Here is a 56,193-nt window from a genome sequence, read left to right as displayed (position 1 = left end):
CTCAGCGTTGAAGCCACCAGGCCAGGATCAGGCCGGCACCGGCTCCCCTCAGGCCGACCCAGAAGTGGCGTCCAGCCTGGGGTTGCCGCAGCCCCTGGGGCAGGGGATCGAGCAGGCGCTGGGCAATGGCGAGCCGTTGCCGTTGGCGACGTTGCCAGGCAGCCTGTCCGAGCTGCCGAGGAGCTGCACTGGCCATGGTGAGCACGGCAGCCAGCTGATGCAGGGCACCGATCGGGCGGGTGCGGCGCGTGGGGTGAGGCATCCCGCCAGGATGGGCGCCGCCGTTGTGTGTTGTCCAGTGACCCAGTCAGCTGCTGTGAAACGGGACTGGCCCCCGCAGGCCCTGGAGCAAGCCGTGGCTCTGCATCGCAGCCTCAGCATCGGAGACCGTGACTGGCACGCCCTCAAGGCCCAACGGCCGCGCCGTGGCGCGGAGCAGATTGCGGCGGCCCTGGTGCAGCTGCTCGGAGAGGACAGCCCGGCCTCGACCAGCTCAACCGCAGCGCGGGAGCGGGCGATCGCGCTGTTGGAGCATGGCCTGGCCTGGCTGCGTCAGGAGATCAGTGATCCGGGCTGTCCAAGCCACGGGCGTTGAAGCGGGAGCGCCGAACGGCCAGTTGGAGGCGGTTCCCGCGGCCGCTCCAGCGCACATCATCAAAGCAATGGTGGATCAGGAACAGGCCCCGGCCGCAGGGGGTGTCCTCGTGGTCAGGCAAGGCGTGGCCGCGATGGCCTGCCGGCACACCAGGTCCCTCATCCTGCACCTGCCAGACCAGCCAGCGCGGCGTCTGGATGCGGCGAATCCGCAGGCATTTGCGCGGATCACAGCCGTTGCCATGGCGCACGGCATTGACCAGGGCCTCCTGGAGACCCAGATGCAACTCAGCCAGGGTGCGCTCGCAGCGCACCGGCTCCAGCAACAACTCCACCAGCGGAGCCAGCTGCAATGTGGAGGGAGTGATGAAATCGGACCAACGCAACGCCAACAGATCAGGATCAGCAGCTGCCGGAATTGACCCTACCCCGCGGCCTTCTCGATGCGCTGCCGCAGGGCGGGATGGCGCAGCAGTGCATCCATCAGCCGCACCCCTCGCAACTGGTTGACCAGGGGCATGTGTCCCTCGGGCGCCTCGATCGACCAGGTGAAGGAGCCTGGATAGCGTGTCCAGAGGCCCTCGTGCTTCCAGCCCAGGCGTGGCCAGAGCAGCTCCCAGCGACCGCCACAGGCGGCCAGCAGGCGACCCTGAACGGAGAAACCGAAGCGACCGCGTGAATAGACCAGCCAGAGCCGATCGAGGCTCTCCAGGTCCACGCCCGCGATCGCTGGCACCTCGCTGTAATACACGTAGCCCCGTTGCATGGCGCCGCTGCCGGCAAGCTGGCGCAACAGCTCACTGGTGATCCGATCAGCCGCCTCGAAGTCCTGCAGCATCAGATGGCGCTGCAGAGGGGCGTAGTCCAGCCCTGCACCGCTGGTCACCGCCAGCCAGCCGTCCGGATAGCGGGCCAGCACCTGCTCGCGCAGCTCCTGATCGCCCGCCTTGAGCAGGAGTTGCAGCAGAAAACCCAGGGCCCAGTCGTCACCGGTGGCATCCCAGCCATCAAGGCGGTCACCGATCAGCGGAGCCAGCTCGGAGGCACGGCTCTCAATCTGGCCCAGCAGGCTGCGCCGTTGACGCGGGGAGGCGGAGAGGAAGCGCTCCAGCAGCTGATCTGGCGCCGCACTGGCGGCGACGGAAACCGGGGAACCGGAGAGCATGGTGGGGAACCAGCCAGAAGGGGAGCCAGTGTTGGCCCACTATGTCAGTCGGGTCTGATGACGCGCAGCGCCCCACCACCATGAGCCTCCGCGACAGCCGATCCTCTGACCTGCATCCCACGGTGCTGCCTGGGATCGCCAGCACCTCTGCAGAGCCTGCGGCACTGCCGGTCAGTGCCTTTCTGGCGGCGTCTGGACCGGTGGTGGATGTGCGCAGCCCCGGCGAGTTCCGCCAGGGCCACATCCCCGGCGCCTGCTCATTGCCCCTGTTCAGCGATGAGGAGCGCGCCGAGATCGGCACCCTCTACAAACAGCAGGGCCGCCCCAGTGCGGTTCGGCGCGGGCTGGAGCTGGTCGGTCCGAGGCTGGTTGACCTGGGAGACAGGCTGAGCGAACTGGCCAACGCCGATTGCAGCGGAACACCGAAGGTGTCCGATCTGCGGCTGCACTGCTGGCGTGGTGGCATGCGCTCGGGAAGTGTCGCCTGGCTGGCCTCCACCCTGGATCTGCCGGTGGTCCTGCTGGAGGGGGGCTACAAGGCCTTCCGTCGCTGGGTGCTGCAGAGCTTCGAGCAGCCCTGGCCGCTGCAGCTGCTGGGGGGACGTACCGGCTGCGGCAAGACCGATCTGCTGGAGGCAATGGCCGCCCGGGGGATGGCGGTGATTGATCTGGAGGGCCTGGCCCATCACCGTGGCAGCAGCTTCGGCGGCCTCGGACAACCGGAACAGCCGACCAGCGAACATTTCGAGAATCGACTGGCGCTGGCGCTGCTGCACCAACGCAACGCCGACGCCATCTGGGTGGAAGCCGAAAGCGCCCAGGTGGGACGCTGCCGGATTCCGCGGGCGTTCTGGCAGCAGATGCTACAGGCGCCGGTGTTGGAGATCCAGCGCACCGAGTCGGAACGGATCGATCGGTTGGTGGCGGTGTACGGCCTCCAGGATCCCGACGGCCTGCGCCAGGCCACCGAACGGATCGCTCGGCGGCTGGGTCCACAGCGCACGGACGCTGCCCTGAAGGCGATCGCAGCCCAGGACTGGGCCAGCGCCTGCAAGGCCATGCTCGACTACTACGACCGCTGTTACGACCACGAGCTGGATCGTCACCCTGCGCCCAGCCTGGGACGGCTTGATCTCAGCGGCCTGAACGACACGGATGCCGCCATGCGGCTGGAGAGTCACCTGCTGGGCAGCGAGCCAGTGTCTGCCTAGGATCAGTTTTTGCCCGAGCCATCATGGGTGCCGCCATTCAGTTCTTCCGTGGTGTGGATGAGCCGGTGGTGCCCGATATCCGTCTGACCCGCTCCCGCGATGGCCGCACCGGGCAGGCCCTGTTCGTATTCGAAGAGCCTCAGGCCCTGGCACCCGAAGCATTGGGCGACATCACCGGCATGTTCATGCAGGACGAAGAAGGCGAGATGGTGACCCGCGAGGTCAAGGCCCGCTTCGTGAACGGCAAGGCCAGCGCCCTGGAGGCCACCTACACCTGGAAGAACACCACCGACTTCGAGCGGTTCATGCGCTTCGCTGAGCGCTATGCCGACAGCCATGGTCTGGGATTTTCGGGCCAGGAAGACAAGGAAAGCGAGGACGAGGACTCCTGATCCCAGCTGAGGCCAGGCTCGACCAGCAGAGGATGGGATCGTGACCTTCGGCCAGTGGCTCGGGCTTGCTGCCCTGGTGGCCTCCCTGCTGCTCCTCTGGAGCCTGCGGGAGGCCTTGGTTCTGGTGTTCGCCGCGGTTGTGCTGGCGATGGCGCTCTGCACCCTGGTGGGCCAGCTGCGCCATCGATTGCGCTGTCCGCGCCCACTGGCACTTCTGCTCAGCCTCGCACTGCTGCTGGTTGTGGTGCTGGTCGTCAGCACCGCCGTGATCCCTGCCTTCGTGGGGCAGTTTTCAGAGCTCCTGCAGAAGATTCCCCAGGCTGGTCGTGCCTTGCTTGAACTGCTTCGGCAGGCCATGGACAGCGCCAGCAGGATGCTGTACGGCCGAAGCGATGGCACTCTCTCCTGGTTGCAGCAGGGGCTGCAAGGGGCCAATCCCGCCGGTGATCTGGCCTCCCATCTCAGCGGCGGCGCCGTTCGCATCCTTGGACTGGCCGGCAATGTCGGCGCCGGCCTGATCCAGACCCTGTTTGTGGTGGCGGTGGCGCTGATGATCGCCAGCCAGCCGGAGGCGTACCGAGAGGCTCTGCTGCTCCTGGTGCCGTCGTTTTATCGGAGGCGGTTCCGCGCCGTTCTGGTTCAGTGTGGCAATGCCCTCAGTGCCTGGATGGTAGGGGTCCTGATCAGCTCCACCTGCGTGGGGGTTCTGGCGGCCATCGGCCTGTCTCTGCTCGGGGTGAAGCTGGTGGCCGCCAACGCCCTGCTGGCCGGACTGCTGAACGTGATCCCCAATGTGGGCCCTACCCTCAGCACCCTGTTTCCCATGTCCGTGGCGCTGCTGGAAAGCCCCTGGAAGGCCCTGGCGGTGCTTGGCCTCTATGTGGCGATTCAGAACCTGGAGAGTTACGTGATCACTCCCTCGGTGATGCACCACCAGCTCCAGTTGCTCCCGGGCCTCACCCTGATGGCCCAGTTGCTGTTCACGGTGCTGTTCGGCCCTCTGGGCCTGCTGCTGGCCCTGCCCCTGGCCGTGTGCCTGCAGGTGATCGTGCGGGAAATCGTGATCCGCGACATTCTTGATCCCTGGAAGGCGCAGAGGGCCGCTGCGCCATGAGTTCGCGCACCCTGCTGGGAGCCCTCGCCCTGATCGTGCTGGGCCTCCTGACCTGGGAGCTGCGATGGGTGTTGCTGATTCTGTTCGGCGCGATCGTTCTGGCGGTGGCGCTCGACGTCCCGATCACGCTGCTGCGTCGGTTGCTGCCCCTGAACCGACCGGCAGCCCTTGCCCTGGTGCTGCTGGTGCTGCTGGTGGCCGGCACCCAGTTGGGCGGCCTGCTGTTGCCGGAGCTGTTCACCCAGGTGAACGACCTCATCCAGCTGTTGCCCGCCCTGACCCAGAAGCTGGCCGCGCTCGCCGCCAACGTGCCCGGCTTTGATCGGCTTGAACAGCAACTGCTGGAGGGCAGCACCTGGGAGAATCTTCAGCCGCTCGGAGGCCAGCTGATCGGGGTGGCCGGTGGTGCTGCCAACAGCACCATCCAGCTGGTGTTGATGGTCCTGCTCGCCATCCTGTTGGCCCTGGATCCCCGCAGCCATCAAGGACTGGTGGTGGCGGCCACCCCGCGCTTCTACCGGCTGCGCATGCGGCAGTTGCTGGGAGACTGCCGCGAGGCCCTGGGGGGCTGGCTGGCCGGGATGACCCTGTCGGCCGTAGTGGTGGGTCTGCTCACCTGGGCCGGACTCTCCCTGTTGGGCGTGCCGCTGGCCCTGCTCAGCGCGCTGGTCTGTGCCCTGCTCACGTTCGTGCCCACCATCGGTCCCACGGCTGCCACCATGCTGCCCCTGGCCATGGCCCTGCTGGTTTCGCCCGCCAAGGTGCTGCAGGTGCTGATGCTGCGGCTGGTGCTGCAGAACGGCGAGGCCTTTCTGCTCACACCGGTGCTGCTCAGCCGAACGGTGAACCTGCTCCCTACCGTGGCCCTGATGGCCCAGCTCTGCCTGGGAGCCCTGTTGGGGCTGCCCGGCGTGCTGATTGCCCTGCCGTTGGTGGTGGTCTTGCAGGTGATCGGTCAGGAGGTGGTGGTGGCCGAGATCATGGATCGCTGGGATGGAACCCGGCCGCGAAGCGATTGAGCCAGCTGACTACCAGCGATCTCACTGAGCGGGAGCGGGAGCTGCAGAAGCGAGCTGGATGGCTGAATCGGTGCTGGCCAACACTCAGCGGCGGTAGTGCCGCCACAGCGACGGTTGCAGCAGCAGCACCAACACGGCCAGGGGATGGGCCCGGATCGCAAACCCCAGTGCCGTCAGGGTCATGTGATCCAGCAACAGCTGCAGTTCGACCCGAAGATCCGCGAGGGCGAACAGCAACAGGGCGATCGGGACAAGAAGGCCTGCCCTGCCTCGCCGCACTGGGGTCTCCATCAACGGGACAGCAGTGGCAGAAGGGTCGGAGCGATGCCGATGCTCGACCAGCTGCCAACAGAAATGCCGATGGTTAGGGCCACAGCGAACCAGAACAGGCTGCTACCTCCGAAGAAGATCAGGGCCAGCAGTGGTAACAGCGTGGTGAGCGAGGTGTAGAGCGAGCGGGTGAGGGTGGCATCCACAGCGACGTCCACCTGATCGATGAGCGAAAACTGGCCAATCAGGGATTTCTGCTCCCGAATCCGGTCGAACACCACCACGGTGTCTGTCACCGAATAGCCGGCCACGGTGATCAGCGATACGGCAAAGAGCGAGTCGACCTCAATCCCTTGGAGCAGACCGAGCCAGGCGAACACCCCACAGGTGATCAGCACATCGTGACCCAGAGCCAGCAGGGCCAGAAAGGCATAGACACGGTCGTAGCGGAGGGTGATGTAGGCCGCGATTGCCGCAAAACTCACCAGCAGAGAAATCAGGCTGCCTTGCAACAGCTGCGCTCCGAGCGTGGGGCCGATCGTATTGACCGAGGTACCGGCCTGATCGAGCGGACCCACATCCGCGGCCATCTCCTCAATCACCGCAGCGCTCTGGGCCGGCGCCAGAGCGGGCAACCGCAACACCACGGACTGGCCCTGATCCAGCACCTGCACGGCGACGCTGGAGATGTTCGGTGCCTGCTCCTCTGCTTCGCTGGGGAGGCTGATCCGGGCCAGGCGCTGCTGGATCTCCTGTCCATTGATCGCTGAGCAGGCGCCTGGATCACAGGCACGCTCGATCTGGATCTGGGTGCCGCCGGTGAAATCGAGCCCCGGCTTCAAGGGTGCACCGATGGAAGGAGTGAACCAGCAGATGGCCAGGCCGATCAGGCTCAACAGGCAGGCAACCCCAGACCCGATCCAGGCGACGCGTCGATGCCGGCTGATGCGGAAAAAGCGAAGGGGTGGAAGGGAAGCAAGGCTTGCGGTCATGCGGCGGTGCCGGGGAGCTGGGTGGCAGGCAGGAAGTAAGTGGAACGGCGCAGGCTTGGATAGCTCATCAGCAACCGCAGCAGCGTTCGGGTACACGTCAGTGCGGTGAACAGGCTCAGCAGAAGACCGATCCCCAGGGTCACGGCAAAACCCTTGACCAGGCCGGTGCCGAGCGCGAACAGGGCGACGCAGCTGATCAGTCCCGTGACGTGCCCATCGAGGATCGACGACAGGGCAAGGGAGAAACCGGAATCGATCGATCGGATCAAGGTGGTGCCCTGGCGCAGTTCCTCCTTGACCCGCTCGAAGATCAGAACGTTGGCATCGACCGCGATGCCGATCGACAGGATGAAGCCTGCGATCCCCGGCAGGGTCAGGGTCACCGGGATAAGGGCGTAGATCGCCAGGTTGAACAGGGCATAGAGGCTCAGGGCCACCACCGCGACCAGGCCCGGCAGGCGATACACCCAGACCATGAAAACCGCCACCAGAGCCAGGCCGGAGAGAGCGGCCAACAAGCTGGTACGGACGTTTTCAGCCCCAAGGGACGGACCCACCGTTCTGACCTCCACCACCTTCACAGGCAGGGGCAGAGAGCCGCCGCGGAGCTGCACTTCCAGATCCCTCGCTTCCTCGGCACTGAAGTTGCCGGTGATGCTGGCGGAGCCACCGGCGATGCCGGCAGCCTTGAACTCAGGTCCCACGGTGGCCTCGCTGATCGATCGACCGTCCAGCACGATCCCAAGCAGGCGACCTGTGCCGGCGATCGACTGGGTGAGGGTGGCGAACTTCTCCCCGCCTTCGCGATTGAACCCGAGGGTCACTTCCCAACCCGCGCCGCTCTGCTGCTGCTGGCGGCCGGCAGTGACCAGATCCTTACCGGTGAGGCCTGTGGGTTCAAACAGGTCGACAACCCGGCTGTTGACCGCTTCCAGGAGCAACCTGAGCTGGTCAATTTCGCTGCTGCCGGCTGGAACGGTGAGGCCCATGCTGCGCATGGCATCGGCCAGTTCGTCGGCCTGGAAATCAGGCGGCGGCTCCGGGTTCGGAGCTCCAGGGGCAGTGGGCGGCTCGTTGACCTCTGCGGTGCGGCGCTCCTTGCTGCGTATAACGGCTTCGGATTGGCGTTTGAGCGCCAGCAGGCCGCGCAAGGCCTGCTCAGTCCCGGGCTTCTGGGTGCGGAACTCAAGCAGGGCTGTGGTGCCGAGCACTTTGGCGGCACGACTGGGATCCTGCTCGCCGGGCAGCTGCAGAACCATCTGGTCGTTACCCACCGTCTGGAGAGTGGATTCGGCCACGCCCAAGCCATTGATGCGGCGATCGAGCACCTCCTTGACAGCCTCGAGCTGTTCCTTGTCGACTGTCTTGATGGCACCGGCCGGCAGCACCTGCAAGGTCAGCTGGCTGCCGCCGCGCAGATCCAGACCGAGCTGCAAGGGATAGCTGGCAAGAAGGGCTCCGGCGGCGATCGCCAAAGCCAGGATCAGGGCGAACCACCCCTGTTGTCGTGCCATCTCAGATCAGGCCCGCCTTGAGCTGCCGGGCAGCGTCCACGATCTGGTGGGGCTGAATGATCGTGAGATTTTCCAGGGCACCGTTGTAGGGGGTGGGGATGTCCTGGGAGGACAGCCGCACCGGCCGCGCATCGAGATCGTCGAAGCAGTGCTCCGTGATCAGGGCGATCAGTTCGGCGCCGATGCCGCCGGTCTTCATGCACTCCTCCACCACCAGTACCTTGTGGGTCTTGCGGATGGAGCGGGAGATCGTCTCCATGTCGAAGGGCTTGAGGCTGATCAGGTCGATCAGATCAACGCTGACCCCCTCGGCTTCCAGTTGCTCCACGGCCTTGAGGCAGTGGTGACGCATGCGCGAATAGGTGAGGATCGTCACGTCGCTGCCCTGCTGCACAACCTCGGCCTGGTCAAGGGCGCAGACGTAGTCGCCGGCGGGGATGTCCTCGGAGAGGTTGTAGAGCAGCACATGCTCGAAGAAGAGCACCGGATTGTTGTCGCGGATCGCGGCCTTCATCAGGCCTTTGGCATTGGTGGGGGTGCTCACCGCCACGATCTTGATGCCAGGCACCGCATGGAAATAGGCCTCGAGGCGCTGGCTGTGTTCCGCGCCCAGCTGCCTCCCGACCCCACCGGGGCCGCGCACGACGGTGGGAATGGTGTAGTTGCCGCCGCTGGTGTAGCGCAGCATCCCCATGTTGTTGGAGATCTGGTTGAAGGCCAGCAGCAGGAAGCCCATGTTCATGCCCTCCACGATCGGGCGCAGGCCCGTCATGGCAGCGCCCACGGCCATGCCTGTGAAGCTGTTTTCAGCGATGGGCGTATCCAGCACCCGCAGTTCGCCGTACTTCTCGTAGAGATCCTTGGTGACCTTGTAGGAGCCGCCGTACTGGCCCACGTCTTCTCCCATGACGCAGACGTAGGGGTCACGGGCCATCTCCTCGTCGATGGCGTCGCGCAGGGCGTTGAACAGAAGAGTTTCAGCCACTGCCAAGCGGTGTCCAGATTCGCGCCAACTTATCTCAGCCGCCCGCTGCAAAGGTGCTCAGCAGCAGCACCGAGAGCAGCAGGCCCGGCAGCAGCAACGTGACCAGCAGGCCCAGGTCGTGGGGAGTCATCGGATCAGGTCCACCATCAGGGAAGACCGTGCGAGGTCCCCGAGCTTAAGGACTCTGCTCGCTTCCGGCAGGCACCAGGCTGCGCAGGAACACCAGAAACAGCCCCAGGCCGATGAAGCCAAAGCTGAAGGTGGCCAGAAAGCACATCCCCACCACCAGGGTTTTCACGGCGGTGGCGATGCTCTGGGCCATCGCCGAGCCGTAGCTGGGCGGATGGTCGATGTAGTACCCCACGACCCGCTGGCTCACCCCCAGGCTGAGCCAGCCCAGCAGGGCACTGGTGAGGGCACCCGAGAGAAAGCTGAGCGGGCCCTTGCGGGGCTGGGTGGTTGTGGAGGGCGTCGCCTCCTCGGGTTCACTCATCGGTCGGCACAGGCGAGTGGGTCCAGGCTGACACCGGAGCTGCTGCAGCGGCAGCACCAGGCCTCGAAGCCAGCGTCCCTCAGTGGCGTCGCCAGGTGTTCCAGGGCCCTCTCCGCATCGGCCACCGTGCTGAACAGGGCAAACAGGCTTGGACCAGACCCACTCATCGCCACCTGCTCGGCCCCCGGGGCCTGCCGCAGCAGAACCAGCCCCTCACGGACGCAGGCCACCTCTGGCTCCACCACCGTCTGGAGATCGTTGCGCAAGGGCGGCCAAGGGCCATGGCCCTGCAGAGCCGCCAGCAGTGGCCCCTGCCGCAGGGCCTGACGGCGCTGCTCAAAAGCGGATTCACCCTCCACATAGGTGGCCTGCCTCCGCAGGCGGCATAACCCGTAGGCCCAGGGGGTCGACACGCTCACATCGGGATGCTTGATCAGCAGCACCCCGAGGCGCGGCGGCTCGGGCAAGGGCACCGGCTCCAGCCGCTCACCTCGCCCGAAACAGAGCTGGGTACCGCCGACCAGGCAGTACGGCACATCGGAGCCGAGCTCTGCCGCCAGATCCAGCAGTTCGGAGCGATTCAGTTGCAGATTCCAAAGGGCATCCAGGCCCACAAGGGCCGCCGCCGCGTCACTGCTTCCTCCCGCCAGCCCCGCTCCGATCGGGATCCGTTTCTCCAGGCGCATGGACGCGCCGAGGTCGAGCCGACCCACGTGGCGCCGCAACCGATCCGCAGCCTTCACAATCAGATTGTTGCCATCACTCGGAAGGTCAGACCGATCACTCGACAGGGTCAGTTCCGCATCAGGGCGCGCCTGCAGACACAGCCGGTCTTCCAGATCGAGGGTCTGCATCACCATGGCCAGCTCATGAAAGCCATCCGGCCTCAGACCCAGCACTTCCAGGTGCAGATTGATCTTGGCGGGGGCCCGCACAATGAGCTCAGCCATGGCAACAGGCGGCGGCGGCATCTGCCGCGTGGACTGGGCCTGAGTCTGCAGGAGCTGGGTTCAGCACTCAGTGGAGCTCGATTCTCCTCCGCTTGGTTGAACCTGAGAGCCATAGGGCTCCAGGGCCGTAGCCAGGGCCACCCATTGGGCAGGTGAGAGCATCTGGGGTCGGTCCTGAAGGTCGATCCCGGCCTCTGCCGCCACGGCAAGCAACTCCTGGTCACCCACAAGGCCGCAGAGACTGTTGCGCAACATCTTGCGCCTGGCGGCAAAGCAGCGGCGCAGCAACGACTCCACGGCCCGGGCCAGACGGGGTTCAAGGCGGTCGGAAGCCGCCATCGGCTCCAGGGCAATCACTTCGGACATCACCTTCGGCGGCGGCTGAAAGCACCGAGGCGGCACACTGCAGACCGAATGGCAATGCGCCAGCAACTGCATCCGCACACTCAGCGCCGAGTAAGCACTGCTGCCGGGACGGGCTCGGATCCGCTCTCCCACCTCCTGCTGCACCAGCAACACCAGGCGTGCGTAGGGCAGCTCCACGGGCCGATCGAGGCGGCCCAACAGCCTGTCCAGCAGGGGTCCCGTGATGTTGTAGGGGATGTTGGCCACCACTTTGTCGGCTGCTGGCAAGGCAACCACGAGGGCATCGCCTTCGATCAAATGAAAGCGGTGATCATCTGAAAAGCGCTGTCGCAGGCCTTGAACCAGGTCACGATCCAGCTCCACCGCCTGCACAGATGCCGCCGGCGAAGCCAGAAGCCGTTCCGTCAGGGCTCCGCGTCCAGGCCCCACCTCCAGGACCCGATCTTCAGGCCCAAGCTGAGCGGCGGCCACGATGCGATCCAGAACGCTCTGATCGATCAGCCAGTGTTGGCCAAAGCGTTTGCGCGCCCGGTGGGCAGCGAAAGTCATGGCAGGCCGGGAACAAGCATCCAGATTGCAGCGCCACAGGCCCAGCCTGGCTATCAAGAGAGAAGCCTTGCTCGTCGTTGCGAGAGATCTTCCATGCTCCGCCACCCTCCGAACCTGATCTGCATCGGCTGCGCTCTGATCGGCACGGTGCTGTCCTGGCCGTCACCGGCCCAGGCCGGCAGTGCAACCGCTGAATCGGTCTGGGACAAGTCCAATGCCCTGCAGCGGGCCATGGAGCAGATCCCTGCCGGAGCCACGGTCACAGGGCAGCGCTGCGAAGAATTCGGGGTGGGATTCAACAACACCCGCTACCGCTGCTCGGTGGAATACACCACTGATCCGCCCCCGACCCAGGCGCCCTAGGAGCGGTGGTTGCCAGCAGACCACCCTCAACCCAGACCAGCCTCAATCCGCAACCAGCGCACCGCATCCAGCCCCACCGGCAGCGGTACCAGGGCCAGCACCACCTCCACCGGCCGATCTCCCAGATGGGGATGGGCTGCCAGCCAGCACGCCCATGCCCGGGCCAGACGCCTCCGCTTGATCACGCCGAAGGCCGCTACACCGCCTCCATCACGGCCTGAACGCCGCCGCGCTTTCACCTCAACCAGCAGCAACCGCCTAGGCTTTGCCAACACCAGGTCCAACTCACCCCAGCGGCACCACCAGTTGCGGGCAAGAACGGTCCAGCCATGTCGCTGCAGCAGCAACGCCGCCCAGTCCTCTGCCCCCTGACCCCGCTCCCGGGTGGAGGCTTTGCATCGTCGGTGGAGTCCCATCGATCCAGAGCATGGGGTGACTTGAGCAGAGTTCCCCAGCGGTGTCATCGCGGCAGGAAGACCGTCCCAAACTTTTCCTAGGGTTGGACCACCCGTCGATTCGCTATGGCCAGGGCCTCCCAAGGAGCCTCTCCGAGCCTGCTGGACCTGGTGCCATGCCACTCCGCAGGGCTCAAACTGGAACGTCTGGGCCGCTTGCTGGCTGGATGCCTGAGCGCCATCGTGATGCTGCTGGGTGTTCTGAGTTGGGCAGCACCTGCTCCAGCAGCGATGGACTATGCCAAGCAGGTGCTGATCGGGGCGGATTTCCGGGAAGCGGATCTGCGTGGTGTCACCTTCAACCTCACCAACCTGCGCGATGCCGATTTCACTGGAGCCGATCTCCGCGGCGCCAGCCTGTTCGGCGCAAAGCTGCAGGACGCAAGCCTGAGAGGAGCGGATCTGCGCGAAGCCACTCTGGATTCGGCGGTCTTCAATGGAACCGACCTTCGCGATGCGGTGCTTGAAGATGCCTTTGCCTTCAACACCCGCTTTCAGAGTGTGGCCATCGATGGTGCCGACTTCACCAATGTTCCATTGCGCGCCGATGCGCTCAAGACTCTCTGTGCCTCAGCCAGCGGCACCAACCCAATCACTGGTCGCAACACCCGCGACACCCTGGGATGCTGACCATCATGAGCTTTGATGCCCATAGCCTGGAACGATTGAAGCAGCTGGGACGAGCCTTACCACAGCCGCTGCCTTTGCCTCAGCCCAAGCCAGCGCCTGGCCATACGACCAGTGAGCGACGCCATCAAGTTGAAACCGAAGAGGACCCGGCCGAACTGTTTCGCCAGCTGATGCGGGTCAGTCCCGACGGGACAGTGCCGCCCCATCTCATGGATCGGTTACGTCAGATGGAGGTGAAGACATCCAGCAACCCTGAGCCCGTGAAGGCAGACGCTCTGGATGACAATCGGCGAGTCCGGTCCAGCGGCCAACAACGGCAAGGGCGGCAGGGGAAGCAGCGAGGCAAAACAACCGAAAAAGCCGGACGACATGAAGCCGAACTGAAGAGTCAGAATCAAGAACTGTATGCCGCTTTTCAGCAGCTTCTGCTAGAAGACGATGATGGTTGATGGTTGATGGCTAACTAAATAGGAAAGACCATATCGCTGATGCTTTGTTGCGCATGTCATCAAAAATGCGAGAAGAAGGCCCCCAACAAAAGAGAATCAAGAAACATGTGTCTTATCTCCTGATTCAAAGAAACTCCTAACCTTTAAGGGCCTCCCCTGTCGACAAAAAAATCACCGATCCGGAGAGCAAGCCCAGGAGCGGTGATTGAATCAACAAAATTCTGAAACCCTAATGAGGATTATCGGAATTTAAAGTTCACTTTGCAGAAGATGCAAAGTCGGGATAAGCTTCCATGCCATGCTCGCTAATGTCGAGACCTTCGATTTCTTCAGACTCTGACACCCGAATGCCTCCAAACATGGCACCAATGATCGACCAAACGATCAAAGAGGTGATCACAGCGAAAATGCCATAGGCAAGGACGCCGACGATCTGATAGCCGAATTGGGTGAAGCCATGGCCGTAGAACAGGCCTTTCTCCTGATTGAACAGCCCAACTGCAAGGGTTCCCCAGATTCCACAGGTGCCGTGCACGGAGAAGGCACCAACCGGATCATCAATCTTCAGGCTGTCGATGAAGGCAACCGAGAAGACCACGAGGCCGCCACCGATGAAACCCATGACCCAGGCACCAGCCATCGAAATGCCGTCACATCCCGCAGTGACACTGACCAGACCGGCAAGGATGCCATTGATGGTCATGGTGAGGTCGGGCTTTCCACCTCGAATCTGGGAGATGACAGTTCCGGAGATCGCACCACCAGCAGCACCCAAGGTGGTGGTCACGGCGATGTAAGGAACAGCCTGATCCATGGCGAGTTGGGATCCAGGGTTGAATCCATACCAACCGATCCAGAGGATCAGGCAACCGAGAGTCGCAATGGCCATGCTGTGACCAGGCAAAGCCATCGGCTTGCCGCCCACGAATTTACCGATCCTGGGACCAAGCAGGATTGCACCGACCAGGCCAGCCCAGGCTCCGAAGGAGTGAACGATCGAGGATCCAGCAAAATCAATGAAACCACCGGCTTCGCCACCGAGACTGGAAAGCCATCCACCATTCCATTGCCAAGCGCCGGCAATGGGATAGAGAAATCCAACCAAAATCAGCGAGAAAACAACAAACTCGCCAAACTTGATCCTTTCAGCAACAAGTCCGGAAACGATTGTGGCCGCCGTAGCAGCAAATGCAACCTGGAAGAAGAAGTCAACAGAAGGAACAAGGCTGCCTTCGGTGACCATTTCAGCAGTTACTTCGGGATCAAAGAAAAGCCCGTTGAAGTACAGCCAACCATCAACCAGCGCATCGCCGTACATCAGCGAAAAGCCAATCAACCAATAGGCGCTTGCCGCAAGAGCAAACACAATCAGGTTCTTCAGCAGAATGTTGACAGCATTTTTTTGCCGGCACATTCCCGCCTCCACCATGGCGAAACCGGCGTTCATGAAAACGACGAGGATCGCGCAGACAAAGATGAACATGTTGTTGGCCAGGAACGCTGGCGTGAGCTCAGGGAGCTCAGCCGCGTGGGCCGACAGGTTGAAAACGCCCAAACCAAGCAAGGCCAGTGGCACGCAGGCCAGCCAGGTGAGGGAGCGTTGGGATGAGAGACCCCGAATGCTGCGAACAATCAGCGACGGAGCCTCAATGAGACTGGCCTCCTGCAGACGCCTCGAGGCGGTGCGTCTGGGGGCGCGCGGAGCAACTGTCATGGAGCGTGATGACTCAAAAAAAAGCAGAGGCTGCACGGGAGTGGAAGGCCATGAAGCCCTTCCCTGAGGTCCAAAAGTGCTCGTTAAGGCACCTTTGCTAAGTGTCCGTCGCTACCAAATCGCCAATCCGTGCCTCCAGGGGCCTGTCATTCCTCAATCCACACCGTCTGGCTGATTCCCATGCAAGCGGCAGCTGTGTCAGCGATTCGTCGCATCTGCCGTTGCATCTGGCAACATTTGCTACACACCTCCGGGCGGACCCTGACAAAGTGGAGATCCAGCCACTTGCCAAAGCCTTGAAACAGATTCAGGCCATCATCCGTCCCGAAAAGCTCGATCCCGTCAAGGACGCACTGGTGGAACTGGGCATCAATGGGATGACCGTGACCACCGTCCAAGGCTTCGGCAAACAGATGGGGCACACAGAGGTGTATCGCGGTGTGAAGGTGGAAGCACGTCTTCTCTCCAAGACTCTCCTGACCTTGGTGGTGACTGACGAAAGCTGTGACAAGGTCGTGGAGGCTCTGCTCAAGAACGCCCAGACCGGTGAGATTGGCGACGGCAAGATCATTATTACCAACGTCGAAAATGCTATTCGCATCCGGACCGGTGAATCCGGAGATGTCACTCTGATCTGAAGCTCACTGATCTGAAGCTCACTGATCTGAAGCTCACTGGTCTGATTGCTTACTGAAAATTCCTTTATTGATCAGTTCGCTCCTTAGTCCTTCTGGGCTGAGGGGTGTTTTTATTATGTGGCTGGTTTTGTGAGCGTCACGAGTAGAGGCTCGATACTCCATGATTGTTGTCATGCCTTCCGAACTTTCGCCAATCCCATTCGAGGCCTGCTTGCCACTTGACTGGCTCAGCCTCGAGACGCTTGCAGCTTCACTGGACGATCCTGTTGAAGGTCTGACCAATTCCCAGGCGACCTTGAGGCTGTTCGGACAACCCGAGACTTCCGTTCGGGTCACCCTGTACCGCGACCACCACGCCTGGTGTCCGTATTGTCAAAAGGTCTGGCTGTGGCTGGAGGAGCGGCGGGTTCCCTATCGCATCCGCAAGGTCACGATGTTCTGCTACGGCGAGAAGGAGTCCTGGTACCGCCAACGGGTTGCCTCGGGGATGTTGCCCGCTCTGGAGATCGATGGACATCTGGTTACCGAGAGCGATCGCATCCTGGAGGCTCTGGAAACAAGTTTTGCTCCACTCGGTCCAGGCATGAACGATCCCACTGTGCTGCCCCTGCGGCGCCTGGAACGCCAGATCTTTCGATCCTGGTGTCAGTGGCTCTGCACACCGAGCCGTTCCATCGACGACGACAGTCACCGCCGTGATGCGTTTCGCCGTGCTGCCCAGTGCATGGAAGCAGAGCTGCAGCACACTCCTGGCCCCTTCCTGCTGAGTGACTTCAGTACGGCTGACCTGGTTTTCGTGCCTTATCTCGAGCGGATGGCGGCTAGCCTCCTTTACTACAAGGCTTATGCCTTGCGTCAGGAGCATCCAGCCATCGATCGCTGGTTCCAGGCCCTTGAGCGACGCCCCACGTATCTCGGGACCCAGAGCGACATCCATACCCACGCCCACGATCTGCCGCCTCAGATGGGTGGCTGTTATCCCAGTGGCACGGCTGAACAGCAGGCCATCGCCAGTCGAGTCGATCGAGGTCCATGGCCCATTTGTGAGCCCGACCCCGAAACGTCTGCACCCGTGCCGCCGGATGCTGCGGCCGTAGCCCTCGCCAGGGTTCTGCGGCATCGGACTGTGCTGGTGGCGCGCCAACCCTCCAACAGCGGCTTTGATCAGGCCCTGCGTGCTGCCCTAACCCGCCTGATCCAGGGGACGGCATGCATTCCACCTCCAGGCAGTGCCGTCCGGCTGCGTGACCTGCGGGATCACATCTGCGTTCCGCGCGATATGCCGCTTCATTCAGCCCGGCTGCTGCGCCAGGCCCTTGAGGACACAGCAAAGCTCGATCCACGCAGCCCCGACGATCAACCACCAGCCCTCTCACAGCGCCATCGCCGGGATCAGGATCCGCGTCCATTCCTGACAGCCAGTCGCTGAAGCTGTCCCTGCCACTGGACGGTGGCGCGGCTTCAGTTCACCGTGTGGCTGTTCTGGTCGTTCCGCTTGAACGGGTAATGTGATGGCCGCTTCAGGCTCTCTGGCCCTGCTGCTTGTTGTTCTAGGGGGAGCCCCAGCCTGGGCGTCATGGGACGAAACCGCAGCGCCGGGAATTCCCCCCAGACCAGCGACCATTCCCACGCGTCTGGCGGTGGCCGATGTTCTGCCATCTGCTGGCTCGTTGGACGATCGCGCTGCGGACCACAGCAACGCGGTTTCAGGTGTGCAATCCATTCCTCCACTGCTGGACCCCCTGGCTGGAGCGACCCAGCAGGTGGATCCCTGGGGTTGGCGCTTTTCCGAAGCCCGCGGAGCCTGGAGAATGCATACGGGCCTCGACCTCGCCGCACCCGCTGGAACTGGTGTGCGAGCCAGCCTTGCAGGGACCGTTGTTCTGGTTGAATCCGTTGGTGGGTATGGCCTCACCGTGGTGCTGGCTCACACCAGCCAACTTGAGACGCTCTACGCCCACCTGGAATCCACGGATCTCCAACCAGGCGATGCTGTCCAGGCTGGCCAGCCGATTGGCCGCGTCGGCATGAGTGGGCAGGCCACCGGTCCCCATCTTCATTTTGAACTGCGACGCCGTGGCGATGTTGCGGTTGAGGCACTCGACCCCACCCCCCATCTGACTCGACTTCTACCACCACCAGTTCTTCCGCCGCTTCCAGAGTCAGCACCGGGAACGTTGGCAGCGCTCGCTGAGTCCAGCCAAGCAACCAGTCAAGGCGCGCCATGACCTCCAGCTTCGACATCACAAGGCTGAATCCTTGGAAAAGGACCCGGGTTGGATTGGTGCTGTTGTCCTGTCTGGCTTGCGCAGCAGTCTTCCAACCCCTGAGAAGTGGAGCTGTCGAGCTACGCGGCAGCACGGTGTTCCTCAGAGCCCCCTGGAAAGTAGATCTGAGTAGTTATTACACCAATGTCTTCGAGCGTTGGGCTGAGTACTACTTCACCCTCACCCTTGCCGAGGATGCTGGTGCATCACTCGGCGGTCTCACCATTCAGCAGACTCGCGGTGCAGACTGGCAATTCCCCTTCAGCCCGGAGAGAACCCGAGCCTTTCTAGGGCAACCCCGTCAGGGTGGAGCTCCAGTCCCGGTTGAAGCCAGCTTTGACCCAAGTCTCCGCCGCTTCAAGCTGAGCTTCCCAGAGCCGATACCGCCCGGAAACACGATCACAGTGATGATCAAGCCATGGCATAACCCTGCCCAGGCAGATACGTACATGTTCCAGGTGGAAGCCATTCCAGCTGGACCCAACCCAATACCATCAGCCGTTGGATCAGGAACCCTGCGGATCTATTCCATCGATCGTTATTGATTCAACAGCCTGGGTATCTGAGTGTTCGCCAATCTCCATTGGTTGTACTCACTTCAACCCCAATTCCGACCGGACCGCCCACGGCACCACCCATTTCCTGCCACCAACTGATCGCTTCACTCCAGGCTGACTCGAGCGAGTCATAGAGATCATCCAGAACCGGGTGAGGCATGCCCTGCAGGTCGACCAACCGATACAGGCGTGGACCAACGGCATTGAAGCCGCCACCTCGCTCGAAAGGGCGCGGTGGAGACGAGCTGGACGTGCTGCTGCGCAAGGAGGGAGAACGGGAAGCGCTGGCAGGCGACATCGATGCAGACATCGGCAAGCAACTCAGAGACCATCAAGGATCATCGCTCCTGTGACAGCTGCTGACTGTCACCTTTACGACATCTTCAGAAGCTCACGCTCCAGGGCGCCAGCGCTGCTTCGGCAGAAAGCCCCGAAGGGCGAGCCTTCGGGGCCAAGAACAACCCGATGTGAGTAGGGGCTGAATCAGGTCAGACTCAACGCACGAACAGCATCTCCTGGTAGGAAGGCAGGGGCCAGAGATTGTCGTCCACCAGGGCTTCCAGCCCATCCACTGCAGTGCGCAGGTCTGACATCAAGGGAAGCAGTGTTTCAGCACAGTGCCGCATGTGGGCCTCGGTGCCGTGGGGGGGCTGATCAATCGCCGTCTGGAGGGAGCCACTGACTTCCATCAAGGTCTGGCTGAGGGAGGCAACCGCATTCTGGGTTTCGGGAGACACCTGCAGGCCCATGGCGGTCTGCAACTGCAGCGAGCCAGCCAATTCACCCAGATAGCGCATGGCGGCAGGGTAAATCTGAGACCGGGCAATCTGCACGGCCAGCTTGGCTTCCACTTCAATCGCAAGAATATATTGCTCTGCGTAGACCTCGAATCGGCTCTCCAGTTCGACCGGTGTCAGCACACCGGTGTGCTCAAACAGTTCACGAGTGGAAGCACGTTGCAACACCGGCAGGGCATCCGCTGTGGTACGAAGATTCTCAAGACCACGCTCTTCCACAGCCATGCGATGCCAGGCATCGGAATAGCCATCGCCACCGAAGACCACGTTGCCGTGCTTCTCCATGACCTCTTTGAGCACAACCAGACTGGCTTCTTCCACGGAGGTTCCACTGGACAGCTTGGCTTCAAGCTGATCGGACACCCAGGCCAGTGAATCGGCCAGAATCGTGTTCAGAGACACCAGCGGTCCAGCCACAGACTGGCCCGAGCCCACGGCACGGAATTCGAAGCGATTACCGGTGAAGGCAAAGGGAGACGTGCGGTTGCGGTCGCCGGCATCCTTGGGGAATTCGGGAAGGGTCGCCACACCGAAATCCATCATTCCGCCGATGGAGGAACTACTCAGGCGTCCCTCACGGATCTGGTTGAACACATCCTCAAGCTGACTCCCCAGATAGACCGAAATGATCGCCGGGGGTGCTTCGTTGGCCCCAAGACGGTGGTCGTTGCTGGCCGTGGCGATCACCGCCCGCAACAGTGGACCATAGAGATGGACACCTCGGATCACCGCACCGCAGAACAGCAGGAACTGCAGATTCTCGTGAGGCGTGTTGCCGGGATCGAGGAGGTTGCCCTGGGTTGCGTTACCGATCGACCAGTTGACATGTTTGCCGGAGCCGTTGATGCCGGCAAATGGCTTTTCATGCAGCAGGCACACCATGCCGTGCTTCTTGGCCGTGTTGCGCAGCACGGTCATGGTCAGCTGCTGGTGGTCGGTGGCTACATTGGCCGCCTCAAAATAAGGAGCAATCTCGAACTGGGAGGGAGCCACCTCGTTATGGCGGGTCTTGGCGGGAATGCCGAGCTTGTAGAGCTGACGCTCCACGTCCTGCATGAACACCTGCACCCGTTCGGGGATCGCGCCGAAGTAGTGGTCATCGAACTGCTGGCCCTTGGCAGACGACTTGCCGAACAGGGTGCGACCTGCCAGCAGGAGGTCGGGGCGCAGAGGCAGATAGGCATTATCGATCAGGAAATACTCCTGCTCCGCGCCACAGCTGGAGTTCACCTGAGCGATGTCGGTTTCGCCCAGGAGACCCAGCAGCCGCTGGGCCTGGGCATTGACAGCGGCATTGGAGCGGAGCAGAGGGGTCTTCTTGTCGAGGGCCTCGCCCGTCCAGGAGACGAAGACGGTGGGGATGCAGAGGGTGACGCCATTGGGCGTCTCCATCAGATAGGCCGGACTGGTGATGTCCCAGGCGGTGTAGCCGCGGGCCTCGAAGGTGGAGCGGATGCCGCCATTGGGGAACGAAGAACCATCCGGCTCGCCCTGCACCAGCAACTTGCCGGTGAATTCCGTGATGGCGCTGCCATCTCCCTGGGGAGAGATGAAACCATCATGTTTTTCGGCTGTGGAGTTGGTGAGGGGATAGAAAACATGGGAGTAATAAAGGGCTCCCCTTGCCGTAGCCCATTCCTTCATGGCCTGGGCCACCACATTGGCCACCGACACATCGAGCTTGCTGCCGTCCTTGATGGTGCGCTGCACCGACTTGAAAATCTCCTTCGGCATCGCCGCCTTCATTTTGGCGAGCGTGAACACGTCACTGCACCAGAGCTCTTCAAGGCTCTGGACCGGAGCGGTGGCCACCGGCTGTCGTTGCTGAATCTGCTGTGCAACGGCGAAGCGCTGGGGGCTGGGCATGGTGAAGGACGAGAGGCGGATGGATGACATCCAATCCCGAGACCCCTCCCTCTCCTTGCAGCGGTTGCTACAGAACTCAGCCCAGGTAATGGCGATGCACCGGCCGGCACCAGTAGACCAGCAGCGCCACGTTGGTGATCCACAACAGAGGAAGCAACAGGGCCAGAACCGGTCGGCCAGAGGCCACCAGAGCCAGTCGCACGATCCCATAGGAGAGGCTGGTCGCCAGACTCATGGACAGGGCGACGATCGCCAGAATCTGACCCCAGCGTCGCCAGCGCAGCAGCGCGATACAGGCCACAAGACCCACGACGATCGTGGGCAGGACAGCGCTGCTGATCACCACCAGATTGGCGACCTTCAGGTCAGGATCCAACAGAATCACCGCGATGCCTAGGGGGATCGCCAGGATGTTGGCGATCAGTCCGGCCCAGGCCAGGCTCTGATAGCCACTTGGGGGATCCTGCATGTGGGGTGGGGTCAGTGCGGGGGACGGGGGGACGGGCTCAGATGGCTTGCACCGGGCCATAGTCTGCGCTCCAGCGCGCCGCCTCCAGGCAGGCCAGGGCCTCCGCTTCCGTGGTGGCATGTCGGGCCAGGCCCTCGGCCATGGCTGTGATGGCCACGGCTTCGGCCACCGTGGCGGAAATCGACTGCACCTCTGAAAGCGACGGCATCAGCGGAGCGTCCGGATCCTTGGTCGCCGGGATCCTCTCCGCCAGGGCCAGGGTTGCGGATTCGATCATCGCCTCACTCACCTGGCGCGCTCCCACGGCCACTGCCGCAAAACCCAGGCCCGGATAGAGGAAGCAGTTGTTGCATTGCCCGATCCGTCGACTCTGACCTTCGACAACCACGGGATCAAAGGGGCTACCCGTGGCCACCAGGGCCCGCCCATGGCTCCAGGCCAGCAGGTCGGCCGGAGTGGCCTCAGCCAGGGTGGTGGGGTTGGAGAGGGGAAGAATCACCGGACGGGGCACCACGGACCCCGGCAAGCTGGTCCCTCGGGTTGAACCATCGCCGTCAAGGCCACCCAGCATCGTCTCCACCACCTCCCGGGTGAAGGCCCCGGCCACCGTCGAGGTGCCGATCAACACGCTGGGCCGCACCGCTTCCACCACCGCCAGCAGGCCAATCCGGCCTGAGGCATCACGGCGGAAGCTGCCGGCCTCCTGACGGGGACGACCGAAGGCCGCAGCGGCCTCACCCGCGTCACCGTCCAGCAGCAGGCCGTCGCGATCAATCGCCCAGATGTGGGCCCTGGCCTCCGCCTCCCCCATCCCCTCGGCCCGCAGTAACCGCACCAGCCGATCGGCGATCCCGCAACCGGCGGTGCCAGCGCCGAACACCACAATCCTTTGCCCGCTCAGCTGCCGCCCCTGACCGCGGCAGGCCGCCAGGATCGCCGCTGCGGCCACCCCACTGGTGCCCTGGATGTCGTCGTTGAAGCTGGGAATCCGTTGCCGGTACAGCGCCAGGTTGTGGCGCGCCTGGTGCGTGCCGAAGTCTTCCCAGTGCAGCAGGCAACCCGGGAAGGTACGCTCCACCGCGCCGATGAAGCGCTCGATGAATCGGTCGTAGGCCTCGCCCCGCAGCCGCGGCTGGCGCAGCCCCGGATAGAGGGGGTCATCCAGCAGCTCCTGGCGGTCAGTCCCCACATCCAGCACCACCGGCAACATCTGGGCCGGATGGAGACCGGCGCAGAGGGTGTAGACGGCCAGCTTGCCCAGGCAGATCTCGATGCCCCCCACCCCCTGATCCCCGATACCAAGGATCCCCTCCGAATCGGTCACCAGCACCAGATTCACGGGTCGGCCCGCCGCAGCCTGTTGCAGCAAGGTCTCAAGTCGGTCCTGCTGGGACGGCAGCAGATAGACCCCCTGACTGGGACTGCGATAGCGGTGGCCGAAACGCTGGATGGCGCGCCCCACGGTGGGGGTGTAGACCACGGGCAGCACCGCCTCGATGTGATCGCTGAGGAAGCGGTAGAACAGCACCAGATTGCTCTGGCGAAGCTGAGCCGCAAAGGCGAATTTCTGCAGGTCGTCGTCGAAAGCCTCGAAGATCCGCCAGGCACGCTCGGCCTGCAGCTCCAGTGATTCCTCCTGCCAGGGGAGCAGCGCCTCGAGGCCGAGCTCCCGTCGCTCCTGTCTGGTGAAGGCCGTGTCCTTGTTGAGCAGCGGATCGGCCAGAACGGCGGCCCCCCGCAGACGCGTGGCCTGCACCGGATGGATCGCGTGGGACGGAACAGACACCGGAGACGACCTGGCAACCGACAGACAGCACTGCCGGAGGGGGTCCTCACCCTGCCATGGGCCCGGGCTGGGTGATCAACGCAGCTCGAAGAGCAGCACGTCGGCGGGCTCCCTCCCCGCACGGAAGGCCCCGATCGAGGCGGCGTCAAAGCCGAGACCGTCACCCGCCAGCAAAGGAGCGCCAGCCTCGGCAATCTCGAGACTCCCCTCGATCATCTGGATCCATCCCTGGGTGCCGGGCTCGAGCGGGTTGGCCAGACGATCGCCCGGCTGGGGCCTGGCCCGCCAGAGCCGTACGGGGCGCTCGATCGCCATGGCACCGCCAGATCCTTCCGGATCGAGCAGGAGGGTCCAACCAGCGCCGATGGCGAAGGGCTTCTGCTCGTAGGCGGGCGGAATGCCGCGGCGGCTGGGCTCGATCCAGATCTGCAAGAGCCGGCAGGGCGTGGAGCCGCCATTGATCTCGCTGTGGACCACACCGGTGCCGGCACTCATCCGCTGGACTTCGCCAGCCCGCAGGATCTCGGCATGGCCCATCGAGTCGCGGTGATGCAACTCCCCCTGCACCATCACGGTGATGATCTCCATGTCGCGATGGGGATGCATGCCGAAGCCCCGGCCGGCGGCGATGGTGTCGTCGTTGATCACCTTCAGTGGGCCAAAGCCAATCCAGGCGGGATCAAAGTGATGCGAGAACGAAAACGTGTGCCAGCTCTCCAGCCAGTCGAAGCTGCTGTGGAACCGCTCGCCAGCACGGCGACAGAGCAGCAACGGAGAGGGCCTGGTCTCAAGGGGAACGGCGGGCATGGGGGTCAGGCGAACGTCAGGAAACTCTGCGATCCCTTGCCGTGCCTGGCAAGTCTTCAGCCCAGCTCCGCTGGGGGATCAGGCTGCGCTGAAACCAGGTGTCGGGCCCGCAGGGGCGCAGCAGCAACCGCAGCACCGCCGGCAGGGCCAGCAGCTCGAAGGGCGCCGTGCGCTGCGGCCAGAGCCGATCACGGCGGTACAGAAGCGTCTGCAGCTGGTCACGCTGCTGCGGCGACAGTGCTCCCCAGCGCCCCGCCAGGCGCCAGCCATCCCGCCGCCGGTCGCCCAGCGAGGAGATGAGCAGCGGCGACTCCAGAAGCTCCAGGGGCACTGAGTCCAGACCGGGCAAGCCCTCCACGGTCCAGACAACGTCTGACGACGTGATACAGGATTCTGCAGCCGGCGATGACTGAGCAGGGGCCTCCAACTCGATCCCCTCTTCACTGATCGCCATCACGCTCAGGCTCAGCGGTGGCAGCGGAGCCCCCTCCTGGATCGGGGTCAACCGGATCAGCGGCTTCGGCTCGAGCCGGAACCAGGGGAGATCGCTGTCGGCGCTGCGATCCCAGCAGCAGCGCACCGCCAGCAGCAGGAGCAGCAGGTTCGTGCAGGCCCAGACCATGGTCACAACCCTGGTGGCGGGCGGAAGCGGATCCAGAGCCGCGAGCTCTGGGCCGGTGAGGGGCCCGTTCAACAGATGCACCAAAGCGATCAGCTGGAGGCTGAGCAAAAACAACAAGGGGAGCAGCAGTTGTCGTGACGGTCCAAGCCGGCGGCCCCAGGGACGCTGCTTGGGCGTCACATGAAAGCGAAGGGGGCGCCCGAACAGGGTGGACAGCACCGCGCCAGCCAGAGGGACGACAAACAACCAGCGGTACAGCTCAGGCAACAGGGCCGTGCGCGCATGGCCACTCAACCAGCGGCTGAGAAGCATTTGCGCCAGAAAGAAAGGCAGCGCTTCACTGAACAGGCCGGCGGCAGTGAGACGGATTGGTGCCACCCCGAGCAAGCCAAGGCTCAGCGGAAACAGCAACAGCAGCAGCTGAGGCAGCACATTGAACCAGTGCAGGATCCCCTCGAGATAGGCCAGGCGCTGCAGTGGGGTCAGGCCACGGATGCGGAAGGGGCTGGCTCCGGTGCGCAGGATCTGCAACGTGCCGCTGGCCCAGCGGCAGCGCTGGCGAGTCATGGCGGCTGCGGTGAGCGGAGCCAGGCCGGCGCTGAGCTTTTCGGCCACGAAAATGTTGCGGTATCCGGCGGCTGCAATCTGGATTCCCGTGGCCAGATCTTCCGAAGATGTGGCGGTAACGAAGCCGCCCACCTGCTCAAGGGCGCTGCGGCGCATCACGAAGGATGTGCCGGCACAGACCACGGCACCGAGGGCCTGCCGAGTGGGTTCGATCCAGCGATAGAAAGTTTCCTCGTCAGGCAGCAGCCATCGCTCCATGGACGCATTGCGTACCACGGGATCAGCATTCATGTAACTCTGCGGGGTCTGCACAAACCCAACGCTGGAGTCATCGAACAGCCCTACGGTGCGCCGAAGGAATCCATTCAGTGGAACCACGTCGGCATCGAAGACAGCCACGAGGTCACCACTGCTGTGCAGAAGGGCATGGTTCAGGTTGCCGGCCTTGGCATGGAGCCGTTCCCCACGACTCAGGTAGAGGCATCCCAGCCGGCGGCAGAGCAGCTCCAGCTCAGGGCAGGCAGCGTCATCGAGCAACCAAACGGTCTTGATGGGATAGTCCATCGCCAGACAACCGCGCAGGCAGCGTTCCACCAGGCCAAGCGGCTCGCCATAGGTGGGGACGAACACATCGACCCTGAGCAGAGGGTTTGCCGAGAGGGAAGCAACCGCCGACTCCTCATCGCAAAGATGCAGTACGGACGGTGGGTCGCTCTCAGTTTGCCTCGCTGTCTGGATGCATGGAACAGCGACAGGGGTGTCCCGACGGTCAGCCGCAGAAGCAAGGGCATGCTGGGTCATCCGGCCTTCCAGCCGGGCGGCGGCGGCGGCCACAGTGGCCGTCACAGGAGGAGGGGGTATCAGGGTGAACCAGAGCTGCAGGAAGGTGGTGGCCAGCAGCAGCAACTCAGCCGCCAGCAGCAGAAGGCTCAGGCCAGTTGACAGGGGTGAACTGAGGTTGAGCGTGCTGCCGCAACGCCAGATCAGATAACGCGCTGCCAGAACGGTGAGCAGCGCCACAGCCCAGGGAAGACGCATCAACCCGCTGGCGGCTGGAGCGGCGGGCAGACCTGACGAACAAAGTCGCAGGTCGCAATGGCGGGTTTCTGCCAGTTCAGGGGGATTTCCAGCAGATCGCGCGGCCCACTGATGCCCTGGGCAAGAAGCAGCAGACCCGCCAGGGCACTGGCAGTCAGGTGAAGGCGACGCCAGCGGAGGCTGCGAAGAATCTCGGGGCGTGCCGCGACACCGAAGAGCAGCAGGCCGGTGAGTCCGACCCCTCCCCAGAAGTGGGATTGCCAGAAGGCCGGGTCAAGTGGATTGTCGCTGAGTCGCCAGACCTCAGGCTGCATACCCAGGCCGATGACGCCGATCCAGCACAACAGGGCAAACGTGGCCCTGTAGGGAGCGGCCTTGGCCCGCCAGAGCAGCACGAGGGCAGCAGTTGTACCGAGCAGCACCAGCACGAGCATGACCAGGCGTCCTGCGCCGCCTTCGAAGGCGGAGAGGGGATGCTTTGTCGCGATCACCACGCTGAGAGCCACCAGCTCGATTGCCACCACCGTTGTGGCCAGCCAACGGCCCAGATCGGCATGGTCTCGGCCACTGGTGGGAGGGGTCTTGGCCTGCTTGAGGCGCCGCTGGCGGGTCTGCTGAGCCAGACGGAGCACGATGCCGAGCAGTGGATAGACCACCACCACAGCCAGCACGGGATGTATCAGCCACAACCAGTCGATCGTCTGCATGGTGGAAGCTTGACTCGTGAAAACCGTAGGGGAATTACCGCTGAGTTTCAGCAACGGATTTTCCTGAGGGAGGACTCCTGCGCTCTGGTCCAGCCCTGGCCCACCGCCCCCGGACGGTGTGTAGTACGGCGAACAGCGACGACGCCCGTAGAGCGAGCGCCTGGCAGGGGGCTGATGTTTTGCCGGAGCCGTTTGCAGCAGGCATCGCAGACTCCCAGAACCGCTGGGGGGCGCTGCCTGCTGAAATGTGGGAAGCTCTGGCTGAATACCGTCGGATCACAGCCACATCTATGGTCGAGCAGCCAAGGCGGGAAGAGAGATTTCTTCTGCCGGCCATCACGATCTGGATCGGTGCCATCTTCACCGTGAATGACCTGCAACACCACGGCAGACTCTGGGATATCAGCTGGTCGGGATGCTGCCTGCTATTTCCTCCTGGCGAAAGAGTGAATGCCAGTCAGAAGGGATCACTGTTGATTTCCCATCCCAGCACCAACAGTGTGATCCCCACCGCAGTTATGGTGATGTGGGTGGACAGGGAAGCTGGCGGCACCTATGCCGGCTGTCGCTTTTCCCGAAGGGTTGATTTCAGTCAAACCTTTCTCAGGGGCCTGATGGTTCCTCATGAAGCAGTCCGTCCCCCGGGAGGTCGTCTTCTCTGAGATTTCAGCACCTTAGGGCTCCTTGGCTACAGTGATCCCATGGCGCGCCATTCCCCGGAAAGAGTTGAGTGATGAAGCGGCATGGTTCTGCTGTTGACTCATAAAGATCTGCATCCGACCGATGAGCGCCTGCAACGACCCTTGGAAAGGTTGGAAACATTGCAAGGTCACTCCGGGGGGAACCCCATCCAGCTGTTGCATGGCTTTGCCAACCAATTCAGCCAGTCACAGATCTTGGGATTGCGACGGCGGAAACCCTGATGGTGACTTCTTCTACCAAGGTTTCATCAACTCATTCACGTCATGGTTCCGCACTGGCATTGATTGATGCGAAGTCTGATTGCAACCTTGCCACGCAGAAGGTCCGGCACTAGAAGCGCCGGACCTCATTGAGCAGCCTTAAAGGTTCGGCGCCGATCGTGAGCCGAATCTCTGCTGCTTGCCTGGATTGTCAATGGATCAGGCCGTCGGCCTGGCAAAAGTCCGATCACGGCAATCGAATCATCCCGCAAGGAGATCAAGAAGGATTATCAAGGGTGCCGTAGTTTCGGGGCAAATTGTATTGACTCTAACTCTGAATTCAATACCTCCAAGGCTGTGATGTGGAAGGTGAAACGTTGACAACAAACAGAATCACGAAGGACGGCGGTATGCAAGAAGCAGAGAAGACGTAGAGCAACTGGCTTGCGATCCTGGGGCCGATGGTTCAGGCGAACATCTGCTGAGCCCAAGGGCACCTGTCGCGATGCGAAGGGCGATAGCGAATTGCAAAAATCCAGACGATCGTTCCTGGGTCAGCCAGAGAATAATCGCTTCGGAGAGCAGTTCAGACCATCGTGCAGATGTTGATCTTTAGTTGAGACTGTTGGAGCAGGACGCAGGATGTCAGTTGACTCTGAACTGATGACGCGGTGGAGTTTCATCCATCTCTGGGCCTCCGAATCTTGATGGCTTCAGTCTTGCTCTGAGCACCAGTTCCGTCCATAGGTATTGATGCCTCAGCCTGTCGTCTTTCCCTGGGCCTGCCGCGGGCAAGGCGCTCCGGCAAGATTGGGATGCCCTCGCCCCGAACCATGGCCCGCTTGATGGTGGTGCTGAAGCCCGTCGTCGCCTGTGCGGCCGGGGAGTTGATCCCCCAGCTTGAGCCGGTGCTTCAGGCCCTTGAGGCCACTGTGGACGAGCGCAGTGCCACGCACCTGGGCGGAAGCTTCGTGCAGGCGCCCGTGGGCCTGAAGGTTCAGCTCTTCGGCGACGTGCAACCCCGCTCCGATGGATACGAACTCGAAATCGTGTTGATGAGTGGCGAGCCGATGGCAGGAGGGTCCCGCAACACCCGGCTGGCCCTTGAAGGTCTGCTGAGCGAAGTGGAGACCCGTTCCCCTGGCCTGAAGGTGGTGTTCCGCTCCGATCGGGATGGCCCCTGCCGCCCCCGTTAGAGCTGCCACCCCCGGCTGGAGCAAAGGATGTCAGGCGGCGGCGGCATGGCGGCCGCTGCGTGCCATGAGGCCTTCCTGATCGGCAGGCACCACCAGAATCTCCAGGGGGCTGAGCCAATCGAGGGCTTCCTCCAGCTCCTGCCTGGGGCGGCGGTCGTGCTTGCCGATGCCACCGGTGAGCACCGGCACATCCACCCCTGCCAGGCTGGCCGCGCCCTTCGCGGCTGACGTCGGGATGGCGATCGCGAAACTGAAGGATGTTTCCACAGGGTGGCCGCGTTCTCTGAGGACGCCGCAGCATCCCTGGGTTGATCAGCCTTGCCTGATCAGGGAGGAGAAACCATTCATGTCATGGCTCGACCGGTGTCCTGGGGAACAGGCCCAGCATGGTCGAGATGGTGACCAATCCGCTCGATGTGGAGGCAGACCCGTTCCAGCCAACGCATCGCCTCGAGCTCTCGCGTGCCCTCCTCCACATCGAGATGACCCAGGGCCACCTCCTGCATCACCTGGTGGCGGCAGTGGTGCTCCTGGCTTGCCAGAGTGCGCACCAGGGCTCCACTGGCGCTGGAGATCCCAGCCCAGTCGTGCTGCACGGCCCTGAGAACCACAGCGTCGAGCAGAGCGGCAAACTGCTGCCGTTCTTCAGCCAGCTGGCTGGAGCCGATCAGGGTGGCGAGGCGATCGGGTTCCTCCTCGCAGCGCTCATGCAACCGCTGCAGGTGGTCGAGCCCATGCAGCAGGTGGATCAGGCGCTGACCGCTGTGGCGTTCCAGATGATCGAGATGGATCTGATCGAGGTAGGTCTCGGTGCGGTCAAGATCAGCCTGGAGGTTGGCGAGCTGGTGTGGCAGCCGCGGTGGCGGCTGGGCAGCTGCCGGCGGACCGGCTCCCCCCAGAGACCGGCGCAGCAGCTCCAGCAGCTCGCGCAGCTCCTGTTCGACCGCGCGGCGTGCCTGATCAATGGCCAGGTGGGCATCGTCGGGGGGAGCCTGGTCCAGGGCATCGGCCCAGGAACGGGGACCCGATGGCACCAGGGCGCGGATCAGGTGCGCGAAGGCGCCCGTGAAGGGCAGGGCGAGAGCCACCCCCAGCAGATTGAAGCCGCTGTGAAAACTGGTCAGGGCAAATTCCGGCTCGGCGGCCAGGCGCTGCGGCCAGATCTCCTGCCAGAACCAGACCACGGGGTTGAGCAGAATCAGCCCCACCAGAGCACTGAGCAGGTTGAAGCAGAGGTGAGCCATGCCGGTGCGACGGGCGCTGATGCTGCTGCCCAGGGCCGCCACGACCGCACTGACCGAGGAGCCCACGTCCATGCCCACCACCAGGGCTCCGGCCTGGCCCAGATCGAGTCCCCCCGCGGCGAGGGCCATCAGGGTGCTGGCCACTCCGGCGGCGGAGCTCTGGGTGATCACAGTGGTGACCAGACCCAGGGCCACCAGCTGCAGGCGGCCGAGCCAGTGGCTGCCATCGAATCGCGTCGGATCGAGCAGCAATCCCTGGCCAGCCATGGCGGCCTTGATGCCGTCGAGCCCCAGGAAGAGAAGGCCAAAGCCCGCCAGGGCGAAGCCGATCACCGCCCAGCGGCCCCTGCCGAAGATGCGCAGCAGCGCGCCCACCAGAATCAGCGGAAGCAGGGCGCGACCCAGAGACCAGCGGATCCCCAGCAAGGCCACCAACCAGCCCAGGGCAGTGCTGCCCAGGTTTGCCCCGAAAATGATGCCGAGCGAATCGGGGAAGCGGATCAGCCCTGCCCCGACAAATCCCACGGTGGTGACCGTGGTGGCGCTGGACGACTGCAGCAGCGCCGTGGCAACGGCACCGGTCACCGCCCCGCTCAGGGGAGTGCGGGTGAAGCGCAGCAGGGCGGTACGCAGCTGGGCTCCAGCCAGGTTCCGCAGGTTCTCGGTCAGCACCGACATGCCGAGCATGAACAGGCCGAGCCCTCCGATTGCGCTCAGGAGTCGGGTCCCCGCGTCGATGGATCCAGCTCCTGAGGATGGCCTGTTGCTGCACTGTTGCAACGGCTGCGGCTGACCACCTGACTTGGCAAAGGAATGCAGCGTGCGCGCCTCCAGGCGGACACGCTGCGTCAGAGGGAGCAGCGCCCCTCGCGTTCACAACAGAGCTGATCAAGGGACGGCCGGCCGGTGAGCCGCAGCCGCCAGAGGGCCCACAGGCGATAGAGGCCATCGGCGATGCCACGCAACAACGGCCAGCGGCTGGGGGCATAGAGCCAGCCCAGCCCCACCAGCGCATAGGCCCGTCGGAAGACCTCCACATCACGCACCACCTCGCCACTGCCGGTCAGGCCATGGATGCGCTCCATCGCATCGCGATAGCTGATCTCGCCATGGCTGGAGGGGTCGTAATCGACCGCAGCGACATCGACGAAGGCGAGCCGTCCATGCTCAGCGTCACGCCTGCGCAGGAAGCGCACCTCCCGCAGGCAGAGCGGACAGCCTCCGTCGTAGAGGATCGTGAGGTCTGCAGCAGCGGCACCGGGGGCGGGGAATGGACCGCCGGAAGGGCTGGCGACGGTCTGGAGGGGGGTCTGGCTCATTTCTTGCAGAAGAAGGACCTGGTTCACTTCTTGCGGCAGTAGCTCCCGCCCACGTTCATCCATCCTTCCGGACAGGCTTCACCGTTGGTGGGCCGCACGGTGTAGTTCATCAGGCCCAGGGTGCTGCACTTGCCATTGAGGGTGTCGACGTAGCCCATCGGGCAGATCGAGCCGATCTTGGGCACCACCCGCTGCGCCTGGGCCGGCAGGGCCAGGAGCGCCAGGGCCGAAAGGCCAAGCATCCATGCAAACGGATTGCGCATCGAGGAATGGAGCGTCTGCTTCTGATCCGATGCTATGCAGCGCAACCGCCCGATTCGAACCGTGCTCCGCCAGAGCCTGCACCGCCTCAGCGTCACCACCTGCGGCGACGGCTTCACCGATCTCACCGCCGAGCTGCAGCTGCGGATCGCCAGCAGCGGCCTGCACAGCGGTCTCGCCACCCTGGTGACACTGCACACCAGTTGCAGCCTCACCATCAATGAGAACGCCGACCCTCGGGTTCTGGATGATCTGGCCGCTTACCTGCGGGCGCTGGTGCCCGAGGCAGGGGTGCGGCCGATCAGTGGCGAAGGTGGCCGCTACCGCTACAGCCACGACGATGAGGGCCCCGACGACATGCCAGCCCACATCCGCACCAGCCTCACAGCGACCAGCCTCAGCCTTGCGTTTGAGGAGAAGCGCCTCGTGCTGGGAACCTGGCAGGCGGTCTATCTCTGGGAGCACCGGGCCGTGCCCCACCGCCGCCAGCTGAGCCTTCACCTGATCGGTGACTGAGGCTGATCGGTGACTGGGGCGGCCCAGCCTTCACACCACCCTCACACCAGCACCGGCAGGCGGGCCGCTTCAGCCAGGCTGATCTTCAGCCGCTCGGCCTCCACCTCCACGGCGATGGTGGAGCCGGCCGGAAAGCTTCCGGCCAGGATCGCCTTGGCGATCGGGGTTTCCAGTTCCCGCTGGATGGCCCGCTTCAGCGGCCTGGCGCCGTAGACAGGGTCGTAGCCCACGGCCGCCAGCCAGTCGAGGGCTTCGGTGGAGAGCTGCAGCGAGAGCTTGCGCTCCTCCAGGCGCCTGGCCAACCGCTGCACCTGCAGATCGACGATCTGGCGCAACTCCTCGGCCTTGAGGCTGTGGAAGATGATCGATTCATCGAGGCGGTTGAGGAACTCGGGGCGGAAGTGGCTGCGCAGGGCCTCATTCACCCGCTTCTCCATCTCTCCATGGCGGGCGGGATCGCCGGCCAGATCCAGAATCGAGGCGCTGCCGATGTTGCTGGTGAGAATCAACACGGTGTTGGTGAAGTCCACCGTGCGTCCCTGACCATCGGTGACGCGGCCGTCGTCGAGCACCTGCAGCAGCACATTGAACACATCCGGGTGGGCCTTCTCCACCTCGTCAAACAGGATCACGGCATAGGGGCGGCGCCGCACCGCTTCGGTGAGCTGACCACCCTCTTCGTAGCCCACGTAGCCCGGAGGAGCTCCGATCAGGCGGCTGACGGCATGCTTCTCCATGTACTCGCTCATGTCGATGCGCACCATCGCCTCTTCCGAATCGAAGAGCTGCGAAGCGAGCGCCTTGGACAGCTCCGTTTTGCCGACGCCGGTGGGACCGAGGAACAGGAAGCTGGCGATCGGCCGGTTCGGATCACTCAGGCCGGCCCTAGAACGCTGAATCGCATCGGCCACGGCCGTGACGGCCTGCTGCTGGCCAATCACACGGGTGTGCAGATCCTGCTCAAGGTTGAGCAGCTTCTCCATCTCGCTCTGCACCAGCTTGGCCACCGGAATGCCGGTCCACTTGGCGATCACCTCAGCGATGTCGTCTTCGGTGACCTCCTCCCGCAGCAGCGTTTTCTCCCCATCACCGGCGTTGAGCACGGCCTCCTTGGCGGCCAGCTTCTTGTTGAGTTCGGCCAGGGTGCCGTATTCGAGTTCGGCGGCCTTGTTGAGGTCGTAGTTGCGCTTGGCCTGCTCAACCTGCAGCTGCACCTGCTCGATCTCCTCCTTGATGGCACCGAGTTCATCGATCGAGCCCTTCTCCGCCTGCCACTGAGCATTGAGGGCGCTCTGCTGTTCACTCAGATCCGCCAGCTCCTTTTCAAGCCGCTCCAGCCGATCCTTGCTGGCCGGATCGGATTCACGGCCGAGCGAGAGCTTCTCCATCTCCAGCTGCAGGATGCGGCGATCGAGTTCATCGATCTCCTCAGGCTTGGAGGTGATCTCCATCTTGAGGCGAGCAGCGGATTCATCCACCAGGTCGATGGCCTTGTCCGGCAGGAAACGATCGGCGATGTAACGACTCGACAGCACGGCGGCGGCCACCAGGGCGTTGTCGGCGATGCGAACGCCATGGTGCACTTCGTAGCGTTCCTTCAGGCCCCGCAGGATCGAGATCGTGTCCTCCACCGTGGGCTGATCCACGAACACCTGCTGGAAGCGGCGCTCCAGGGCCGGGTCTTTCTCAATGTGCTGGCGGTGTTCATCCAGCGTGGTGGCACCGATGCAGCGCAGTTCGCCCCGGGCCAGCATCGGCTTGAGCAGATTGCTGGCATCCATGGCGCCGCCGGTGGCCCCGGCTCCCACCACGGTGTGGATCTCGTCGATGAACAGCACGATCTGGCCCTCTGAGGCGGTCACCTCCTTGAGCACGGCCTTGAGCCGCTCCTCGAACTCGCCGCGGTACTTGGCGCCGGCAATCAGGGCACCCATGTCGAGGGAGACGAGCTGGCGGTTCTGCAGGGCCTGGGGAACGTCACCGTTGACGATGCGCTGGGCCAGACCCTCGACGATGGCGGTCTTGCCGACGCCGGGTTCACCGATCAGCACGGGATTGTTCTTGGTACGCCGCGACAGGATCTGGATCGTGCGGCGGATTTCCTCGTCGCGGCCGATCACCGGATCGAGCTTGCCCTCGCGGGCTGCGGCCGTGAGATCGCGGCCGTACTTCTCCAGAGACTCGTACGTGCCTTCGGGATTCTGGTCTGTCACTGTCTGGCTGCCGCGCACGGCTTCAATACTGGCCTTCAGCGTCTTGGCGTTGACGCCGCACTGGCTGAGCAGCTGCCGGCCGCAGCGATCATCCGCCACCAGGCCGAGCAGCAGATGTTCGATCGAGATGTAATGATCGCCGAATTCGGCCTTGGCCTGATCGGCACGGTCAAAGCAGACATTCAGGGCCTTGCCCAGGTACACACTCTCGGGGGCAGCCCCAAGGCTGGGCTGAGACACCAGAAAAGCCTCCACCTTCTGGCTGAGGGTTCCCACATCCACGCCGGCCTTCTCAAGGATCCGGCCGGCCAGTCCCTGCTGGCTCAGCAGGGCCGCGAACAGATGCTCGGTTTCCATCTGCTGCTGGCGCTTCTGCTGGGCCAGCTGCTGGGCCGCCACGACGGCGCCCCAGGCCTTCTCGGTGAACAGCTCAGCGGTGGGATGCATGGCGAAACCTTCCTGATCGGGTGCTTGAGAAAACCGTATGGGCAGACCACAGAGCCCAGGGAGAGGAGCACCGAACCGGATCGGTCGGTGCTCCCCCTTCAGGTTGGGCAGGCCGTAGCCAAATGGCGAAAGAACCGATCCGCGAGGGAGCCGTTGCCGCGTGGCACCGGCGGGGCAGACCATCGAATCCGCACATCCTTGGCTAGCTATGGATCAAGAGTGTGCGCACTCCGATTCCCCGTCGCTTTGCTCCCGCCATGGCTTGCCTGCCACGCCACTGTTTTGCCGGAACCCGCAGGGCTGGTGTCCTGGCCCTGGTGGCTGTTCTCAACCTCTCAGCGATCAGTGCCCAGGCCCGAGGTGGCGGCGGCGGTGGCCATGGAGGCTGGGGCGGAGGGGGCGGTTACCACTTCAGCGGCGGGGGAGAGGCCTGGCGTGGAGATGGCGACGCCTGGCGCGGTGGCTACCGGGGATACCACCCGATGTACGGCCCTGGTGCACGCCCGGGCTGGGACAGCATCGACGTGAACCGAAATCTGAACGTCGAGAACAATTTCTATAACCGCCCCTACAACGGCTGGCATTCCAACTGGGCCAATGGCGGTTACTGGAACAACCGACCCTGGAACCACGGCTGGTATGGCTGGCAACCCTCCACCTGGGGCTGGTGGGGAGCCAATGCAGCCGCCTGGGGGGTCGCCGGGCTGGCAACAGGAGCTGCCATCAACAGCCTGGTGAATACGGCCTCCCAAGAACAATCGCCGGTGATCGTGGTGCCCCAGACCAGCATCCAGCTCAACTACGGCTCCGTGGATCCGGTGGGCACCTACGGAGTGAGCTTCACCTACTCCATGGACGATGGCGCCACCTTGTTGGGAGCTGCCAACTGTCAGGCCGGGCTGTTGAACGGCCAGATTCCTGACACCGTCGACCAGGCGCAGCTGCTCAATACCGTCTGCCATGTGGCCTACGGCAGCGGCAGCTGAGAAGCGGCCTGCCGGTCGGAAACCTCAACGGGCAGCTGGCGCTATGGGGTTTCCTGATCCTGGAGGGGTCAGCTGGAAGGCGCCGCTGTCACGCGGGCACAGACGGGTCGGGCAGCCATTGGAGCCGTAAATGGCATCGGCCTGCGAGAGGCAGCCGCGGGCGTTCTTGGAGGCAACCTGACTGGGCCTGAGTCGCAGGGGTTGAAACAGGGACTGGCTCTTGGGAACCACCAGGGGGCAGGGCGGGTAGGCAGGCAGGCCCTGGACGGCGTAGGGCTGATTCTGGGCCAGGGCGAGTGCCGGCCGCAGCAGGGGCAGCAGCGCCGCCGCAACCAGCGAGCCCACCAGTCCTGAGCGAAGTCCCATCGTCCACATCAAGGGCCACTCTGGGCATGATGGGCCGGATTGGGGATCCTGTGGGGGTTGCTCTTCCAGGTCCGAGCCATTTGTGGCCGAGCCGACGCTGTCAGAAGCCACTCTGGCGACAACCAGCGTGTATGCAACGCAGCCATCGGCAACCAGCGTCTCTGAACTCATCGTTTCTGAACCCAACGTCTCCGCAACCACCATGTCTTCAACCCCTCCGCCCAAGCAGGACCTGGCAGAACCCACTCCCCCTGTCCCCGACGCGCAACTGGTGCAGGATCTGGTCGAGGCCTCGCGGGCTTTTGATGCCACGGCAGCCGATCCAGAGAGGAACTGCTGGATGGCCGTTCATCAACACGTGCATGGCGTGCTTCCCAGCGAATACGACATTCGCGAGGTACCCGAAGATCTTTATCTGGCGGTGCTCGCCTGCCGTCGCGCCGCCAGCTGAGCGGCCTGACTGGGCAACACCGGTGAGGAACCCCACAGGGATCCGATCGCCGAGACCCTGCTGGCTTCCAGGAAGCTGGCGGCATGATCAGCCGAACGCGCATCCTGCAGATCCGTGACCTGGATCTCGTATCCGCGCAAACGCGCCTTGCCCACCACTGAAGTCCAGCTCTGGCCCGCGGCAAAACAACCCCGCAGCTCCTCTCGAAGAGCGGGATCGCGTTCGGCATCGGCAACCAGCCGGATGAGTTGCTCTCGTGACATCGCCTGGATTCCCTGGCTGAAGTCAGGATGGCGGGCCGGTCGAACGGGTGCCAGCGATCGACATCAATGGCAATAGGCCATCAGGGATCGAGGATCGAGGGGCAAATTGGTCGGCAAGCAAAAAGGTGTGATCGAGGCAAATGATTGCCTGATCACACCAGAATGAAGCTTTTGAATGGCAAGAAGCCAGATGCAGATCAGGCCCAGCCTTTGGATGACATGTCTTCAACGTAGGCGGCCACATCAGCGATATCGGCTTCGCTCAGCTTGCCGAGGAAAGCCGGCATGGCGTTCTTGCCCTTGGTGACTTGAGCAGCAATGGCAGCCTCGTGACCGCTGCTGTAGTCAGCCAGGTAGGCCTCCAGGGCATCCTGCTTGAGAGTGCGCTCAGCATTCACCACATTGCCACCACCCATGTGGCAGGCAGCGCAGTTGGCGGAGAAGATCTGGCCACCGTGGGCCACGTCAGCGGCAAAACTTGGTGCTGCCCCCAGCACCAGCGCCAGGCACAGAGCGAGCAGTGAAAAAAGACGGCGCATCAAAGCACGTGCAACCAGACAAAACTAAGGGGCAGAGGTCGGCAATGTTGCAGCTGCAGGGCAGATCTGCAACATTTTCTTGTGCTTGCAGCCTGCTTCAGTCCATCCGGCCGCGGTGGGGAACGGCCGCGGTCTCCAGCACCGCCTCCAGGGTGGGGGCGAGGCTCACCCTGCCGAAGCGCTCCGGCGGACTCACCGGCTCATGCACGAAGTGGCGCTGTCGGATCGAGAAGCGATCCCAGGCATTCACCTCGATTCGCAGCAGGCGGATCAAGGCCTCGATCAGCCAGCCCTGCAGATCCACCCCGATCGAGGGCCACCAGCAGCGCCGCCAGCGGCAGAGGATCCGCACGGTGTCGTTGATCTGGATCGGTGCCTGACCCAGCACCAGGCGTCTCACCACACCTTGGCCAGGCTCGGGATTGGGCTCGTGGGGGTGGGTGGCCAGATGGGCGCAGACCGTGGCGATGTCGGCCGCATGGATGAAATGGAAGCTGGCATCGGTTCGCAGCCAGCGGGCCAGCCATAACCAGCCGATCGCCTCCTTGAGGCCCGCCGTGAGATAGCTGGTGGGATGGGGGTCGCCGGACGTGACCCTCCCCCCGAACACCAGCGTGGGGAAGACGGCCACGATCCGCTCAGCCAGGGGATGGCCCTCCAGCTGTTCGAGGCACTGGGCCTTGGTCTGGATGTATTCCGTGCCATAGGCCATGGCTTCCGGCAGGAGTTTCAGCTGTCGATCGAGGATGCTGGCGGTGGAGAAGTAGATCACCTGTTCCAGCCGCGCGGGATTCACCAGTTCCAGCAACCGCTTCACCGCCACCACATTCACCTGGCGGGCCCGCTCCGGATCCCCCCAGGCGGTTGCGGTGTGGATGACGCGGGTGGCGCTGGCGATGGCGTCGGCATGGGGATCCAGCTCACGAAGATCACCCATCAACAGCGTGATCCTGGGATCGTTGGGATCCACGACCTTCAGCTTGGAAGGATCGCGCAGCAGCAGCAACAGATCCGCATCGCTGTTGCGGTAGAGGGTTGCGGTGATGTACTGACCAACGCAGCCGCTGGCACCGGTGATCAGGATCCGAGCCCTGGACGGCACGCCGGGATCGGCGATGGCACGGCCGGCTTCGGTGGCCGTGGTGCTCAAACGGCCGCTCCGAGCAGCTCATGGACGGCCTTGCCGGTCTCGAAGAACACACGGGCGTTCTCCTCGGGAGTGCCGGGCAGGATGCCATGGCCAAGGTTGAGGATGTGTTTGCGGCCCTTGGCCTTGCGCACGGTGTCGAGGATGCGCTCGCGGATCGCCTCCGGGGTGCCGAAAAGCAGGCCGGGGTCGACATTGCCCTGAACGCCGAGGTGCTGGGGCAGCCGGGCACAGCCATCGGCCATGTCCACGGTCCAGTCCAGCGACACGATGTCGACACCGGTGCGGCCCATCCGCTCCAACACACCGGCACTGCCGGAGATGTAGAGAATCAAGGGAGTGTCGGGGTGGGTGGCTTTCACCTGATCGATCACCCGCTTCTGGTAGGGAGCCGCGAAGACGTCGTAATCGATCGGGCTGAGCTGACCGGCCCAGGAGTCGAACAGCTGCACCACCTGGGCTCCCGAGTCGATCTGGTAGCGCACGTAAGCGGCGATCGAATCCGCCAGGTGGCCCAGCAACTGGTGCAGGAGCGCAGGCTCCCGGAAGGCCATCGCCTTGATCACGGAATAGGTCTTGGAGCTCTTGCCCTCCACTGCGTAGGCCGCCAGGGTCCAGGGCGCGCCGACAAAACCGAGAACGGTGGCCGCGTTGCCCACATCCTGGCGAAGGCGAGACAGCACCTCACCAACAAAAGGGAGGGCCTTGGCGGGATCCAGGGGACGCAGCGCATCCACCTGGGCCTGGGAGCGAATGGCGGGCTCGATGATCGGCCCCTTGCTCTCGATGATGTCGAAGTCGATCCCCATGCCAGGCAGGGGCGTGAGGATGTCGGAGAACAGGATCACGCCATCGGGCTGGAAGGCGTGAAACGGCTGCATCGAGATCTCGTAGGAGAGATCCGGGTTCTCGGAGCGCTCGCGGAAGCCGGGATGACGATCGCGCAGATCGCGGTAGACCTTCATGTAACGGCCTGCCTGGCGCATCATCCACACCGGCGGACGCTCCACCTGCTCACCTCGGGCGGCGCGCAGCAGCAGGGGGAGGGTGTCGGCCATGGGGGTCGTCAGGGCAGGGGAATCGCGATCGGAAACCTAGCCGAGAGCCTCGGCGGAGGGCTCATGCCCAGGGGGCGCCACGACCGACTTGACGGTCACTCCAGAGCTGAGAGGTTGAAATAAAGTGTATCAATAGCCGAGCTAGCTATACTCTACTGGAAGATTCTTCGTGGTAATGCTATGTCAGAAGCCAGGGCAATTGAGGCGGAATCTCCTGGATGATTGAACCGTCAATAGTCAGGTTCCAGCAGTCCAGAAATCTCTAAATGTAGCCATCAAGCACTGCTGCTCACACTTCTGCAATCAATCGACAAGGACTGCCGCCAGGATTCAGTCACTGGGGGTCAGCGTTCGATCTTGCGGAGAAAAATCTCCCCTGCAGAAGCCCGTCCTGACGGACAGGTCTTGCCTGCGAATCTGGGGATAGTCTAAGAGCCGTCTCAGTGGATTCTGCTCTCTCCGACCCGAAATTCACTCAGGCAAATTCATTCCAGGGCTGACCCTGGATTCTGGAAGCAGCCAGACAGCTGGGTATGCAGATCTCTTCTGTGGAGACTCAGGCTTCCTCTGTCGCTTCAGCGGCTGAAGAGATCTGACTGCGGGCCTCATCGCGGCGAAGAATCAGCACACTCAAGGGCGGCAGGCAGAGATCCAGCGCCTGGTCGTAGCCGTGGATACTCCAGGGATCAGTGAATTTTCCTCCGAGGTTGCCAAGATTGCTGCCGCCGTAGCGAGCACTGTCGCTGTTGAACACTTCGGCGTAGAAGCCCTCGATCGGGACTCCCACCCGGTAGTGGGAGTGGCTCTGGGGCGTGAAGTTCGCCACCACCAGCAGCCAGCCACCACCGGTGCTGTCGCGGCGCATGAAGCTGATCACCGAATGGCGGTTGTCGTTGCAATCGATCCATTGGAAGCCGTACTCATTGAAATCATCGCGCCAGAGTGCTGGTTCCGCCTTGTAAAAGGCATTGAGATCATCCACCAACCGCTGCAGGCCCAGGTGCGACTCGTACTGGAGCAGGTCCCATTGCAGATCTCCCCAGACATTCCATTCAGCCCGCTGGCCGAACTCCATGCCCATGAAGATTGTCTTCTTGCCCGGGTGGGTCCACATGTAGGTCAGAAGGGCCCGAACATTGGCAAACTTCTGCCAGTCATCGCCGGGCATCTTGTGGAGCAGGTTGCTCTTGCCATGCACCACTTCATCGTGGCTGAGGGCGAGCATGAAATTCTCGGTATAGGTATACCAGATTGAAAACGTGATGTTGTTCTGATGGAACTGCCGGAACCATGGATCGAGCTCGAAATAATCGAGCATGTCGTGCATCCAGCCCATGTTCCACTTCAGGTTGAAGCCAAGGCCACCGATGCTGGTGGGCTGGGTCACCATCGGCCAGGTGGTGGATTCCTCCGCGATCGACAGAGCACCTGGGAAGTGCTGGAACAAGACATAGTTCGCCTGCTGCAGGAAGCGCACAGCTTCGAGGTTCTCACGTCCGCCATTCTCATTCGCCAGCCACTCTCCATCCGGGCGCAGATAGTCGCGATAGAGCATCGAGGCGACCGCATCCACACGGATGCCATCGATGTGGAACTGATCAAACCAGTACACCAGATTCGCCACCAGGAAGTTGCGAACCTCATTGCGGCTGTAGTTGAAGATCAGCGTGCCCCACTCCTTGTGCTCGCCGATGCGCGGATCGGCGTGCTCGTAGAGGTGCGCGCCATCAAAAAAGGCCAGGCCATGGCCGTCCTTGGGAAAGTGGCCGGGAACCCAGTCGAGAATCACACCGATGCCCTCGGCGTGGCAGCGGTCCACGAAGGCGCGGAACTCATCAGGGCTGCCGAAGCGGCTGGTGGGCGCATACCAGCCGGTCACCTGATAACCCCAGGAGCCATCGAAGGGATGCTCGGAGATCGGCATCAGTTCAATGTGGGTGAAGCCGCGGGCCTTCACGTAGGGGATCACCCGATCGGCCAGCTCCGGGTAGGTGAGCAGCCGGGCACCCGGTTTGAGATCGGCCGCAGCCACCGGCTCCCTCACCGAGCCGTCAGGTTCCACATAGGGCTGATCGGCGCTGGCGTGCATCCAGCTGCCCAGATGCATCTCGTAGACCGAGATCGGCTGATCGAGTGGGTTGGCCGCATCCCGCCGAGCCATCCAGTCGGCATCGCTCCAGGCGAAGCTGGCCAGCCCTGCGATCCGTGAACTGGTGTTGGGCCTCACCTCGTGCTGGAAGCCGTAGGGATCGGCCTTCTGGTAGCAGTGGCCCGCCTGGGTACGGATCTCGTACTTGTAGAGCTCGCCGCGGCGCAGACCCGGTACAAACAATTCCCAGCAGCCGCCCAGCCGCGATTGCATCGGATGATGGCGACCGTCCCAGCTGTTGAAGTCGCCCAGGATCGCCACACTGCGGGCGTTGGGCGCCCAGAGGCAGAACTGCACGCCGGCGACGCCATCCCGCTCGCCGGGGTGGGCCCCCATGCGATGCCAGATGTGGTGGTGGTTGCCTTCCGCGAAGAGATGGCGGTCCATCTCACCCATCCATTCCTGGCGGAACGCCCAGGGATCGTGCTGAACGTGCTCGATGCCGCCCCGTTGCACCCGCACCTGATAGGTGCAGCCGGGATCCCCCTCGACCTCGGCCTCAAACAGCCAGGGATGGTTCGGGGTCGCCATCGCCAGGCTGCGGCCGTTGCACAGGAGTTCGACCTGATCGGCCTCAGGCATCCAGATCCGCACCACCCAGCCGCCATCCGGCAGGGGCTGGGGCCCAAGAACCGCAAGGGGGTGATCGTGCCTGCACTCCGCTAGCCGTTGCCCGTCTTCAACCATCCAATCGAGGCAGACCAGGGCCATATCCATTGACGTGCTGGGCCGGAGCTTAAGCCGCTTTGCCGGGGCCAAGCGGCGGCTGGGCCCCGCTGTTGAGGATCAGAAGGCGTCGAGGGGGAAATCGACCCCGATCACCTGGCCCTGCAGGTTGAGAATCACGAAGAGGTTGTCGGTGAGCCGCCCGAACTGGGTGGTGACCAACACCAGCTGCTGCGCCTCATCCCGGCCGGCGAAAACGCTGCCCCGCACCCGCTGGAACGGACCGGTGAGCTTCTGCAGACCCTGCCAGCGCTCCTGCAAGGCGGCCGGCAGCATCTCCTCCTGCATGGCGGCGGACATCAGGCTGCGGGCCGTCAGCACCCGCCCAGCGGCCAGATCCTCAATGAATTTCACGGCGGTGTCCTCGACGGGGATCTGGCTGCGATCGAGCTCCCAGCCGAGAATCTTGCCCTCCCCATCCAGAATGAGCGTGAGGGGCCGGGTGCCACGGGGGGTGACCAGTTCCGCCTCCACCGTGCCGTCATCGGCGCCGAGCACCAGGGATTCGATCCGGGTGCTGCGCACGCCACCCAGCGAGGCGAGGCGCTCCTGCATAGCGGCAGGGGTTGTGAAGCGTCGCACGGGCTCAGCCAGATAGCCATAGAGAGCCCTGGCATCGCTTTGCTGGATGGCGAGCAGGATCCTCTCGGCGGCCTTGCGCAGCTTCTGCTTGGTCTGCTTGCGTTGGGGGCTTGCGACTTCAGCCACCAGGGTGGGGGCTCCATCCCCGTTCCCCTCCAGCGAGCCGAGGCCCGCAACAACCGGTCGAGCACCGAGACAGAGCGGAGTGACCACGCCACCCAGCAGCAGCAATGACAAGGGCAGAGCAGGACGGCGGTGAAGCACGGCAGGGGGTGCGCGGTGGCGACAGTTTGGCCGAAACCGGGATGGTCGAAGCACGTTGCCCTAATCCAGCCCCTCTGATGCCAAGGAACGCAGGCGCAACCGGGCGCCCGGAAGCCTGAACTGAAGAGTGATCACCCGATGGCGGTGGGTCACCGGCCCGGGCGCAACATCCGGGTCTCCCGAGTTCACTCCGATCTGCGGCCAGGAGGAAGCCCCCAGGGACAGGCGCAGGCGCTCGCCGGGCCGCAGCGCCAGCAGCACCGGCTGAAACAGGAGGATGCGGGGCTGGGGCAGGCCTGAGAGGTTGTTCCGGCAGCGGAGAACCCCGGTGCTCCATTGCCGCACCCCCATGCCATCCGCAGCCACCACGGAGAGGGCACCGCAGAGGTCGTAGCTGGCTTGATCAGCAGCCACGTCGATGCAGAGCTCGGGCTGGCCGAACAGCTCCAGGGGCTCGGCCAGGGGGGGCGTGCTGAAGCAGGCCACATCGCTGCGGGCGTCCAGATCAGCCCGGTCGACCGGACCGGCATCCAGGCCCAGATGGCCGCCCCGGCCAGGCAGTGGCCTCCAGGGATCGTGCACCAGGGTCAGGGTGCATGCACCGGCACCATCCGCAGGCCCCTCAGTGCTGACCCCGGGGATGAGTTGGCCTTCGTCGACGCGGACGGCCGCCAGCCCCTGACTTCGGAGCCACCAGGCGTCGGCAGAGGGAGCGGCAGGATCTGGGGATCGCCAGGCACCGTCTCCCAGGCGCTCGAGCAGCAGCGGCGGGGGCAAGGGTCCCGGGGGGCTCATCGAGACCTCCGATGCCTTCAGGTGCCGATCGAAGAAGGCCAGCTGCAGGGCATCGAGCCCGCCGTGCCAGTTCAGATGAGACCAGGCACCGATGCGCAGCCACGGATCACCCCCCGCCGCCTGGGACCGCCGCCACAGATCCAGCACGCCGCGAAGATGGGGGTCGTACCAACCGCCGATCAGCAGCATCGGTCGGCGTAGCAGCTCCAGGGGCGCTTGATGGCAGGTCCAGCCCGCCGAGATGGCAGGTTCACGGCCTAACCAGGTCAGACCCATTCCCAAGGGGTCGTGGCGCTCAAGCAGGTTCACACCCTCCTGCAGAAATGTGCCGGTTTCGAGGCTGCGCCGGATCTCCAGCCAGCCCTCACCGTCAGAACGACGGGCACAGCCCTGGGCCGCCAGCTGCAGGGCCCAGCCCAACCCCAGGGCCCACCAGTGCGCCCCCCCCTCACTGGCCCAGTGGCAGCGTTCATCAAGACCGCAATGGGCCGGTGCAAGGGCATCGGGGAAGTCCTGCGGGACGCTCCCGTCCGAGAGCACCTGGGTGAGCCCCTGATAGGAGAAGCCGTACGTCCCCACCCGTCCATTGGCGTGGTCCAGGTGGCGAGCCCAGCGCACACAGTCAGCACCATCGGAAGCCTCCTGGGCGAAGCCTCTGAACTGGCCACCGGACTCCCCTCGTCCGCGCACATCGACCACTACCACCTGATACCCCTGAGCGGCATACCAGGCGGGATGGGCGTAGGTCACCGTTGAGGCGATCGCCCGGCCGTAGGGCTGACGCATCAACAGAACAGGCCAGAAACCGGATGCCCGCGGCCGCCAACGCCGGGCTGCCAGGCTCACCCCGTCGCGACACAGGAGGCGGAGGTCCTCCTGGGCCACTGCCAGTGGTGCGGAGGTCAGCGAACCTCAGGGCAGTGAAGCCCGATCACGTAGGTGGTGAGCACCTCGGCATCGACGGGGGTGAGACCCCGCTGCTGCGCGATGCGACTCACCGCCTGCGGGGAGGTGGCTGACATGCCCTGGCTGTTGAACTGCCGCAACTGAGCACAGATGCTCTGCGCCAGGGCAGGGTTCTGCTTCACCGATTCAAGGAGGGGCGAAGCAGCCAAGCCAGCGCTACCGAGGGGGTAGGTGGCAAAACCGAAAAGGAGAGCCCCGGCGCCAGTCAACAAACGATGCAAGGCGGGGCGTGAGGAGTTCAGGAGTTTGGAGCGGTTCGGCATGGTGCCACCCATCGGGGGCTGCATCCATTCCAGTCAGGGGGAACCGGCATCGGGTCGGTACGGGTGTCAGTTCCGGGAGCGACCGAGGCCTTCCCGGGCGGCGGCGATCCACTGCCGCAGTGTGGATAGTTCCAACGCCGGAACCGCCATGCCGGTGAGGCTGCGCTGCAGGCGGCCCATCTGCACCCACAGGCGCTGGGGATCGGCCTGGGCAAGGCCGCGACGGTCCGCAATGCCGGCGTAGAGCAGCAGCGCCGCCTCTGAAGGGTGAAGGCCCACCTCGCAGACCAGTCGCGCCTGGGCACGAAGCTTGATCAGTTGCTTCTCGCTGGCGCCACCGCCGCTGCCGAGATCCCGCAGGGCACGATCGTCCAGCCCGGCCAGTTGTTCCCAGGCCACGATGCCGGCCTGCTCCAGCCGACGCTGCTCGCGATGACAGTGGCGGGGCAGGGGCAGCAAGCGATCAGCCTGCCAGCACGACCGAACCATCCCGCAGGCTGCGGGTGGCCTCACCCAGCACCACCGGACGGCTCAGGCCGGGCGCCACCGTTTCGAGTCGGCGCAGCCTGACCCGCACAAACCCATCCACGGAATTGCGGCCGCTGCCCCGCAGGTTGCTGGCCACCTGCTCCAGGGTCGGGGCCACAGCGGCCGGGTCGAGATTGGCGGGCGCCGCAGCGATCACCAGATCACCGCCGTTGTCGAACACCACGGGCACGGGCACCGCCCCCTCGATCGACACCCGCGGGCTGTAGCTCACGGCAAAGGCCAGGCAGGAGAGCGACAGCAGGGCGGTGAAGCTGGTGATCCCCACCAGACGGAAGCGAATCCCCCAGGTGGCCAGGAAGCCGATCCCGGTGAGAAGGGCCAGGCCGCCGCTGGCGGCGCCGAGCCACTGGCCCGCCGTGAACAGGATTGGATCGGCAGGCATGGGGGCTGGTCAAGCGGCAGATGACTTTTATATTGCGCCCGTCGAAGACACGGGCAGACCCAGGGGCATGGCGGGCTTGCCGGATTCATCACCATCGGCGGCCAGCTGGTACCGGACGACGACACCCCTCTCCTGCCGGCTGCCCTGGCTGCTCGGCCTTGGCGCTGCCGCGGGTCTGGCCTGGTTTGGGGCTGACCACCTGGCCCGCACCGTCTTCGACCACTGGAAACCACGGCTGGAGCGACAGCTGAGCCAGGTGCTGGGCCATCCGCTGCAGCTCGGGCCTTACCAGGGAATCGGCCTCTCGGGGCTGCAGGTGGGACCCTCGAGCCTGGGGCCAGGTGCCCAGGACCGCTCCGAGGCCAGGGTGGCGGGCCTGGGTGTGGCTCTCGACCCGTTTGCGAGCCTGCAACGCTGGACTCCGGTGCTGGATCTGCAGGTGCGCGGTGCCGAAGCCGATCTGCGCCGCAATGCACGCGGTCAGTACTGGGTCCTGGGTAGCCCGACTCGCAACCAGAAGCCACCATCACTGGAGCTGCGGATCAACCTTGCTGATCCGGCACAGCTGCGGATCGCCCCTGCCGGTGTCGACCTGCGCCTCGGCGGCAGGGTCGGCCTGATGCTCCAGGAGCGTCGGATCGATCTGAGCGGCCGTCTGCAGCCGGCCGAAGGTCCTGGGCTGGTGGCGATCGAGGCGGGGGGGCGCTGGGATCGCCAGCGCTGGCAGGCACAGCTCAACCTCCAGCGCCTGCCGGTGAACCTCCTGCAGCGGTTCACGCCCCTGCAGGGCCACACCACCGGGCAGCTGGACGGCCGCCTGGTCCTGGCCCTGAGCCAGGGACGGCCCAGCTGCCGCGGAGCCGTCAGTCTCAAGCAGCTGCGCTGGCGACCCCCTGGGGCGAGCCCCGGCAGCACCACCGGAACGGGAAAACGAGCCGCAACCGATATCAGCAGCCCCACCGCAGACCTGCGCTGCGAAGGCGACAGCCTGGTGCTGGAGCGGAGCATCTGGGGATTGGGAGGCTGGAGCGGCAGCCTGGCCGGTCGGGCCCACCTGCCCCGCCAGCAGGTCAGCCTCAGCTTCAAGGCCCAACCACCACGTCGGGCTCGGGGCAGCCGCACCGCAGCGGCCTTGCCGGCCTTGCCGGCCTTGCAGGGAACGGCGGCCGGCCGCTGGAGCCGTCAGGGCCTGGCGGTCTCCTCTCTGCAGGTGAAGGGCGGTCGCTCCCAGCTGTCGGCCTCCGGCAGGGTGGGGCCGCTGCTGGCGTTGAACGGAACCTGGCGGCTGGATCCCAGCGACCTGCCACTGCCACCCAGCGCCCCCTCCTGGCTGACCGAGCAGACGCTGGCGGGCAGTCTCCAGCTGAGCGGGACTGCGGCGGCACCGGCGTTGGCGGTGCAGGTGCCCCGGCTCACCAATCCCCTCACGGGAGACCTACGGGCTTCTCTGGTGTGGCGTAAGGGGTTGCTGCGGCTGGATGACCTCAGGGGTCCCTACCTGCAGGCCAGCGGTCAGCTGCCGTTACAGCCCTCCCATGAAGGCGGTCTGCGCACCGGGCCGCTGGAAGCTCAGCTGCAGCTCACAGCCTTTCCCCTGCAGAGGCTGGATACCCTCGTCGGCACAAGCCTGCGGGGTGAGCTCAGCGCCTCCGGCCGGATCCACGGCCCGCTGCAGGATCTCAGCCCCGACCTCGACCTCGAGCTGGCTGGCCCCGGTGCCGGTCCCCTCAGCCTGAGCGAGACCTGGCAGGGCCAGCTCAAGGGCACCGGTGCAGGCGCCAGTGCCCTGCAGATGCAGGCCAGCACAGCCAGCGGCGGCAGCCTCAAGGCCGGCCTGGACCGTTCCTGGATGCCGGTGGCCCTCGAACTGACGCGAGGTGGTGGAACGCTCACTCTGACGGGCCGTCCAAGCGCCTACCGCTGGCAGGCCAGCGCCTTCCCTCTTCAGGGCCTGACCCTGGCCTTGGGCCCCCGCAAGCACCCCCAGCCATTGCAGGGCGAGCTCAGCGGTGACGGCAACCTGGCGTTGCAACCACTGGCCTTCGGCGGCTGGGTGACCCTCGCCCAACCGGTCTTCCTTGGTGTGCGGGCCCAGGAGCTGCAGGCCGGATTGCGCTATGCCGACCGGCGCTACCGGCTCACGGCTGATCTGGAACCCCTGGCAGGCGGCTCCATCGCCGCCACCCTCACCGGCCGATGGCAGGGTGCCTACCGGGCCCAGCTGGAGGGACGGGGCCTCACCACCGATCTGTTCCGTCAGCTGGCCCAGGCCCTCCCTCTCTGGCGTGGTGAGGAAGGTCCTCCCCAGGGCAATGCCGCCGACCTCGGCGATCTGGTGATCGATCAGCTGGGGGGCAGCCTGCAGGACCAGCTCATCGCCCTGCAGCGCGCCCGTGAGCGACTGAACCTTGAAGCTGCAAACTCTGCCCCCGAAGACCTGCGCGAGCGCCTTGCCGCCACCCAGGCGCTGGTCGACACGGACCTCACCCTCAGCGGACCGAACCTGGCCCAGACCCACGTGGATCTGAGCGCCAAAGGCCATCTCTGGCTGCGGGGCACCGCTGAGGACCAGGCCCTGGCCCTGGACCCGTTTGTGGTGAGTCTGCAGGGGCCCATCCGCCATGGCGAGGGCAGCTTTGATCTGGCCAGCCTGCCGCTCAGCCTGCTGGCCTTGCTCACCCCCGTCCCCGGAAGCCTGCAGGGATCGCTCTCGGCTAAAGGACGGTATCGGCTGGGCAACGGCCAGCCGGAGCTTGAGGCCGAGCTGGCCCTGCATCAGGGGCACCTGGGCGAAGCCGATCTTCAGCTGGAGCGGGGCAGCGTTCTGCTCAAGGATGGTTTCCTCGACACCGACCTGGCCCTGCGTGCTGCCGGAGCCACGAGCGCCGTCGATTTCACCGGCCGCATCCCACTGGATCCTCAGGCACAGGGTCTGGAGGTGCGCCTGGCCAGTCGCGGCGATGGCCTGCGCTTCCTCACGACCCTGGCCGGGTCGTCGCTCGACTGGAAAAAAGGTAGTGCCGACATGCAGCTGCTGGTGCGGGGCAGCCTGGCCGATCCGATCGCCAACGGCTTCCTGAGGCTGCGCGAGGGCGAACTGCGCTTCATCGGCCAGACGGTGACGGCCCTCGAGGCCACGATGCTGTTCGACTTCCAGGAGCTCCTGCTGCAGGAACTCACGGCCCGGGTGGGCGAGAAGGGTCAGGTCGAGGGCAAGGGAAAACTCGGTCTGGTAAGGCCGGTGTCACCTGAACCCAGCCTCACCCTCACCCTGAAGCATGTGCCTTTCAAGCTGCAGCGGATCGACGCCTTCAGCGACGGTCAACTGGCCTTTGGCGGCAGCCTGCGGGCTCCACTGCTGGGCGGAAATCTGGCGATCCGACAGGGAAGCGTCAATGTCCAGCCGGGCCAGGTGGCTGCCGGCGGTGATGGAGCGGGGGCAAACCAATCAAGCGATGGAGGCGAATCCGACGCCAGCAAGCCAGCCGCAGGAGCCAACCCGGATGTCAATGAACTGCTGCAGCGCAACTGGGCCTTTGACCAGCCGCTGGTGCTGCTGGGCCCGGAGGTGGACAGCAGCACCAGCGACGCCCTACGCAAGGCGATACCGAATTTTCCCTACCTGCGATTCAGGGATCTGACCCTGCGGCTCGGTCCTGATCTCAAGGTGACCGTGCCGAACGTGGCCAGCTTCAGCACCGGTGGCTCCCTGCGGCTGAACGGACCGCTGGATCCGAGCCTTCAGGCCGCCGGCGTGGTGCGGCTGCTGGGCGGTCGGCTCAACCTGTTCACCACCAGCTTCAACCTCGACCCCGATGCCCCCAACGTGGCGGTGTTCACGCCGTCGTTGGGACTGCTGCCCTACCTGGACATCGCGTTGCGCACCCGGGTCTCCGAAAATCTCTCCAGCAACCTGGGCGCCAACACCGGTTCAGGGCTGAGCCTGGCGGAACTGGAGGCCCAGGGAGGCTTCAGCTCCTTCAACCAGCTCAAGCTGGTGCGGATCACCGTGAGTGTCAGCGGGCCGGCCGATCGCATTGCCGAGAACCTTCGGCTCACCAGTGATCCACCCCTGCCGGAGGAGCGGTTGGTGGCCCTGATCGGCGGCAACTCCCTGGCGGGGCTGAGCGGCGGCAATGCCGGTGCCGCCCTGGCCACGGCCCTGGGGCAATCGTTGCTCTCGCCTCTGCTCGGTTCACTCAGCGATGCCTTCGGGCAGCGGGTCAGCTTCGCCCTTTACCCCACCTACGTGAGCCCGGTGGTGTCCCAGGCCGAGGAACTGCGCTCTCGCCAACTGCCGCCGCAACTGGTGCTGGGCTCGGAAATCGGCCTCGACATCACCGAGCGCTTCAATGCCGCGGTGCTGGTGGCACCGAACCGCTCCGACATCCCTCCACAGGTGACCCTGAACTACAAGGCCTCCGAGAACATCAACCTGCAGGGGTCGTTCGACACCCAAGGGGCCTGGCAGACTCAGATGCAGCTGTTCTTCCGTTTCTGACTCAGTTGTTGAAGGTGGCGCGGCAGGATCAGCCGGCCCTGCCATGGCGGCGATGGCCCAACTGATCGGGATCGACGTCGGCGGAACCGCGATCAAGCTCGGCCGCTTCGACCAGGACGGCCACTGCCTGGCGGAAGCGGAGGTGGCCACGCCCCAGCCGGCCATGCCCGGTGCCGTGACCATGGCGATCGCCGAAGCTGTGGAGACCATCGACCCGCAGCGGCTGGCGCCATGGGTGGGCATCGGCCACCCGGGCCCCAGCGACCAGGCGGGTCGTGTGGCGCGCATCGCGATCAACCTGCCCGGCTGGCAGGACGTCCCTCTGGCCACCTGGCTGGAACCGATGCTGGAGCGTCGGATCACTCTGGCCAACGATGCCAACTGTGCAGCCCTGGGTGAATTGCGCTTCGGCGCGGCACGCGGCTGCCGTGACGTGGTGCTGCTCACTCTGGGAACGGGGGTTGGAGGGGCGGTGATCCTGCAGGGCAACCTGTTTCTCGGCCATCGTGGCGCCGCTGCCGAACCGGGTCTGATCTGTCTCGATCCGGATGGACCGGAGTGCAACAGCGGCAACCGCGGCTCCCTGGAACAGCACTGCAGCATCAGCGGTCTGCAGCGGCTCAGCCCCCTCTCACCCCAGGAGCTCTGCCAAAGGGCCGATGGTGGAGATGCTGCCGCGATCGAGGTCTGGAGTGCCTATGGACGGCTGCTGGGGGTGGGGATCACCTCACTTCTGTACCTGTTCACGCCGGAGCGGGTGCTGATCGGCGGCGGCCTCAGCGGCGCCTGCCACCATTTCCTCCCAGCCGTGTGGGAGGAAGTGACGCGGCGGGTGCTGCCGGTGAGCCGCGAGGGCCTGGACATCCGCCCCTGCGAGCTCGGCAATGGCGCCGGCCGGCTGGGGGCCGCCCTGCTGGCCCTTGAACGCCTCAGCGCTGGGGAGAGCGGCACAACTCTGATCGGCGCAGCGGAAGTCGACACGATGGAGGTCGACGGAGCGGCGGCTGACGGCTTGGGATGATGAATGGATGAGCCCGTCCATCCCCGATCCGAGCCCGGAACTGCTGCGACGCGCCGCCGCCGTTCGCCGGGCCGCCACCGCCCTGAGCCAGCTCAACGACGACGCCCGCCGCCAGGCGTTGCACGCCATGGCCGACGCCCTCGAAGCCGAGGCCGACCGGATTGTGGCGGCCAACCAGGAGGATCTCGAGGCCGCCGCGACCGACGGACTGGCCCCGGCCCTGGTGGCACGGCTCAAGCTGGATGCCGCCAAACTCGCCGGCGCGATCGCCGGAGTTCGGCAGGTGGCGGACCTGAGCGATCCCATCGGCCGACGCCAACTTCACACCGAGCTGGATCAGGGCCTGGTGCTGGAGCGTGTGAGCGTGCCCCTGGGCGTGGTGGGGGTGATCTTCGAGGCCAGGCCCGATGCGGTGATGCAGATTGCCGCGCTGGCGATCCGCTCTGGCAACGGCGCCATCCTCAAGGGCGGTCGTGAAGCCAGCCGCAGCTGCCAGGCCATCCTCAACGCCCTGCAGCAGGGCCTGGCCAACAGTGCCGTGTCTCCGGACGTGCTGGACCTGCTCACCACCCGTCAGGAAAGCCTGGCCCTGCTCAAGCTCGATGGGCTGGTGGATCTGATCATCCCGCGCGGATCCAATGCCCTGGTGCGTTTCATCCAGGACAACACCCGCATCCCCGTGCTCGGGCATGCCGATGGCATCTGTCACCTCTACGTGGATGCCGCAGCCGATCCGGCCCAGGCGCTGAGGGTGGCCCTGGACAGCAAAACCCAGTACCCGGCGGCCTGCAACGCAATGGAAACGCTGCTGGTTCATGAAGCGATCGCCCCCACCTTCCTGCCACAGGCGATCGATACCTTCGCCGCCGCCGGTGTCGAGCTGCGGGGTGATCCGGCCGCATGCCGATTCGGCATCACACTGGAGGCAACGGAGGACGACTGGCGCACCGAGTACTCCGATCTGGTGCTGAGTGTGAAGCTGGTGCCGGATCTGGAGGCTGCCCTGGAGCACATCCGCCAGTACGGATCGCGCCACACCGATGCGATCTGCACCACCGATCCCGTCGCGGCTGATCGGTTTCTGGCGGCGGTGGACAGCGCCGGGGTGTATCTCAACTGCTCCACCCGCTTCGCCGATGGCTTCCGCTATGGCTTCGGAGCGGAAGTGGGCATCAGCACCCAGACCCTGCCACCCCGGGGCCCGGTGGGGCTGGAGGGGCTGGTGACCTACCGCTACCGCCTGCGGGGCGACGGTCATATCGCCTCCGACTACAGCAGTGGCATGCGTCACTTCCTGCATCATCCCCTGCCCCTCTGAACAGCCCCGCATGCTCATCCATGTGCGCGATCTACGGCTCTGGGCCCACGTGGGTGTGCTGGATGAGGAGCGGCAACTGGGCCAGTGGTTCACGGTGTCGTTCAGCCTCGACGCCGGTCTGAACGCCGCCAGCCAGAGTGATCAACTTGACGACACCCTCGACTACAGCCTGGCGATCCGTGCCCTGCAGCAGCAGGCGAACCAGCTCTGCTGCCTCACGATCGAGCACTACGCCAGCCGCATGCTGGATCGGCTTGAACAGATCTATGGGCCCGTGCCGATGCGGCTGGAACTCTGCAAGTGCCAGGCACCGGTTCCGGGATTCACAGGACACGTGGCCGTGGAGCTGACGCGCAACTGGCCGGCCACGGACCTGCGATGAGCCCGCCTCTGGTGCTGGTGCATGGGCTGTGGGACACACCGCGCCTGTTTCGCCACCTCGAGGCCGCCCTGGCCGGTGGCCGAAGCGAGCGGCTCGTGCCTCATCTCCCCCATCGCTGCGGGCACACCTCCCTGACGGTGCTCGCTGAACGGCTTGGCGAACGGATCGAGGCCACCTATGGCGCCGATCTCCCCATCGATCTGCTCGGCTTTTCGATGGGCGGTGTGATTGCCCGCCTCTGGCTGCAAGGGCTGGGTGGGTATCGGCGCACACGCCGCTTCTTCAGCCTCGGCAGCCCCCAGCAGGGCAGCCTGCTGGCCCTGCCCTGGCCCCAGGCGCTGATGCCGGGCCTGGCGCAAATGAAGCCCGGCAGCCCGCTGTTGCGTCAACTCAATGACGATATCTCGACGCTCAAGGCTGTGGAATGCCACAGCCTTTTCTGCCGCTGGGACCTGATGGTGGTACCCGGCTGGACAGCCGTGCTGCCGGTGGGAACGCGCCAGGAGCTTCCGGTCTGGACGCACCGGCAGCTGCTCACCGATCCCGCCGCCCTGACTCCTCTGACAGCCTTGCTGCTGCAGGAGTAAGGCAGCTCAGGCCGTCACCAGGCCCGAATGACGAATCAGGGCATCGGTGCTGGGAGCACGGCCACGGAAGGCCGCAAAGATCTCCGCCGGCGAGCGGCTGCCCCCCAGGCTGAGCACGGTGTCGCGGAAGCGGCGACCGGTGGCCACCACCGCCTCGTCCCGATCCAGGCCCACCTCCTCAAAGGCACTGAAGGCATCGGCGCTGAGCACCTCGGCCCACTTGTAGGAGTAGTAGCCGGCCGCATACCCCCCCGCGAAGATGTGGGAGAAGGCGCAGAGAAAGGCGTCGTCGTCGATCGGAGCCAGGACTGTGGTGGTCCTGGCGATGGCCCGTCGCATCTGGTCTGGGGTGAGGCCACAGCTGGGCGTCCAGCTGCTGTGCAGGCGCAGGTCGGTGAGGGCGAAGTGCACCTGCCGCAGCGTGGCGCTGCCGCCCATGAACGTGCGCGCCGCCAGGAGCTTGCGGTAGTCGGCCTCGGGCAGGGGCTCGCCGCTCTGCCAGTGGCGGGCCATACCCATCAAGGTGGCGCGGTCATAGCACCAGTTCTCCATGAACTGGCTGGGGAGCTCCACCGCGTCCCACTCGACGTTGTTGATGCCGGCCGCCTGGGGCCGCTCCACGGTGGTGAGCATGTGCTGCAGGCCGTGGCCGAATTCGTGGAAGAGGGTTTCCACCTCCTCGAAGGTCATCAGGCTGGGCACCTCCCCGACCGGTGGGCTCTGGTTGCAGATCAGATAGGCCACGGGCAGCACGGGCTGGCCCGCCTCACTGCGGCTGCGGCCGAGGCAGTCATCCATCCAGGCGCCACCGCGCTTGCTGCCGGGGCGGCTGAAGGGATCCAGATAGAAGAAGGCCAGCGGCTCCCCACTGGCGGCATCCCGCACCCGGAAAAAGCGCACGTCCGGGTGCCAGAGCGGCGCCTCACCATCGGCCACCTCGATCCGGATGGCAAACAGGCGCTGGCAGAGGTCAAACAGTCCCTGGAGCACCTGCTCAAGGGGAAACCAGGGCCTCAGGGCCTCACTGTCGAGATCAAAGGCCTCGCGGCGCAGCACCTCCGCCCAGAAGCTCACATCCCAGGGCTGCAGATCGCTGGCCTCCGGGGCGTCGTGGCGGCCGGCGCAGGCCGCCAGCTCCTTCAGCTCGGCCTCGGCCACCGGGTAGGCCGCAACGCGCAGCTCCTCCAGCAGACGCTCGACCGCCTCGACGGAGTCGGCCATCTTGGCGGCCAGGCTCACCTCGGCCCAGTTGGCAAACCCGAGCCGCTCCGCCTGCTCGCGCTTGAGGGTGAGGATGCGCTCGATCAGCGGGGCATTGTTGAGCTCGCCACCGGAGGCGCGGCTCACCTGGGCGCGGTAGACCCGCTCCCGCAGATCACGGCGCCGGCTGTACTTGAGGAAGGGAAAGGCGCGCGGCGCATCGAGCCCCAGGCGCCAGGGGCCCTCGGCCGCCG

At 64.5% G+C, this 56,193-nt stretch carries 57 protein-coding genes; 22 read left to right on the top strand and 35 right to left on the bottom strand.

What is annotated here, in order from left to right; all coding sequences use genetic code 11:
• Position 1: 1 nt before the first annotated feature.
• The gene (locus tag VB716_RS02680) at positions 2-262 is read right to left on the bottom strand and encodes a hypothetical protein (protein WP_197155343.1); all 261 of its coding nucleotides are present in this window, start codon (positions 260-262) and stop codon (positions 2-4) included.
• A 9-nt stretch (positions 263-271) separates the two neighbouring features.
• Here VB716_RS02680 and VB716_RS02675 point away from each other — a divergent pair, with 9 nt between their 5' ends.
• On the top strand, positions 272-595 hold the full coding sequence (locus VB716_RS02675) for a DUF6439 family protein (RefSeq protein ID WP_323248022.1): 324 nt from the start codon (positions 272-274) through the stop codon (positions 593-595).
• Here VB716_RS02675 and VB716_RS02670 read toward each other — a convergent pair.
• On the bottom strand, positions 561-986 hold the full coding sequence (locus VB716_RS02670) for an ATP-binding protein (RefSeq protein ID WP_197170175.1): 426 nt from the start codon (positions 984-986) through the stop codon (positions 561-563). The two genes, VB716_RS02675 and VB716_RS02670, sit on opposite strands and share 35 nt — an antisense overlap.
• A 32-nt stretch (positions 987-1,018) precedes the next feature.
• Positions 1,019-1,759, bottom strand: a complete 741-nt coding sequence (locus VB716_RS02665) for a GUN4 domain-containing protein (protein WP_323269648.1) — start codon at positions 1,757-1,759, stop codon at positions 1,019-1,021.
• 80 nt (positions 1,760-1,839) lie between these two features.
• Here VB716_RS02665 and mnmH point away from each other — a divergent pair, with 80 nt between their 5' ends.
• The 4 genes from mnmH to VB716_RS02645 are packed head-to-tail and all read left to right on the top strand — an operon-like array spanning position 1,840 to position 5,495.
• Complete coding sequence (gene mnmH, locus VB716_RS02660; RefSeq protein WP_323269647.1) at positions 1,840-2,970, top strand: tRNA 2-selenouridine(34) synthase MnmH; 1,131 nt, start codon at positions 1,840-1,842, stop codon at positions 2,968-2,970.
• 23 nt (positions 2,971-2,993) lie between these two features.
• Positions 2,994-3,362, top strand: coding sequence for a photosystem II reaction center protein Psb28 (gene psb28, locus VB716_RS02655; protein WP_197155328.1), 369 nt, complete (start codon positions 2,994-2,996; stop codon positions 3,360-3,362).
• Positions 3,363-3,402: 40 nt separating this feature from the next.
• Positions 3,403-4,476 carry an AI-2E family transporter gene (locus VB716_RS02650; protein WP_323269646.1) on the top strand — a complete coding sequence of 358 codons (1,074 nt, stop codon included), beginning with the start codon at positions 3,403-3,405 and terminating at the stop codon, positions 4,474-4,476.
• Positions 4,473-5,495: an AI-2E family transporter gene (locus VB716_RS02645; protein ID WP_323269645.1), complete on the top strand. Its 1,023-nt coding sequence runs from the start codon at positions 4,473-4,475 to the stop codon at positions 5,493-5,495. The genes VB716_RS02650 and VB716_RS02645 overlap by 4 nt, the downstream gene beginning before the upstream one ends.
• A gap of 84 nt (positions 5,496-5,579) precedes the next feature.
• On the opposite strand, the gene VB716_RS02640 is transcribed toward VB716_RS02645, so the two are convergent.
• The 7 genes from VB716_RS02640 to rsmA form a co-directional block, all read right to left on the bottom strand.
• Positions 5,580-5,786 (bottom strand): hypothetical protein, encoded by a 207-nt coding sequence (locus VB716_RS02640; protein WP_323269644.1) that lies wholly within the window; start codon positions 5,784-5,786, stop codon positions 5,580-5,582.
• Positions 5,786-6,757 (bottom strand): protein translocase subunit SecF, encoded by a 972-nt coding sequence (secF, locus tag VB716_RS02635; protein WP_322756978.1) that lies wholly within the window; start codon positions 6,755-6,757, stop codon positions 5,786-5,788. Before secF ends, VB716_RS02640 begins: the two co-directional genes overlap by 1 nt.
• Positions 6,754-8,271, bottom strand: a complete 1,518-nt coding sequence (gene secD / locus VB716_RS02630; protein WP_323269643.1) for a protein translocase subunit SecD — start codon at positions 8,269-8,271, stop codon at positions 6,754-6,756. Before secD ends, secF begins: the two co-directional genes overlap by 4 nt.
• Before the next feature lies 1 nt (position 8,272).
• A complete protein-coding gene (locus VB716_RS02625; RefSeq protein ID WP_197155297.1) occupies positions 8,273-9,256 on the bottom strand; it encodes a pyruvate dehydrogenase complex E1 component subunit beta in 984 nt (327 codons plus the stop codon).
• Positions 9,257-9,431: 175 nt separating this feature from the next.
• Complete coding sequence (locus VB716_RS02620) at positions 9,432-9,749, bottom strand: DUF3082 domain-containing protein (protein WP_197170168.1); 318 nt, start codon at positions 9,747-9,749, stop codon at positions 9,432-9,434.
• Positions 9,746-10,699, bottom strand: coding sequence for a 4-(cytidine 5'-diphospho)-2-C-methyl-D-erythritol kinase (ispE, locus tag VB716_RS02615; RefSeq protein ID WP_323269642.1), 954 nt, complete (start codon positions 10,697-10,699; stop codon positions 9,746-9,748). The genes VB716_RS02620 and ispE overlap by 4 nt, the downstream gene beginning before the upstream one ends.
• 60 nt (positions 10,700-10,759) lie before the next feature.
• On the bottom strand, positions 10,760-11,614 hold the full coding sequence (gene rsmA / locus VB716_RS02610; RefSeq protein ID WP_323269641.1) for a 16S rRNA (adenine(1518)-N(6)/adenine(1519)-N(6))-dimethyltransferase RsmA: 855 nt from the start codon (positions 11,612-11,614) through the stop codon (positions 10,760-10,762).
• Positions 11,615-11,707: 93 nt separating this feature from the next.
• Between rsmA and VB716_RS02605 the strand changes: the two genes are divergently transcribed.
• On the top strand, positions 11,708-11,977 hold the full coding sequence (locus VB716_RS02605) for a hypothetical protein (RefSeq protein ID WP_197155283.1): 270 nt from the start codon (positions 11,708-11,710) through the stop codon (positions 11,975-11,977).
• 26 nt (positions 11,978-12,003) lie between these two features.
• Here the strand turns inward: VB716_RS02605 and VB716_RS02600 are convergent, their stop codons facing one another.
• Positions 12,004-12,393 (bottom strand): YraN family protein, encoded by a 390-nt coding sequence (locus tag VB716_RS02600; RefSeq protein ID WP_197155281.1) that lies wholly within the window; start codon positions 12,391-12,393, stop codon positions 12,004-12,006.
• A gap of 225 nt (positions 12,394-12,618) precedes the next feature.
• Between VB716_RS02600 and VB716_RS02595 the strand changes: the two genes are divergently transcribed.
• Positions 12,619-13,062, top strand: a complete 444-nt coding sequence (locus VB716_RS02595) for a pentapeptide repeat-containing protein (RefSeq protein WP_197159257.1) — start codon at positions 12,619-12,621, stop codon at positions 13,060-13,062.
• The gene (locus tag VB716_RS02590) at positions 13,056-13,511 is read left to right on the top strand and encodes a hypothetical protein (RefSeq protein WP_231605257.1); all 456 of its coding nucleotides are present in this window, start codon (positions 13,056-13,058) and stop codon (positions 13,509-13,511) included. Before VB716_RS02595 ends, VB716_RS02590 begins: the two co-directional genes overlap by 7 nt.
• A 256-nt stretch (positions 13,512-13,767) precedes the next feature.
• Here the strand turns inward: VB716_RS02590 and VB716_RS02585 are convergent, their stop codons facing one another.
• A complete protein-coding gene (locus tag VB716_RS02585) occupies positions 13,768-15,225 on the bottom strand; it encodes an ammonium transporter (RefSeq protein ID WP_197155279.1) in 1,458 nt (485 codons plus the stop codon).
• 296 nt (positions 15,226-15,521) lie between these two features.
• Here VB716_RS02585 and VB716_RS02580 point away from each other — a divergent pair, with 296 nt between their 5' ends.
• The 4 genes from VB716_RS02580 (at position 15,522) to VB716_RS02565 (ending at position 18,675) form a co-directional block, all read left to right on the top strand.
• Entirely contained in the window at positions 15,522-15,863 is a 342-nt protein-coding gene (locus VB716_RS02580) for a P-II family nitrogen regulator (protein ID WP_197159255.1), read from the top strand.
• Between the two features lie 172 nt (positions 15,864-16,035).
• On the top strand, positions 16,036-17,292 hold the full coding sequence (locus VB716_RS02575; RefSeq protein WP_416223827.1) for a glutathione S-transferase family protein: 1,257 nt from the start codon (positions 16,036-16,038) through the stop codon (positions 17,290-17,292).
• An 82-nt stretch (positions 17,293-17,374) separates the two neighbouring features.
• Positions 17,375-18,091, top strand: coding sequence for a M23 family metallopeptidase (locus VB716_RS02570; protein WP_197155275.1), 717 nt, complete (start codon positions 17,375-17,377; stop codon positions 18,089-18,091).
• Positions 18,088-18,675 (top strand): DUF2808 domain-containing protein, encoded by a 588-nt coding sequence (locus VB716_RS02565; protein ID WP_323269639.1) that lies wholly within the window; start codon positions 18,088-18,090, stop codon positions 18,673-18,675. Before VB716_RS02570 ends, VB716_RS02565 begins: the two co-directional genes overlap by 4 nt.
• 506 nt (positions 18,676-19,181) lie before the next feature.
• On the opposite strand, the gene VB716_RS02560 is transcribed toward VB716_RS02565, so the two are convergent.
• The 6 genes from VB716_RS02560 to VB716_RS02535 all read right to left on the bottom strand — a co-directional run bounded on the left by VB716_RS02560 (position 19,182) and on the right by VB716_RS02535 (position 27,346).
• Positions 19,182-21,350, bottom strand: coding sequence for a glutamine synthetase III (locus tag VB716_RS02560; protein WP_322756986.1), 2,169 nt, complete (start codon positions 21,348-21,350; stop codon positions 19,182-19,184).
• Between the two features lie 76 nt (positions 21,351-21,426).
• Entirely contained in the window at positions 21,427-21,819 is a 393-nt protein-coding gene (locus VB716_RS02555) for a Hepatitis C virus core protein (RefSeq protein ID WP_323269638.1), read from the bottom strand.
• 37 nt (positions 21,820-21,856) lie between these two features.
• Positions 21,857-23,605, bottom strand: a complete 1,749-nt coding sequence (locus tag VB716_RS02550; protein ID WP_323269637.1) for an NAD-dependent malic enzyme — start codon at positions 23,603-23,605, stop codon at positions 21,857-21,859.
• A 75-nt stretch (positions 23,606-23,680) separates the two neighbouring features.
• A complete protein-coding gene (locus VB716_RS02545) occupies positions 23,681-24,412 on the bottom strand; it encodes a pirin family protein (protein WP_197170161.1) in 732 nt (243 codons plus the stop codon).
• Positions 24,413-24,428: 16 nt separating this feature from the next.
• A complete protein-coding gene (locus VB716_RS02540; RefSeq protein ID WP_323269635.1) occupies positions 24,429-26,639 on the bottom strand; it encodes a cellulose synthase catalytic subunit in 2,211 nt (736 codons plus the stop codon).
• Positions 26,639-27,346 (bottom strand): DUF4079 domain-containing protein, encoded by a 708-nt coding sequence (locus VB716_RS02535; protein ID WP_323269634.1) that lies wholly within the window; start codon positions 27,344-27,346, stop codon positions 26,639-26,641. The genes VB716_RS02540 and VB716_RS02535 overlap by 1 nt, the downstream gene beginning before the upstream one ends.
• A gap of 179 nt (positions 27,347-27,525) precedes the next feature.
• Here VB716_RS02535 and VB716_RS02530 point away from each other — a divergent pair, with 179 nt between their 5' ends.
• Both VB716_RS02530 and VB716_RS02525 read left to right on the top strand, forming a co-directional pair.
• Entirely contained in the window at positions 27,526-28,008 is a 483-nt protein-coding gene (locus VB716_RS02530; protein WP_197155256.1) for a PilZ domain-containing protein, read from the top strand.
• 1,055 nt (positions 28,009-29,063) lie between these two features.
• The gene (locus tag VB716_RS02525; RefSeq protein ID WP_197155254.1) at positions 29,064-29,444 is read left to right on the top strand and encodes a hypothetical protein; all 381 of its coding nucleotides are present in this window, start codon (positions 29,064-29,066) and stop codon (positions 29,442-29,444) included.
• Between the two features lie 30 nt (positions 29,445-29,474).
• Here the strand turns inward: VB716_RS02525 and VB716_RS02520 are convergent, their stop codons facing one another.
• From VB716_RS02520 to VB716_RS02505, 4 genes are all read right to left on the bottom strand, one after another.
• Positions 29,475-29,711 carry a hypothetical protein gene (locus VB716_RS02520; protein WP_197155253.1) on the bottom strand — a complete coding sequence of 79 codons (237 nt, stop codon included), beginning with the start codon at positions 29,709-29,711 and terminating at the stop codon, positions 29,475-29,477.
• 77 nt (positions 29,712-29,788) lie between these two features.
• Positions 29,789-31,375 (bottom strand): Na/Pi cotransporter family protein, encoded by a 1,587-nt coding sequence (locus VB716_RS02515; RefSeq protein ID WP_197155251.1) that lies wholly within the window; start codon positions 31,373-31,375, stop codon positions 29,789-29,791.
• A 161-nt stretch (positions 31,376-31,536) separates the two neighbouring features.
• Positions 31,537-32,007, bottom strand: coding sequence for a DUF393 domain-containing protein (locus VB716_RS02510; protein WP_323269632.1), 471 nt, complete (start codon positions 32,005-32,007; stop codon positions 31,537-31,539).
• A gap of 23 nt (positions 32,008-32,030) precedes the next feature.
• Positions 32,031-32,270, bottom strand: coding sequence for a hypothetical protein (locus VB716_RS02505; RefSeq protein ID WP_197155247.1), 240 nt, complete (start codon positions 32,268-32,270; stop codon positions 32,031-32,033).
• A gap of 34 nt (positions 32,271-32,304) precedes the next feature.
• Here VB716_RS02505 and VB716_RS02500 point away from each other — a divergent pair, with 34 nt between their 5' ends.
• Positions 32,305-32,784, top strand: coding sequence for a secondary thiamine-phosphate synthase enzyme YjbQ (locus tag VB716_RS02500; RefSeq protein WP_323269631.1), 480 nt, complete (start codon positions 32,305-32,307; stop codon positions 32,782-32,784).
• A gap of 41 nt (positions 32,785-32,825) precedes the next feature.
• On the opposite strand, the gene clpB is transcribed toward VB716_RS02500, so the two are convergent.
• Entirely contained in the window at positions 32,826-35,444 is a 2,619-nt protein-coding gene (gene clpB / locus VB716_RS02495) for an ATP-dependent chaperone ClpB (protein ID WP_323269630.1), read from the bottom strand.
• Positions 35,445-35,701: 257 nt separating this feature from the next.
• On the opposite strand from clpB, the gene VB716_RS02490 reads away from it, so the two are divergent.
• On the top strand, positions 35,702-36,430 hold the full coding sequence (locus VB716_RS02490; RefSeq protein WP_323269629.1) for a hypothetical protein: 729 nt from the start codon (positions 35,702-35,704) through the stop codon (positions 36,428-36,430).
• Positions 36,431-36,454: 24 nt separating this feature from the next.
• On the opposite strand, the gene VB716_RS02485 is transcribed toward VB716_RS02490, so the two are convergent.
• Positions 36,455-36,775 (bottom strand): hypothetical protein, encoded by a 321-nt coding sequence (locus VB716_RS02485; RefSeq protein ID WP_197155236.1) that lies wholly within the window; start codon positions 36,773-36,775, stop codon positions 36,455-36,457.
• A 223-nt stretch (positions 36,776-36,998) separates the two neighbouring features.
• On the opposite strand from VB716_RS02485, the gene VB716_RS02480 reads away from it, so the two are divergent.
• Complete coding sequence (locus VB716_RS02480) at positions 36,999-37,247, top strand: hypothetical protein (protein WP_231598312.1); 249 nt, start codon at positions 36,999-37,001, stop codon at positions 37,245-37,247.
• On the opposite strand, the gene VB716_RS17410 is transcribed toward VB716_RS02480, so the two are convergent.
• From VB716_RS17410 to VB716_RS02435, 10 genes are all read right to left on the bottom strand, one after another.
• Positions 37,208-37,510, bottom strand: a complete 303-nt coding sequence (locus VB716_RS17410; RefSeq protein WP_197155234.1) for a Nif11-like leader peptide family natural product precursor — start codon at positions 37,508-37,510, stop codon at positions 37,208-37,210. The genes VB716_RS02480 and VB716_RS17410 overlap by 40 nt on opposite strands.
• A 197-nt stretch (positions 37,511-37,707) precedes the next feature.
• The gene (locus tag VB716_RS02475) at positions 37,708-38,049 is read right to left on the bottom strand and encodes a c-type cytochrome (RefSeq protein ID WP_197155226.1); all 342 of its coding nucleotides are present in this window, start codon (positions 38,047-38,049) and stop codon (positions 37,708-37,710) included.
• A 97-nt stretch (positions 38,050-38,146) separates the two neighbouring features.
• Positions 38,147-39,199 (bottom strand): NAD-dependent epimerase/dehydratase family protein, encoded by a 1,053-nt coding sequence (locus VB716_RS02470; protein ID WP_416238072.1) that lies wholly within the window; start codon positions 39,197-39,199, stop codon positions 38,147-38,149.
• Positions 39,196-40,254 carry a uroporphyrinogen decarboxylase gene (gene hemE, locus VB716_RS02465; RefSeq protein ID WP_323269627.1) on the bottom strand — a complete coding sequence of 353 codons (1,059 nt, stop codon included), beginning with the start codon at positions 40,252-40,254 and terminating at the stop codon, positions 39,196-39,198. The genes VB716_RS02470 and hemE overlap by 4 nt, the downstream gene beginning before the upstream one ends.
• A gap of 556 nt (positions 40,255-40,810) precedes the next feature.
• Positions 40,811-43,114 carry a 1,4-alpha-glucan branching protein GlgB gene (gene glgB, locus VB716_RS02460; RefSeq protein ID WP_416223829.1) on the bottom strand — a complete coding sequence of 768 codons (2,304 nt, stop codon included), beginning with the start codon at positions 43,112-43,114 and terminating at the stop codon, positions 40,811-40,813.
• 75 nt (positions 43,115-43,189) lie between these two features.
• A complete protein-coding gene (locus VB716_RS02455) occupies positions 43,190-43,975 on the bottom strand; it encodes a DUF3887 domain-containing protein (RefSeq protein ID WP_322756997.1) in 786 nt (261 codons plus the stop codon).
• A gap of 60 nt (positions 43,976-44,035) precedes the next feature.
• A complete protein-coding gene (locus VB716_RS02450; RefSeq protein WP_323269626.1) occupies positions 44,036-45,616 on the bottom strand; it encodes a CocE/NonD family hydrolase in 1,581 nt (526 codons plus the stop codon).
• Between the two features lie 56 nt (positions 45,617-45,672).
• Positions 45,673-45,858 carry a hypothetical protein gene (locus VB716_RS02445; RefSeq protein WP_322756999.1) on the bottom strand — a complete coding sequence of 62 codons (186 nt, stop codon included), beginning with the start codon at positions 45,856-45,858 and terminating at the stop codon, positions 45,673-45,675.
• Between the two features lie 207 nt (positions 45,859-46,065).
• Positions 46,066-46,458 (bottom strand): DUF4332 domain-containing protein, encoded by a 393-nt coding sequence (locus tag VB716_RS02440; protein ID WP_231605251.1) that lies wholly within the window; start codon positions 46,456-46,458, stop codon positions 46,066-46,068.
• A 4-nt stretch (positions 46,459-46,462) separates the two neighbouring features.
• Entirely contained in the window at positions 46,463-46,930 is a 468-nt protein-coding gene (locus tag VB716_RS02435; protein WP_323269625.1) for a Ycf51 family protein, read from the bottom strand.
• Between the two features lie 67 nt (positions 46,931-46,997).
• Here VB716_RS02435 and VB716_RS02430 point away from each other — a divergent pair, with 67 nt between their 5' ends.
• The 5 genes from VB716_RS02430 to VB716_RS02410 are packed head-to-tail and all read left to right on the top strand — an operon-like array spanning position 46,998 to position 54,739.
• Entirely contained in the window at positions 46,998-51,431 is a 4,434-nt protein-coding gene (locus VB716_RS02430; RefSeq protein WP_323269624.1) for a translocation/assembly module TamB domain-containing protein, read from the top strand.
• Between the two features lie 52 nt (positions 51,432-51,483).
• A complete protein-coding gene (locus VB716_RS02425; RefSeq protein ID WP_416223830.1) occupies positions 51,484-52,452 on the top strand; it encodes an ROK family protein in 969 nt (322 codons plus the stop codon).
• 7 nt (positions 52,453-52,459) lie between these two features.
• Positions 52,460-53,770 carry a glutamate-5-semialdehyde dehydrogenase gene (locus VB716_RS02420; protein ID WP_322757002.1) on the top strand — a complete coding sequence of 437 codons (1,311 nt, stop codon included), beginning with the start codon at positions 52,460-52,462 and terminating at the stop codon, positions 53,768-53,770.
• A gap of 10 nt (positions 53,771-53,780) precedes the next feature.
• A complete protein-coding gene (gene folB / locus VB716_RS02415) occupies positions 53,781-54,152 on the top strand; it encodes a dihydroneopterin aldolase (RefSeq protein WP_322757003.1) in 372 nt (123 codons plus the stop codon).
• Positions 54,149-54,739 carry an esterase/lipase family protein gene (locus VB716_RS02410; RefSeq protein WP_322757004.1) on the top strand — a complete coding sequence of 197 codons (591 nt, stop codon included), beginning with the start codon at positions 54,149-54,151 and terminating at the stop codon, positions 54,737-54,739. The genes folB and VB716_RS02410 overlap by 4 nt, the downstream gene beginning before the upstream one ends.
• Positions 54,740-54,745: 6 nt before the next feature.
• Here the strand turns inward: VB716_RS02410 and VB716_RS02405 are convergent.
• On the bottom strand, positions 54,746-56,193 hold a 1,448-nt coding region (locus tag VB716_RS02405; protein WP_323269623.1), incomplete at its 5' end, for a M3 family metallopeptidase.

Source organism: Synechococcus sp. CCY9201 (assembly GCF_034931105.1).
Lineage (GTDB): Bacteria > Cyanobacteriota > Cyanobacteriia > PCC-6307 > Cyanobiaceae > CBW1002.
Note: the sequence above shows the minus strand (reverse complement) of the source record. Positions and strands in the feature narration are given on the sequence as shown.

Coding starts and splice junctions, on each gene's coding strand:
- VB716_RS02680 (WP_197155343.1), bottom strand. CDS start 262: ATGCCTCACCCCACGCGCCGCACCCGCCCGATCGGTGCCCTGCATCAG.
- VB716_RS02675 (WP_323248022.1), top strand. CDS start 272: ATGGGCGCCGCCGTTGTGTGTTGTCCAGTGACCCAGTCAGCTGCTGTG.
- VB716_RS02665 (WP_323269648.1), bottom strand. CDS start 1,759: ATGCTCTCCGGTTCCCCGGTTTCCGTCGCCGCCAGTGCGGCGCCAGAT.
- mnmH (WP_323269647.1), top strand. CDS start 1,840: ATGAGCCTCCGCGACAGCCGATCCTCTGACCTGCATCCCACGGTGCTG.
- psb28 (WP_197155328.1), top strand. CDS start 2,994: ATGGGTGCCGCCATTCAGTTCTTCCGTGGTGTGGATGAGCCGGTGGTG.
- VB716_RS02645 (WP_323269645.1), top strand. CDS start 4,473: ATGAGTTCGCGCACCCTGCTGGGAGCCCTCGCCCTGATCGTGCTGGGC.
- VB716_RS02640 (WP_323269644.1), bottom strand. CDS start 5,786: ATGGAGACCCCAGTGCGGCGAGGCAGGGCAGGCCTTCTTGTCCCGATC.
- secF (WP_322756978.1), bottom strand. CDS start 6,757: ATGACCGCAAGCCTTGCTTCCCTTCCACCCCTTCGCTTTTTCCGCATC.
- secD (WP_323269643.1), bottom strand. CDS start 8,271: ATGGCACGACAACAGGGGTGGTTCGCCCTGATCCTGGCTTTGGCGATC.
- VB716_RS02620 (WP_197170168.1), bottom strand. CDS start 9,749: ATGAGTGAACCCGAGGAGGCGACGCCCTCCACAACCACCCAGCCCCGC.
- ispE (WP_323269642.1), bottom strand. CDS start 10,699: ATGGCTGAGCTCATTGTGCGGGCCCCCGCCAAGATCAATCTGCACCTG.
- rsmA (WP_323269641.1), bottom strand. CDS start 11,614: ATGACTTTCGCTGCCCACCGGGCGCGCAAACGCTTTGGCCAACACTGG.
- VB716_RS02605 (WP_197155283.1), top strand. CDS start 11,708: ATGCTCCGCCACCCTCCGAACCTGATCTGCATCGGCTGCGCTCTGATC.
- VB716_RS02600 (WP_197155281.1), bottom strand. CDS start 12,393: ATGGGACTCCACCGACGATGCAAAGCCTCCACCCGGGAGCGGGGTCAG.
- VB716_RS02595 (WP_197159257.1), top strand. CDS start 12,619: ATGCTGCTGGGTGTTCTGAGTTGGGCAGCACCTGCTCCAGCAGCGATG.
- VB716_RS02590 (WP_231605257.1), top strand. CDS start 13,056: ATGCTGACCATCATGAGCTTTGATGCCCATAGCCTGGAACGATTGAAG.
- VB716_RS02585 (WP_197155279.1), bottom strand. CDS start 15,225: ATGACAGTTGCTCCGCGCGCCCCCAGACGCACCGCCTCGAGGCGTCTG.
- VB716_RS02575 (WP_416223827.1), top strand. CDS start 16,036: ATGCCTTCCGAACTTTCGCCAATCCCATTCGAGGCCTGCTTGCCACTT.
- VB716_RS02570 (WP_197155275.1), top strand. CDS start 17,375: ATGGCCGCTTCAGGCTCTCTGGCCCTGCTGCTTGTTGTTCTAGGGGGA.
- VB716_RS02565 (WP_323269639.1), top strand. CDS start 18,088: ATGACCTCCAGCTTCGACATCACAAGGCTGAATCCTTGGAAAAGGACC.
- VB716_RS02560 (WP_322756986.1), bottom strand. CDS start 21,350: ATGCCCAGCCCCCAGCGCTTCGCCGTTGCACAGCAGATTCAGCAACGA.
- VB716_RS02555 (WP_323269638.1), bottom strand. CDS start 21,819: ATGCAGGATCCCCCAAGTGGCTATCAGAGCCTGGCCTGGGCCGGACTG.
- VB716_RS02545 (WP_197170161.1), bottom strand. CDS start 24,412: ATGCCCGCCGTTCCCCTTGAGACCAGGCCCTCTCCGTTGCTGCTCTGT.
- VB716_RS02540 (WP_323269635.1), bottom strand. CDS start 26,639: ATGCGTCTTCCCTGGGCTGTGGCGCTGCTCACCGTTCTGGCAGCGCGT.
- VB716_RS02535 (WP_323269634.1), bottom strand. CDS start 27,346: ATGCAGACGATCGACTGGTTGTGGCTGATACATCCCGTGCTGGCTGTG.
- VB716_RS02525 (WP_197155254.1), top strand. CDS start 29,064: ATGCCCTCGCCCCGAACCATGGCCCGCTTGATGGTGGTGCTGAAGCCC.
- VB716_RS02515 (WP_197155251.1), bottom strand. CDS start 31,375: ATGCTCGGCATGTCGGTGCTGACCGAGAACCTGCGGAACCTGGCTGGA.
- VB716_RS02510 (WP_323269632.1), bottom strand. CDS start 32,007: ATGAGCCAGACCCCCCTCCAGACCGTCGCCAGCCCTTCCGGCGGTCCA.
- VB716_RS02505 (WP_197155247.1), bottom strand. CDS start 32,270: ATGCGCAATCCGTTTGCATGGATGCTTGGCCTTTCGGCCCTGGCGCTC.
- VB716_RS02500 (WP_323269631.1), top strand. CDS start 32,305: ATGCAGCGCAACCGCCCGATTCGAACCGTGCTCCGCCAGAGCCTGCAC.
- clpB (WP_323269630.1), bottom strand. CDS start 35,444: ATGCATCCCACCGCTGAGCTGTTCACCGAGAAGGCCTGGGGCGCCGTC.
- VB716_RS02490 (WP_323269629.1), top strand. CDS start 35,702: ATGGCTTGCCTGCCACGCCACTGTTTTGCCGGAACCCGCAGGGCTGGT.
- VB716_RS02480 (WP_231598312.1), top strand. CDS start 36,999: ATGTCTTCAACCCCTCCGCCCAAGCAGGACCTGGCAGAACCCACTCCC.
- VB716_RS17410 (WP_197155234.1), bottom strand. CDS start 37,510: ATGTCACGAGAGCAACTCATCCGGCTGGTTGCCGATGCCGAACGCGAT.
- VB716_RS02475 (WP_197155226.1), bottom strand. CDS start 38,049: ATGCGCCGTCTTTTTTCACTGCTCGCTCTGTGCCTGGCGCTGGTGCTG.
- hemE (WP_323269627.1), bottom strand. CDS start 40,254: ATGGCCGACACCCTCCCCCTGCTGCTGCGCGCCGCCCGAGGTGAGCAG.
- glgB (WP_416223829.1), bottom strand. CDS start 43,114: ATGGCCCTGGTCTGCCTCGATTGGATGGTTGAAGACGGGCAACGGCTA.
- VB716_RS02435 (WP_323269625.1), bottom strand. CDS start 46,930: ATGCCTGCCGATCCAATCCTGTTCACGGCGGGCCAGTGGCTCGGCGCC.
- VB716_RS02430 (WP_323269624.1), top strand. CDS start 46,998: ATGGCGGGCTTGCCGGATTCATCACCATCGGCGGCCAGCTGGTACCGG.
- VB716_RS02425 (WP_416223830.1), top strand. CDS start 51,484: ATGGCCCAACTGATCGGGATCGACGTCGGCGGAACCGCGATCAAGCTC.
- VB716_RS02420 (WP_322757002.1), top strand. CDS start 52,460: ATGAGCCCGTCCATCCCCGATCCGAGCCCGGAACTGCTGCGACGCGCC.
- folB (WP_322757003.1), top strand. CDS start 53,781: ATGCTCATCCATGTGCGCGATCTACGGCTCTGGGCCCACGTGGGTGTG.
- VB716_RS02410 (WP_322757004.1), top strand. CDS start 54,149: ATGAGCCCGCCTCTGGTGCTGGTGCATGGGCTGTGGGACACACCGCGC.